Annotated in this window: 50 protein-coding genes; 30 read left to right on the forward strand and 20 right to left on the reverse strand. The window is 43.1% G+C overall.

What is annotated here, in order from left to right:
• Window positions 1-126 precede the first annotated feature (126 nt).
• Both AC23P2_RS28725 and AC23P2_RS28730 read left to right on the forward strand, forming a co-directional pair.
• Window positions 127-249, forward strand: a complete 123-nt coding sequence (locus tag AC23P2_RS28725) for a helix-turn-helix transcriptional regulator (protein WP_487776389.1) — start codon at window positions 127-129, stop codon at window positions 247-249.
• On the forward strand, window positions 239-820 hold the full coding sequence (locus AC23P2_RS28730; protein WP_487776390.1) for a helix-turn-helix transcriptional regulator: 582 nt from the start codon (window positions 239-241) through the stop codon (window positions 818-820). The genes AC23P2_RS28725 and AC23P2_RS28730 overlap by 11 nt, the downstream gene beginning before the upstream one ends.
• A gap of 149 nt (window positions 821-969) precedes the next feature.
• Here AC23P2_RS28730 and AC23P2_RS28735 read toward each other — a convergent pair whose 3' ends face one another.
• The 3 genes from AC23P2_RS28735 to AC23P2_RS28745 form a co-directional block, all read right to left on the reverse strand.
• Window positions 970-2805: a RagB/SusD family nutrient uptake outer membrane protein gene (locus tag AC23P2_RS28735; protein ID WP_487776391.1), complete on the reverse strand. Its 1836-nt coding sequence runs from the start codon at window positions 2803-2805 to the stop codon at window positions 970-972.
• Between the two features lie 35 nt (window positions 2806-2840).
• Window positions 2841-5978: a SusC/RagA family TonB-linked outer membrane protein gene (locus tag AC23P2_RS28740; protein WP_487776392.1), complete on the reverse strand. Its 3138-nt coding sequence runs from the start codon at window positions 5976-5978 to the stop codon at window positions 2841-2843.
• Window positions 5979-6479: 501 nt separating this feature from the next.
• A complete protein-coding gene (locus AC23P2_RS28745) occupies window positions 6480-7898 on the reverse strand; it encodes an MBL fold metallo-hydrolase (RefSeq protein WP_487776393.1) in 1419 nt (472 codons plus the stop codon).
• Window positions 7899-8101: 203 nt separating this feature from the next.
• Between AC23P2_RS28745 and recR the strand changes: the two genes are divergently transcribed.
• The 4 genes from recR (at window position 8102) to AC23P2_RS28765 (ending at window position 14391) form a co-directional block, all read left to right on the forward strand.
• Entirely contained in the window at window positions 8102-8707 is a 606-nt protein-coding gene (gene recR, locus AC23P2_RS28750) for a recombination mediator RecR (RefSeq protein ID WP_028522309.1), read from the forward strand.
• A 108-nt stretch (window positions 8708-8815) separates the two neighbouring features.
• Window positions 8816-9193 carry a hypothetical protein gene (locus AC23P2_RS28755; protein ID WP_487776394.1) on the forward strand — a complete coding sequence of 126 codons (378 nt, stop codon included), beginning with the start codon at window positions 8816-8818 and terminating at the stop codon, window positions 9191-9193.
• 313 nt (window positions 9194-9506) lie between these two features.
• Complete coding sequence (locus AC23P2_RS28760) at window positions 9507-12653, forward strand: SusC/RagA family TonB-linked outer membrane protein (RefSeq protein ID WP_487776395.1); 3147 nt, start codon at window positions 9507-9509, stop codon at window positions 12651-12653.
• Between the two features lie 40 nt (window positions 12654-12693).
• Window positions 12694-14391, forward strand: a complete 1698-nt coding sequence (locus AC23P2_RS28765) for a RagB/SusD family nutrient uptake outer membrane protein (protein ID WP_487776396.1) — start codon at window positions 12694-12696, stop codon at window positions 14389-14391.
• Window positions 14392-14464: 73 nt separating this feature from the next.
• Here AC23P2_RS28765 and rsgA read toward each other — a convergent pair whose 3' ends face one another.
• From rsgA to AC23P2_RS28790, 5 genes are all read right to left on the reverse strand, one after another.
• Window positions 14465-15487, reverse strand: coding sequence for a ribosome small subunit-dependent GTPase A (gene rsgA, locus AC23P2_RS28770; protein WP_487776397.1), 1023 nt, complete (start codon window positions 15485-15487; stop codon window positions 14465-14467).
• A gap of 4 nt (window positions 15488-15491) precedes the next feature.
• The gene (locus AC23P2_RS28775) at window positions 15492-16022 is read right to left on the reverse strand and encodes a transposase (RefSeq protein ID WP_487776398.1); all 531 of its coding nucleotides are present in this window, start codon (window positions 16020-16022) and stop codon (window positions 15492-15494) included.
• 272 nt (window positions 16023-16294) lie between these two features.
• Window positions 16295-17374, reverse strand: a complete 1080-nt coding sequence (locus tag AC23P2_RS28780; protein ID WP_487776399.1) for an iron-containing alcohol dehydrogenase family protein — start codon at window positions 17372-17374, stop codon at window positions 16295-16297.
• A 31-nt stretch (window positions 17375-17405) separates the two neighbouring features.
• Complete coding sequence (locus AC23P2_RS28785; RefSeq protein WP_487776400.1) at window positions 17406-17546, reverse strand: hypothetical protein; 141 nt, start codon at window positions 17544-17546, stop codon at window positions 17406-17408.
• Between the two features lie 381 nt (window positions 17547-17927).
• Complete coding sequence (locus AC23P2_RS28790) at window positions 17928-19136, reverse strand: DegT/DnrJ/EryC1/StrS family aminotransferase (RefSeq protein ID WP_487776401.1); 1209 nt, start codon at window positions 19134-19136, stop codon at window positions 17928-17930.
• A gap of 156 nt (window positions 19137-19292) precedes the next feature.
• On the opposite strand from AC23P2_RS28790, the gene AC23P2_RS28795 reads away from it, so the two are divergent.
• Window positions 19293-21167, forward strand: coding sequence for a glycoside hydrolase family 13 protein (locus AC23P2_RS28795; RefSeq protein WP_487776402.1), 1875 nt, complete (start codon window positions 19293-19295; stop codon window positions 21165-21167).
• Between the two features lie 81 nt (window positions 21168-21248).
• Here the strand turns inward: AC23P2_RS28795 and AC23P2_RS28800 are convergent, their stop codons facing one another.
• Together AC23P2_RS28800 and pafA are read right to left on the reverse strand one after the other, a co-directional pair.
• Window positions 21249-22655, reverse strand: coding sequence for a tetratricopeptide repeat protein (locus tag AC23P2_RS28800; protein WP_487776403.1), 1407 nt, complete (start codon window positions 22653-22655; stop codon window positions 21249-21251).
• A gap of 140 nt (window positions 22656-22795) precedes the next feature.
• The gene (gene pafA / locus AC23P2_RS28805) at window positions 22796-24436 is read right to left on the reverse strand and encodes an alkaline phosphatase PafA (protein ID WP_487776404.1); all 1641 of its coding nucleotides are present in this window, start codon (window positions 24434-24436) and stop codon (window positions 22796-22798) included.
• A 162-nt stretch (window positions 24437-24598) separates the two neighbouring features.
• On the opposite strand from pafA, the gene elbB reads away from it, so the two are divergent.
• A complete protein-coding gene (gene elbB / locus AC23P2_RS28810) occupies window positions 24599-25282 on the forward strand; it encodes an isoprenoid biosynthesis glyoxalase ElbB (protein WP_487776405.1) in 684 nt (227 codons plus the stop codon).
• Between the two features lie 55 nt (window positions 25283-25337).
• Here elbB and AC23P2_RS28815 read toward each other — a convergent pair whose 3' ends face one another.
• Window positions 25338-26168, reverse strand: coding sequence for a TerC family protein (locus AC23P2_RS28815; protein ID WP_487776406.1), 831 nt, complete (start codon window positions 26166-26168; stop codon window positions 25338-25340).
• Between the two features lie 105 nt (window positions 26169-26273).
• Between AC23P2_RS28815 and AC23P2_RS28820 the strand changes: the two genes are divergently transcribed.
• Window positions 26274-27425 (forward strand): methionine aminotransferase, encoded by a 1152-nt coding sequence (locus AC23P2_RS28820; RefSeq protein ID WP_487776407.1) that lies wholly within the window; start codon window positions 26274-26276, stop codon window positions 27423-27425.
• Window positions 27426-27528: 103 nt separating this feature from the next.
• On the opposite strand, the gene AC23P2_RS28825 is transcribed toward AC23P2_RS28820, so the two are convergent.
• The gene (locus AC23P2_RS28825; protein ID WP_487776408.1) at window positions 27529-28008 is read right to left on the reverse strand and encodes a C40 family peptidase; all 480 of its coding nucleotides are present in this window, start codon (window positions 28006-28008) and stop codon (window positions 27529-27531) included.
• Between the two features lie 124 nt (window positions 28009-28132).
• Between AC23P2_RS28825 and AC23P2_RS28830 the strand changes: the two genes are divergently transcribed.
• Both AC23P2_RS28830 and arsN2 read left to right on the forward strand, forming a co-directional pair.
• A complete protein-coding gene (locus AC23P2_RS28830; protein WP_487776409.1) occupies window positions 28133-28459 on the forward strand; it encodes an ArsR/SmtB family transcription factor in 327 nt (108 codons plus the stop codon).
• Between the two features lie 51 nt (window positions 28460-28510).
• Window positions 28511-29842, forward strand: coding sequence for an arsenic resistance N-acetyltransferase ArsN2 (gene arsN2 / locus AC23P2_RS28835; protein WP_487776410.1), 1332 nt, complete (start codon window positions 28511-28513; stop codon window positions 29840-29842).
• Window positions 29843-29886: 44 nt separating this feature from the next.
• Here arsN2 and AC23P2_RS28840 read toward each other — a convergent pair whose 3' ends face one another.
• The 3 genes from AC23P2_RS28840 to AC23P2_RS28850 are packed head-to-tail and all read right to left on the reverse strand — an operon-like array spanning window position 29887 to window position 31906.
• Complete coding sequence (locus tag AC23P2_RS28840; protein ID WP_487776411.1) at window positions 29887-30291, reverse strand: YqhG/Tai3 family protein; 405 nt, start codon at window positions 30289-30291, stop codon at window positions 29887-29889.
• 21 nt (window positions 30292-30312) lie between these two features.
• Window positions 30313-31221 (reverse strand): SH3 domain-containing protein, encoded by a 909-nt coding sequence (locus AC23P2_RS28845; protein ID WP_487776412.1) that lies wholly within the window; start codon window positions 31219-31221, stop codon window positions 30313-30315.
• A gap of 7 nt (window positions 31222-31228) precedes the next feature.
• A complete protein-coding gene (locus AC23P2_RS28850) occupies window positions 31229-31906 on the reverse strand; it encodes a hypothetical protein (protein ID WP_487776413.1) in 678 nt (225 codons plus the stop codon).
• Window positions 31907-32046: 140 nt separating this feature from the next.
• Here AC23P2_RS28850 and AC23P2_RS28855 point away from each other — a divergent pair, with 140 nt between their 5' ends.
• The 9 genes from AC23P2_RS28855 (at window position 32047) to AC23P2_RS28895 (ending at window position 39357) form a co-directional block, all read left to right on the forward strand.
• Window positions 32047-33105 (forward strand): AAA family ATPase, encoded by a 1059-nt coding sequence (locus AC23P2_RS28855; RefSeq protein WP_487776414.1) that lies wholly within the window; start codon window positions 32047-32049, stop codon window positions 33103-33105.
• Window positions 33106-33126: 21 nt separating this feature from the next.
• Complete coding sequence (locus tag AC23P2_RS28860) at window positions 33127-33768, forward strand: hypothetical protein (protein WP_487776415.1); 642 nt, start codon at window positions 33127-33129, stop codon at window positions 33766-33768.
• 38 nt (window positions 33769-33806) lie between these two features.
• Window positions 33807-34655: an AAA family ATPase gene (locus tag AC23P2_RS28865; RefSeq protein ID WP_487776416.1), complete on the forward strand. Its 849-nt coding sequence runs from the start codon at window positions 33807-33809 to the stop codon at window positions 34653-34655.
• Between the two features lie 45 nt (window positions 34656-34700).
• Entirely contained in the window at window positions 34701-35909 is a 1209-nt protein-coding gene (locus tag AC23P2_RS28870) for a vWA domain-containing protein (RefSeq protein ID WP_487776417.1), read from the forward strand.
• A 152-nt stretch (window positions 35910-36061) separates the two neighbouring features.
• Window positions 36062-36769 carry a 16S rRNA (uracil(1498)-N(3))-methyltransferase gene (locus AC23P2_RS28875; RefSeq protein WP_487776418.1) on the forward strand — a complete coding sequence of 236 codons (708 nt, stop codon included), beginning with the start codon at window positions 36062-36064 and terminating at the stop codon, window positions 36767-36769.
• 58 nt (window positions 36770-36827) lie between these two features.
• Window positions 36828-37286 (forward strand): LytR/AlgR family response regulator transcription factor, encoded by a 459-nt coding sequence (locus AC23P2_RS28880; protein ID WP_487776419.1) that lies wholly within the window; start codon window positions 36828-36830, stop codon window positions 37284-37286.
• 15 nt (window positions 37287-37301) lie between these two features.
• Window positions 37302-37730 (forward strand): inner membrane protein YiaA, encoded by a 429-nt coding sequence (gene yiaA / locus AC23P2_RS28885; protein ID WP_487776420.1) that lies wholly within the window; start codon window positions 37302-37304, stop codon window positions 37728-37730.
• Between the two features lie 76 nt (window positions 37731-37806).
• Window positions 37807-38478, forward strand: coding sequence for a DUF4159 domain-containing protein (locus AC23P2_RS28890; RefSeq protein WP_487776421.1), 672 nt, complete (start codon window positions 37807-37809; stop codon window positions 38476-38478).
• A 90-nt stretch (window positions 38479-38568) separates the two neighbouring features.
• Entirely contained in the window at window positions 38569-39357 is a 789-nt protein-coding gene (locus AC23P2_RS28895; RefSeq protein WP_487776422.1) for an acyl-CoA desaturase, read from the forward strand.
• An 85-nt stretch (window positions 39358-39442) separates the two neighbouring features.
• On the opposite strand, the gene AC23P2_RS28900 is transcribed toward AC23P2_RS28895, so the two are convergent.
• Window positions 39443-39973, reverse strand: a complete 531-nt coding sequence (locus AC23P2_RS28900; RefSeq protein WP_487776423.1) for a 5' nucleotidase, NT5C type — start codon at window positions 39971-39973, stop codon at window positions 39443-39445.
• A 218-nt stretch (window positions 39974-40191) separates the two neighbouring features.
• Window positions 40192-41754 carry a T9SS response regulator signal transducer PorX gene (gene porX, locus AC23P2_RS28905; protein ID WP_487776424.1) on the reverse strand — a complete coding sequence of 521 codons (1563 nt, stop codon included), beginning with the start codon at window positions 41752-41754 and terminating at the stop codon, window positions 40192-40194.
• A gap of 194 nt (window positions 41755-41948) precedes the next feature.
• Between porX and AC23P2_RS28910 the strand changes: the two genes are divergently transcribed.
• The 4 genes from AC23P2_RS28910 (at window position 41949) to AC23P2_RS28925 (ending at window position 45343) form a co-directional block, all read left to right on the forward strand.
• Window positions 41949-42761: a universal stress protein gene (locus AC23P2_RS28910; protein ID WP_487776425.1), complete on the forward strand. Its 813-nt coding sequence runs from the start codon at window positions 41949-41951 to the stop codon at window positions 42759-42761.
• Between the two features lie 214 nt (window positions 42762-42975).
• On the forward strand, window positions 42976-43617 hold the full coding sequence (gene pyrE, locus AC23P2_RS28915) for an orotate phosphoribosyltransferase (protein ID WP_487776426.1): 642 nt from the start codon (window positions 42976-42978) through the stop codon (window positions 43615-43617).
• 51 nt (window positions 43618-43668) lie between these two features.
• Window positions 43669-44415, forward strand: coding sequence for a peptidoglycan editing factor PgeF (gene pgeF, locus AC23P2_RS28920; protein ID WP_487776427.1), 747 nt, complete (start codon window positions 43669-43671; stop codon window positions 44413-44415).
• Between the two features lie 19 nt (window positions 44416-44434).
• On the forward strand, window positions 44435-45343 hold the full coding sequence (locus AC23P2_RS28925; protein ID WP_487776428.1) for an EamA family transporter: 909 nt from the start codon (window positions 44435-44437) through the stop codon (window positions 45341-45343).
• A gap of 109 nt (window positions 45344-45452) precedes the next feature.
• On the opposite strand, the gene AC23P2_RS28930 is transcribed toward AC23P2_RS28925, so the two are convergent.
• Complete coding sequence (locus AC23P2_RS28930) at window positions 45453-46253, reverse strand: ferritin-like domain-containing protein (protein ID WP_487776429.1); 801 nt, start codon at window positions 46251-46253, stop codon at window positions 45453-45455.
• 15 nt (window positions 46254-46268) lie between these two features.
• Window positions 46269-47033, reverse strand: coding sequence for a ferritin-like domain-containing protein (locus AC23P2_RS28935; RefSeq protein WP_472493025.1), 765 nt, complete (start codon window positions 47031-47033; stop codon window positions 46269-46271).
• Between the two features lie 269 nt (window positions 47034-47302).
• Between AC23P2_RS28935 and AC23P2_RS28940 the strand changes: the two genes are divergently transcribed.
• The 6 genes from AC23P2_RS28940 (at window position 47303) to AC23P2_RS28965 (ending at window position 56094) form a co-directional block, all read left to right on the forward strand.
• Window positions 47303-47914 carry a DJ-1/PfpI family protein gene (locus tag AC23P2_RS28940; protein WP_487776430.1) on the forward strand — a complete coding sequence of 204 codons (612 nt, stop codon included), beginning with the start codon at window positions 47303-47305 and terminating at the stop codon, window positions 47912-47914.
• Window positions 47915-48091: 177 nt separating this feature from the next.
• The gene (locus tag AC23P2_RS28945; protein ID WP_487776431.1) at window positions 48092-48586 is read left to right on the forward strand and encodes a hypothetical protein; all 495 of its coding nucleotides are present in this window, start codon (window positions 48092-48094) and stop codon (window positions 48584-48586) included.
• A gap of 93 nt (window positions 48587-48679) precedes the next feature.
• The gene (locus tag AC23P2_RS28950; RefSeq protein WP_487776432.1) at window positions 48680-51220 is read left to right on the forward strand and encodes a putative Ig domain-containing protein; all 2541 of its coding nucleotides are present in this window, start codon (window positions 48680-48682) and stop codon (window positions 51218-51220) included.
• Between the two features lie 74 nt (window positions 51221-51294).
• Window positions 51295-54354: a putative Ig domain-containing protein gene (locus AC23P2_RS28955; RefSeq protein WP_487776433.1), complete on the forward strand. Its 3060-nt coding sequence runs from the start codon at window positions 51295-51297 to the stop codon at window positions 54352-54354.
• Window positions 54355-54424: 70 nt separating this feature from the next.
• Window positions 54425-55429 (forward strand): M28 family peptidase, encoded by a 1005-nt coding sequence (locus tag AC23P2_RS28960; RefSeq protein ID WP_487776434.1) that lies wholly within the window; start codon window positions 54425-54427, stop codon window positions 55427-55429.
• 272 nt (window positions 55430-55701) lie between these two features.
• Window positions 55702-56094, forward strand: a complete 393-nt coding sequence (locus AC23P2_RS28965) for a hypothetical protein (RefSeq protein ID WP_487776435.1) — start codon at window positions 55702-55704, stop codon at window positions 56092-56094.
• Between the two features lies 1 nt (window position 56095).
• Here AC23P2_RS28965 and AC23P2_RS28970 read toward each other — a convergent pair whose 3' ends face one another.
• Window positions 56096-56821 (reverse strand): serine aminopeptidase domain-containing protein, encoded by a 726-nt coding sequence (locus AC23P2_RS28970; protein ID WP_487776436.1) that lies wholly within the window; start codon window positions 56819-56821, stop codon window positions 56096-56098.
• Window positions 56822-57106: the final 285 nt, after the last annotated feature.

Genomic DNA, 57106 nt, shown 5'->3' on the forward strand with positions numbered 1-57106 from the left:
ACGCCTTCAAGTCCGATATTTCTTTAATCAACTCTTCCATAATCTCATCTATGCAAATAGCGTACCTAAACAGTTACGAAAATATATGGACAAAGCCCTTATCAATACCTGCTTGAACATAAACTGGTGTATGCCCGTAGAATGCATCAAACGGGAGAATATACACTATCGCAGATTGCATTAAAAATAGGCTACAGCCATATTTCAGGTTTTACGAAGATTTATAAAAAACGTTTCAATGAACGCTAAGAAAAACTCCACCTCGCAAGAACAGTTAACCATTGTTTTAAACATCGAAGATTTTAAACGAATAGAAGGAGATTTAATTGAAAAAAGAATTCCTTTTTCAATAGGTTATTCCTCTAAGCCTTGTGAAGAACAAAGCGAAATAACTGTTACTAAAATCGAAAGGGTAGAAGTTCCAAAAAAAGAACAGCCCGAATACCCTAACATAGTTGTTGACAAATTAGAACAAGTAGTTAATAAATATATAGGGCCAAACTTCGAATCAGAACTTCCATCTTTAGATAATATTTGTGAAGAACTTAGTATGAGAGAAAGCACGTTTAAGCGAGTTTTTAAACAGTACTACGGCGTTACCCTTCACCAGTATTATATGATGAAAAAAATGGATCATGCTGCAAACCTTATCAGAAGTGGATATACCATTACGTCGGTTGCTAAGATTATTGGGTATGCCCATCCGATAAAATTTACCAAGATGTTTCAAAAACATTTTGGCGTTTCACCCAAAAAGTACCAACAATTTCAGAAAAACTTGTCACTAGAGAAATTAAGAGACTCAGTTAGAGGGGTCTAAAAGACGAGTGATATGAACCAAGTTGATAAGTTCTCCATAGTGAAAACATCCCTAACAACACTCAAAGTGGTGAAATTGTAATAGTTAGATTATTTTCATAAAAAAGCGAGGCGCAAAGCCTCGCTTTTTTCGTAAATACTAAATTGATTTTATTTCCCTTGAATACTTGTCAAAGCGGGTATGTTGCGTTCGTAGCCAGCATACCCTTTATTTTGGTTGATGATTCCTTTGGAGTTTCCATCAATGGCGCTTTGAGGTACAGGCCATAACACATGGTAAGGACTCATTTTATATTCGTCTCCATGGCGCGTTTTTACACCCTTGTTGTAAAAATTACTCTTTTCGATAACTCTGTCAAAGAAAAAATTATTGTCCGAAAAGTTAGCCAAGCTATATGTCTTGCCATTGTAGGCAGGTTTTCCTGTTTGGGCTAAAATATAGGCAATACGCGTAAGCTCGGTTTTACGAGGTTCTTCAAAATAAAGCTCTCTCGCCCGCTCGTCAAGGATAGTACCAATATTGATTTTATTGGCGGCCAAAGGTGCTGCACCAGCACGGGTTCTCACTTGGTTGAGGTCGGTTGCTGCACTTGCTAAATCACCTTTCCAGAAATGAGCTTCAGCTCGTAATAAATAGGTCTCGGCCAAACGAAATACGTACCAGTCGGTATGTCCACCTGCTGCTTGAACACGTTCAGGGTCTGGAATAAACAATTTGTAGTGTGGCCAATCGAACCAACAACGAATTGTATCAATCGTCAATAACGCCCCAGCACTTGTGCGGAGTTGAAGATTTTGGCCGTAGAAAGTATCACGCCCTTTGATTCCAGGATTGTTATAAACCAAGTCTTGCATTCTCATCCAGTTGCCTGGAGCGTGACGCAAATCATTTGGATCGTCCCATAATGTATGGGTCGAATATCGGGTAGGACGAACTCGACCAATCCCGCGTCCAAATTTATTTACTTGGTCAAACTCCAAATTTGGCGTGTCAATCGTACCTCGGTTTCCAGTAGGCGTATTGATGTTATTGTGCCAAAATGGTACGGTATTTCGCATGATTTGAATGCCGCCGTCATAGTTTCCTTCCATTAATAAACGGTCAATGACAAACATTAAACCTTCTCGATTGGCAGGAATAGCTTTGTTTTCGGGGCGATGAAGGTCCCAGATAACATTTTTGGTGACATCACTTTGCGTAGCGCCAAAACGATTCCGCATTAAACTATGGTTTCCTCCGTCGATGACATTGGTTGCCGATTTGATGGCGTCGTCGAATAGTCCAAGCGCTAAGTTTATTTTTGTTAATAAATGACTTACTGAGCCACGATTTACCGTGCCTTTGTCTGCCACAACAGGTACCCATTTTTCTGCAAACTCAAGGTCTTCTTTCATTTTTTTGAGAATAACTTCTCTTTTGGTCGAAGAATAATCAAGTTTTGGCGTATTGACTTCCTCCAAAATTAAAGGGACATCCCCAAATTGGTGAGTGAGGCGATAATAACGCAATGCGCGATGGAAATAGGCCGCGCCCAAAATTGAGTTACGTTCTTGTTCTGATTTGTACTTTGGCTGGTCAATGCGGGTGATGGCAGCATTTGCATATTTAATACCTCGATACCCTTCCATCCAATACCAGCCAATTTTGTTGTAGTCGGTGTGGTTAAGTTGGGCATCAGGAGTAATCTGTAAGTCCATGTTTTGGGCAGGCCCTGATTTATCGGTGGTTCCTTCGACGGCGATGTCCGAAAAAATGGCTTCTGTCACCATTGGTGGTGCATCACCGTACCACTCGATACGAAGGTTTCGTTCACAGGCGACCAGAGTGGCACGTAGTCCGCTGGGGTCGTTGAAGGTGTTTTCGGGGGCAAAAAATGAAAGGGGCTTAGGCTCAAGCCACGATTTGTCGCAACTAGCGAGGGTTGTCCCCAAGAGGAGTGTCGCAACACAAACGACAGATTGGGAAGTTATATGCGTAAGTTTCATGATTTTCGATAAATAAATTTGAAAAAACTACTCCATTAGAGCGTAAGATCAATCCCAAAGCTAATAATACGCGGTGCAGGAACGTTGTTGCCGCTGTCGTCAGTTTCTGCATCCCAGAAATTCCATTTTGGTGCGTAATAGCCGACGTTTCTTACCGAACCGAAGAACTTAAGATTCTGAATATTGGCTTTTTGGATAAGGGATTTAGGAACGGTGTAGGCAACTGAGATGTTGTCGAGTCGAATAAATGAGCGATCACGATAAACGCTGAATCCACTCGCCCCCCCTTCGCTGGAGTACAAACGTGCCCATTCGTTTGAAGGGTTTTCGGGTGTCCAATAAGGGAATACGTAGGAACTTGTGCGGTCGAGGAAGCCATCACGGTTTTTCATTTGATTGAAGCTAGTCTGGTGTCCCCAATAGGAGTACATGACCATCGACACGTCGAAGTTTTTGAAAAGTTTAAACTCGTTGCGGAAAGTCCAGCGGAAACGTGGGTTAGTCCAGCCTTGGAAATCTTTATCGGCATTGGTATATTTCCCATCACCATCTACGTCCCTGATTTTGAAGTCGCCAGGTTTTACCCCATATTTGGCTGCTTCAGCTTGTTCATTGGCTTGCCAAACTCCATCCACTTGATAATTCCAGATTTCATCAATCGAACGGCCAATAAACCAGCGGTTGGCAACGTCGTCGATTTCTTTTCCGTTTTCATCATAATCTCCGTAGAGGTGTACGATTTTATTTCGGTTAAGCTGTAAATTGAACGTAGAGCGCCAAGCAAAATTTGCTTTGTTGATATTCACTGAGTTGAGGCTAATCTCAAACCCACGGTTTTGAACTTCCCCGAGGTTGTCCATGACCCAGTCAAATCCAACGATATTTGGCAAAGAGCGCTGCACCAACAAATCTTTGGTAGATGATTTATATACTTCGATAGAGCCATCAAGACGATTGTTAAGAATACCAAAATCTAGCCCAAAGTTAAAAGAAGATGTACGTTCCCATTTGAGATTCGGGTTTTGCATTCGGCTTACGTACAATTGATTCACCAAATAAGGCGTTCCATCGGCTTTGATGTAAATGTATTTTCCAGTGGTAAGGTCAGAGAGTGCGATATAGCGACCGATGTCGCGGTTACCGTTGCTTCCCCACGAGAAACGGAGCTTTCCGTAGTTCAACCAAGAGCTTTTGAAAAACTTTTCATCCGTAAATACCCAACCCAACGCCGCTGACGAGAAAAGCGCGCGGGGGTTTTTCTGACCAAATGCTGAATAGCCATCGCGGCGGGTGGAAAGGGTAAGCATGTAGCGGTCATAAAGAGAATAGAACAAACGTGCCATCAAACCGTCGCCTGTGCTATATTCGTCGTTGCTAGATACGGTTGGGTTAATGCCCGTTCCGATGCCGTGATACCCCAGTACATCCGTTGGAAGCATACCTCGGTTGGTCATTGTGTTGTCCCAGCGCTGGAATTTCTCTGCGTTGGAAAGGAGTGTCACATCAAAATTATGGATTCCAAACGTTTTGTTCCATTTAAGGATGTTATCCACTTGCCAATAGAACGTTTTTCGCTGCTGGCGGCTGACGGTTCCTCCCACGGCTGCCCATTCGGCGTGTTTCGATGACTCGTGGTTGTATCTTTCATAAAACTCAAACTGAGGCGTGTAGTTTACTCGGTAGGTGATTCCAAACGGAAGCGTTACAAAACCAAACAAGGTTGTATTGAGGGTAGTAAACTTGGTTCTACGGTCAATGAAGCTGCGATCATAATAAGGATGCTTCCCACCACTTGCTTCGTTGTTGGGGCGCCAAGTGTAGCTACCGTTGGCATCATACTCTGAGCCCCAAGGAGAAAGAGTACGAGCTAATCCCCAATCTACGGGAACTTGGCTTTCATCGCGGTCGGCAAATTGTGTCGTCATGCCTATTGACAGAAATTTTGTCACCTTACTTTCGAGGTTAATACGGCCTCTAATGGTTTTAAAACGGTCTCCATAAATAATCCCATTGTTGTCGAGGTAGCCCATTGACATATAATAGGACGTACCTTCTTTACGTCCTGATACGCTCACGGTATGGTCTTGACGAAGACCATTTTGAAAAATCATGTCGTACCAATTGGTGCTTTTGCCCGCTTTGTAGTTTTCAATCTCAATGGGTTGCATTCCGAGGCGTTGCAGCCAAACGGTGGTAGGGTCGCCCGATGAACCATCGTAGGCCATCCATTGGTTTAGGGTAACGCCAGAGGGAAGTTGCTCTGGATTGTTGAATTGCCCTGGTTTATAGTTTGCGTTGATGTTTTTCATCACATCGCTTCTCCAATCAATAAAACCTTGTGGGCTCAAAACCTCCTGATTGCGAGCGACACTTGCTACTGCAAAGTTTGAGTTGATATTTACCCTCGGTTTACCCTCTTGTCCTTTTTTTGTCGTAATCAAAATGACTCCGCTGGCTGCTTTTGCCCCAAATACCGCAGCAGAACTGGCATCTTTGAGCACGTCAATGGTCTCGATATCATTGGGATTGACGTCTGACAATTCGCCGTAATAAATCGCGCCATCAAGGACGAGTAGGGGGCTGGTGGCCGCATTGAGAGAGTTTCTGCCCCGTACCAGCAAGCTTCCTCCACCCTTGGCTGAGGGTGACATGCCGACGTTTAATCCTGCTACGTTTCCGCGCAAAATATCTTGGACAGAGTTGGGGTTTTCATTTTCGAGTTTTGTGGTGTTGATTTGTGATACTGCTCCCGTTAAATCTTTCTTCTTTTGGGTGCCGTATCCGATTACTACCACTTCATTCAGGATTTTTTGATCCGATTCTAAGCTCAAAGTAATGCTTGCTCTTGAGCCAACCGCTATTTCTTGTGAAATGTACCCAACTGACGAGAAAACGAGAATGGCACTATTGTCGGTGACATTAAGTTTAAACTTGCCTTCGGCATCAGTGGTGGTGCCGTTTGTAGTGTTTTTGACTACGACCGTCACTCCTGGGAGTGGGGAGTTATCTTCTTTGGCAAGCACTTGCCCTGTCACGGTTTTATCCGTCAGCTGAAGTGCCAAATGAGGTGGTGCACTGGGGGATGCCCAGCTAGGCGTGACTAAATGAAGGCCCATAGCAAATGCACCATACAGAAGGGCGTACCTAAGTGGTGATAGGGAGATTTTCTCCATAGTAACAGAAGTTTTAAAAAGTAAGTAGAAAAATTAGTATATAAGGAATGCTTTGGGCTTTTGAGGAAAAGCCTGGTAATGTAAAGCCAATAAAGTTGAGAGAATCTAGATGTATTTAATACCTAGTTCTTTTGAGGAGTATATATTAAATGGCATAAAAATAGAAATGGATTTAGAATAGGTGTGACAAATGGGATTTGTTACATAAAAGCAAAATAAAGGGATTCATTACTGGTTTTTGTAGTATAAAAATTAAATATTATCTTAATAAAGTTGAATTTTTGATTTTATATATACGTATTTTGCTTTGATAATCAGAGATTTGTGTGGAGTTGTGTAGTCAATGGTAATTGTTGTAAAATAATAGAATATAGGATAGATTCATATAATAAATACGCGCGTATGTTTTTTTTAGGAAAAACGTAGAGGTTTTTATAGAATCTATAAACAGAAAAGCCCCCGCTTCGGCAGGGGCTTTTCTGTTATACAATAAGCAGTTTATTATAACAATGTACTTGGACATACATAATCTGAAACGGGAACTTTAGCGGTGGCCTTGATGGCTGAAAATCCACCTGCTACGTCCACAAAATTATCCCAACCCCTAGATTTTAAAATCGACGATGCCAGCATACTGCGGTAGCCGCCTGCACAATGCAAAATAAACGGTTTGTCTTTCGGAAATTCGGCTAAATGTTGGTTGATGGTATTTAATGGAATATTGGTGACACCCTCCACGTGTTCTGAATCAAATTCACTTTTTTTGCGCACATCAATCACAATCGGCTGCTGCGTCGTGAACTGTTCTGCAAACTCCTCAGCGGTGATTCTATCGACGGTTTCGATGTCTTTGTTGGCAGCTTTCCAAGCGTTAAATCCACCTTTTAGATAGCCCAATGTATTGTCATAGCCTACCCGAGAAAGACGGATGATGGACTCTTCTTCACGGCCTTTGTCGGTCACAAGCAAAATCTCTTGTTTTACGCCAGGAATCATTTCACCGACCCATTGGGCAAAACTACCGTCGATGCCAATGTTGATACTATTAGGAATAAACCCTTTGGCAAAATCGGTTGCGCTGCGGGTGTCGAGCACCAGTGCTTGGGTTTCGTTGGCTGCCGTCTCAAATTCTTCGGCCGAAAGCGGGCGGTTTCCACGATCCATGATATTGTCCAGACTCTCGTAACCCTTGATATTCATCAGTACGTTTTGTGGAAAATAACCTGGAGGCGTTGTAAGACCTGTTAATAGAGATTTGATAAACTCTTCCTTGGTCATATCAGGGCGGAGTGCATAATTAAATTTCTTCTGGTTACCGAGCGTGTCGGTTGTTTCTTTACTCATCATTTTACCACAGGCACTACCCGCTCCGTGGTTGGGGTACACGATGAGGTCGTCGCTGAGGGGCATGATTTTATTTCGTAACGAATCGAAAAGATACCCAGCTAGTTTTTCTTCTGTCAAATCCGCAATGACGTGTTGTGCCAAATCAGGCCGACCAACGTCCCCTATAAATAAGGTGTCTCCCGTAATGAGACCGTGTTCTTTGCCGTTTTCGTCGATAAGCAAATAGGTCGTACTCTCCATGGTGTGCCCAGGCGTATGAATGACCTTAACGGTGCAGTTGCCAACCTGAAAAAGTTGATTGTCTTCGGCAACAGTAGCTTCGTAGGCAGGTTTGGCCGTAGGTCCAAATACAATAGTTGCACCCGTTTTTTTCATCAAATCCAAATGACCACTGACAAAATCGGCGTGGAAGTGGGTTTCAAAAACGTATTTGATTTTGGCATTGTCCTTGGCCGCACGGTCGATGTACGGCTGTACTTCGCGGAGGGGGTCAAAAATGGCGGCTTCGCCGTTGCTCTCCAAATAATAGGCCGCGTGGGCAATACATCCCGTGTAAATTTGCTCGATTTTCATGTTGGTAAATGTGTTTTTGTGTTGTTAATTGTTGGGACAAAAGTAGGGGGTTACCCCACGGCCTTTTGTAACATCTCTCACACACAAAAACTGATTGTCGTCAGCTTTTGCAATTGTCATTGACAAGAGTTAAGCACCTAAAAAGCCTTTGCAGAATGCTGCTACAATTCGTATTTTTGTAAAATATTCGTTTATAGCTCTACATGAATTTCCCCTCCAAACTGATCGAAGAAGCCGTTAGTGAAGTAGCCAAATTGCCTGGTATCGGAAAAAAAAGCGCGCTTCGTATTGTGTTACACATGCTCAAACGGCCAGAAAAAGATGTTCAAAGCTTGGCCACCGCTTTGGTGGCAGTGCGAACAAAAACACAGTACTGCAAACAGTGTCACAATATTTCGGATGATGAGCTCTGTGGGGTGTGCCTCAGTACCAAACGCGACCGTAGTATTTTGTGCGTTGTACAAGACAGTCGTGACGTACTAGCCATTGAAAATACGGGGCAATTTAATGGGTTATATCATGTACTAGGGGGGATAATTTCGCCGCTAGAAGGGATAAGCCCGAGCGATTTGAACATCGAAAGTTTGCTTTCGCGCTTACAAAGCAACACTGAGGTCAAAGAAATTATTTTGGCCCTTAGCCCTACCATGGAGGGCGATACAACTTCCTTTTATTTACAGAAAAAATTAAAGCCTTTTGGCGTAAAAACCTCAACCATAGCGCGTGGCATCCCCATCGGGGGTGATTTGGAGTATGCCGACGAAATCACCCTTGGGCGCAGTATCGTAAGCCGTATTAACTACGATTAAGAGACACTTAAAAGTCTGTTTCTAAAATTTAGGTTTTTGTCAGTAGAATCTTGGAGTTGGTCGCTTATTTGGCAGTATTTATTCTTTGTTGAATTGCCAAAGTACCCGATGAAAAATTTTGCTCAGTACACCGTTGAGGATTTTGCAGCAGAACCACTTTTTATAAAGTGGGTGCAGCAACCTGACGATATGGAATTGAGTAACTTCTGGCAAGTTTGGCTCAATAATCACCCCTATAAATCAGATGAAGTCGAAGAAGCACGGGCATTGGTAGGCCAATTGTCGGATGCTTACATGGGTATGTCTGCCCAAGAGGTGCGTGGGCTTTGGAAGCGTGTGATTGAGACTGTAAACACCATTCCCGAAATTGACCCCCTCGATCAAGAAGTCAAACCTTTGGCTTCTGCTCTTTATTTTATTCGCTGGTTTATTGCCCTAGTGGTAGGGGTTACTCTCCTTGGTTTGATTCTCTGGAAAATTTTTTAGAAATAAGTACATCGGCAGAAAAAGCCGATTGGTGTACTCATATAACTTGTTGATATTAAAATAGTACAAAAAATTAGTCGATTGTTCAAAGTAAAAACAAGGGTAATATGCCTGAAAAAAGGGAATAAAACCAACTTTGAATTTGAAAACTACCATTTTGGCAACGTTCCCGATAACGTTTGCGTAGAATAATCTGGATAAAATATTGTCTGTTTTGAAGAGGAATCTTAAACTCGAATGTGTTTCAAACCTATTAGTAAATACAAAAACCCAAAATAATTCAATCTCCTACTTAAAATCACCTTGACGAATCATGAGGAAAATTTCTATCTTGTGTAGTGTGTGGGCGGCGGCTGTGGTGCTTAGTGCATCTGGGGCAGAGGCCAAAACCCCACCAACGAATGGCAGTGGCGTGAGAGTAACTGCAACTGTGAATGCAGATAAGACGGTGACAGGTAAGGTGGTATCTTCCGAAGATAATACTGCAATCCCTGGCGTAAGCATTATCGTAAAAGGTACTACAACTGGGACTAATACCGACGCTGATGGTAACTTTAAGCTGACTGTAAAAGACAACAGCGCCGTGTTGGTTTTTTCGGCCGTTGGTTTTGAAAAACAGGAGATAACTGTAGGAAACCGTACAACTATCAATGTCTCGTTTGTGGTTGATCAAAAATCATTGACTGAAGTGGTGGTTGTGGGGTATGGTACGCAGAGAAAGAGCCAAATGACGGGGGCGATTTCGCAAGTAACAGCCAAGCAACTCCAAGAAATGCCTATCACCAGTATTGGCCAGGCCATGCAAGGTCGCGTAGCTGGGGTTGATGTATCTCAGTCAGGTTCGAGACCAGGGTCAGTTCCCAAAATTTTGATTCGTGGTCGTCGTTCGTTTAATGCTGGAAACGACCCACTTTATGTAGTTGATGGGATTCCTCTTTCGGCGGGTTATGAAGACTTGAACCCAAGTGACGTGGCCTCAATGGAAGTATTGAAAGATGCTACAGCTACGGCTATCTACGGTGCCAGAGGGGCAAACGGGGTAGTACTTGTAACAACGAAAAGAGGCCCAGTGAAAGGGAAAACGACCGTAACGTTTGATACGTACGGTGGGGTTTCTAAGCCACTTGATAAAATTCAATTGTTTAGCGGGCCAGAATTTGCAGAATATGTTCGTGAAGCCTATCGTGCTACCAACGGTTATAAAGATGCTGCTGGAAATCCTGTTCCAACGGGTGTTGCAGATGCGGCTGCAGATGCCAAAGTAGCAGTTTTAGGTGGTGACCCTGCCGTAGCGAAAGGACTTGCCGCTGGTACAAATACAGATTGGCAGGATTTGCTTTTAAGAAACGGAGCTATGCAAAACCACTCTTTAGGTGTACAGGGTGGAAATGATAGAACGCAGTTTTACATCTCAGGAGGCTATTTTCAAGATAAAGGGATTACCGCTGGATTAGATTATACGCGTATTTCTTTGAGAGCAAATATCGACCACAGTGTTAACAAATGGTTGAAGGTTGGTCTTTCTTCTTACACTATGTATAGTATAAGAAATGGTGAAAACCTGAACCCCTATGGTTTTACAATTCAACAAAACCCATTGGCGCGTCCTTATGATGATAATGGAAACATCATCTTTTCTCCAACGAATGATGCCTTATTGACCAACCCATTGGCGGAGGTTGTTCCAGGGGCACAAGTGGACAATACCAAAAAATACCGAATCTTCAATAGTATTTATGCGGAAGTGAAAATCATCGAAGGCTTAAAGTATCGAGTAAACTTTGGCCCAGATTTTACGATTTCACGTTGGGGGCGTTTTATTGGCGCAGCTACCAACGCACGTAAATTAGGAGATCCACAAGCTTCTACTCGCAATGACTTTGGTTTCAACTGGACATTGGAGAACATTGTAACGTACAATAAAACTTTCGCTCAAAAACATAACTTAGGCGTCACAGTTCTTCAATCTATTCAAAGAGATAACTTTGAAAGATACACTGCCGATGTACAGGGTGTTCCTGCAGAAACACAACAGTTTTATAACCTTGGAAACGCAGGGTCAGTATTGGGCGTAGGTAGTGGTTTGACACAATGGACGATTAACTCGTACATGGCTCGTATCAATTACGATTTTAACGATAAATACCTCTTGACGGCTACTATTCGCCGCGATGGTTCTAGCCGTTTCGGTGAAAATACTAAGTATGGTAACTTCCCTGGAATTGCATTAGGATGGAACATTAGCAATGAGCCTTTCTTGAAAGGGGTTTCTTGGATAGATTTATTGAAACTTCGTGCAGGTTGGGGTAAAGTGGGTAACCAAGGGGTCGCACCTTACCAAACACAAGGGTTGTTGACAAGAACCGCCTATGCTTGGGGAACTACCGCAGCCTTTGGATACCGTCCAAATACCATCGGAAACCCTGACTTGAAATGGGAAACATCGGCTACTGCTAACATTGGGGTTGACTTTAGTTTCTTGAGAGGCCGTATCCAAGGTTCGTTGGAGTTGTACGAAACAAATACAACCGACTTACTATTGTCTGATCAATTGCCAGGTTCAATTGGTTTTGGAGCCGTGACTCGTAACGTTGGTCAAACGCGTAACAAAGGGATTGAGTTAGGCTTTACGACTGTCAATGTTAATACCGCAAGCGGTTTCAAATGGACTACTGATTTCACATTTACCAAAAATAAAGAAGAGATTATCTCACTTTACAACGGAAAAGTGGATGACTTAGGGAACCGTTGGTTCATCGGGCAGCCTTTGAACTCGTACTTTGACTATAAAAAGTTAGGTATTTGGCAATTGGAAGAAAAAGAGACCGCTGCTAAATTCTATCCAGGTGATAAAGCGAACCCACTTGGAGCTGGTGTTGGTCAAATAAAGGTTCAAGATACGAATGGGGATGGTATCATCAATGCGTCAGACAGGGTATTGCTCGGCTCGGATATTCCTAACTTTAGTGCAGGGTTTACAACACGTTTCTCCTACAAAGGATTTGATTTGTCAGCCTTCTTGTTTGGTCGTTTCGGTAATATGATTGTAAGTGGTTTCCACCAAGATAGAAACCAATTGGCTGGCCGTTACCAACAAATTAAAGTGGATTATTGGACACCAAACAATCCAACGAATGAGTTCCCTCGTCCATTCAGTACCCAAGAGTTCCCTCAGTACAATACTACATTGATTTATTTTGACGGAACATTCGTCAAATTAAGAAATGTTAACTTTGGTTACACGGTTCCACAAAGTGTTGCTAATAAATTGAAATTAGAGTCGCTACGTCTGTATGTGAGTATTCAACAACCAAAAATCTGGTCTGAATACCGTAGCAAGTACAATGGTATCGACCCTGAAGCAACAATTACTTCGTCGGGTAATGGTACAACATCGGTTAGCTCAAACGTTGTTCCTGCAACGTCGGTTACAACGGTGGGTTTGAACGTTCGGTTCTAATTTAGATTTTTAAACAAAGACTTTTAAAACATTCACGACAATGAAATTGAATAATATAATAAAACCCATTAAAATCTTTGGTGTGGCAGCGTTGTTATTAACAACACAGTCATGTAAGGATCTTTTGGATGAAAAAGTCGTATCAGGCATTGGTAATGACTACATTAATACCCCAAAAGGATTTGAAGACGCGGTAAAATCAGCTTATTCCACTCTTAGATATTATTACGCAACTCAGCAGGGGCTTACCCTTACTGAGTATGGCACCGATATTTATGCGACGGGCGCGGATGGAGGTTATAAAGGTTTTCACTTTTATGATACTCAACTTAACCCAACTGTCGATTATATCATTAATACGTGGGATGAACTCTACCGCGGTATCAACACTTGTAATGCAATTATTGAGAGGGCTCCAGCTGCAACAGTTTCGGATGCTGTCAAAAAATTGAGAGTTGCTGAAGCTAAGTTCTTGAGAGCGCATTATTACTATATTTTACACCAACAATTTGGTGGTGTGGATTTGCGGTTAACCGAAACGCTTGCGCCTACCAAGGAGACCAAAAGAGCTTCGGATGCTGAAATGTATGCCGCTATCATCAAAGACTTGGAAGATGCGATTCCTGCATTGGAAGCAAAAGCACAATCGTCTGACTATGGACGTGCCACAAAACCAGCTGCCGAAACTTTGTTGGCGAAAGTATATTTAGCTAAAGCGTATTCTGCTTCTAAAGCCGCTGACGACTTTGCAAAAGCTGCTGCTTTGTGTAAAACAGTAACTACAGCTTATGGCTTTAAGTTGTTGGATGATTTTGCAAGTGTGTTTGATGAAAACAACCAAGTCAATAGTGAAGTAGTATTTGCAGTACAATATACATCGGATCCATTGACCAACTTGACCAATAACACAGGTGCAACCAACGGTGGCAACAACCTTCACTTATTTTTCGGAATGCAATATGATGTGCAGCCTGGTATGAAGCGTGACGTGTTTTACGGACGTCCATTTAAGCGCCTCCGTCCTACTTCTTATTTGTTGAATACGCTTTTTGCAGATAGAACCAATGACTCACGTTACAAAAAGACGTTCAGAGATACGTGGCTATCAAATAACCCAGGGACAAATTTGAATCCTTCTTTTGATGATTCAAAAACGAAGATAACGTTTGCTGCTGGTGACACGGCTATCTTTATTCCAGGAGTTGAATGGACAAAGGCACAGCGTGCTGCCAAAAAATACCAAGTATTGGTGCCAAGTATGTACAATGAGGCTTTATTCCCTACATTGACCAAGTTTTTTGATACCAAGCGCCCTGACCTAACGTATGAAGCAGGTAGCCGCGATTATTTTGTGTTCCGTTTGGCGGATGTGTTACTGATGCAAGCAGAAGCTTATTTACAGTCAGGAAACAAGGCGGAAGCCGTAGCGGCATTCAACCAAGTACGTTTCCGTGCAGGTTGGCCAGGTAAAAAAGATGCCATGCTCATCAAAGAAGCGGACATGAACTTTGAGCAAATCATTGAAGAGCGTGGTCGTGAGTTGGCGGGTGAGCAAACTCGTTGGATGGATTTGAAACGTTGGGGTTTATTAGTTGAGAGAGTACAGAAGTACAATCCGCAAGCCGCTACCAACATCAAAGCCATTCACAATGTACGCCCAATTCCTCAAACACAGATTGACCGTAGTGCAAAAAATGCAGAAGGTGTTTCTGTTTTTCAACAAAACCCAGGGTATTAATAATTCAATCAACCCCCACCAAGAAAAAAGAGGCGCAATTTGCGCCTCTTTTGCTTTTAGGTCAATCAAAAAATCATTTGCGGTTGTCTTGCCCACCAACCATACTCAAGTAGCTTTCGTAGCGACTCATGGCAATGGTACCTGCCTCAACGGCGTCTTTGACGGCACATTTGGGCTCATCAATGTGAAGGCAATTGTTGAAACGGCATTCGTTCAACAAATCACGCATTTCGGGGAAATAGTGACTGATTTCTTCTTCTTCAATCTCCGATAATCCCAACTCTTTGATGCCAGGTGAATCGATGATAAAGGTGGACGGCGCCAGCTCAAACATTTCGGCAAAAGTCGTGGTATGAACGCCTTTGTTGGCAAAGGTCGAAACTTCGTTGGTGCGTAGGTTGAGATGCGGAGCGATGGCGTTGACCAATGTTGATTTACCCACGCCCGAGTGTCCCGATAAAACCGAAATTTTGCCTGAAAGCAGCTCCCGAAAAGATTCCACACCTTCACCCGTAACACTTGACGTAGTAAAACAGGTATAGCCCAAACCTTGGTACAAATCAATGAGGTACTGTTGGTATTCTTTGGTTTCTTCGTCAAACAAATCTTGTTTGTTGAAAATGATTGCACTCGGAATCCGAAACGATTCGGCAACTACCAGCAAACGGTCGATGAATCCCAACGATGTACGCGGAAAGGTGAGCGTAGCTACAATAATAGCTTGGTCAACGTTGGCGGCAAGTAAGTGAGAGTGAGCCGATTTTTGAACCGATTTTCGTGCTATATAGTTGGTACGCGGTTCAATGTCATTAATAATGCCCGTTTGCAACGATTCGTCCTCAATTTCCCAAAAAATACGGTCACCTACGGCCACGGGGTTGGTTACTTTTAAGTCGTGAAACTTAAATTTTCCTCGCAGTCGGCAGCGCCATATTTGTGCTTCTTCGTCACGAACGTCGTACCAAGAACCTGTTGAACGAATCACCAAGCCTTTTAAAGAATTGGCGTTTATTTCTTCGGTTCGTTTCGCAATGGCCGCCGCGCTTTTGGTCTGAAATTTAGCGGGAGGTGCTTTTATTTTACCTGATTTTTTCATGAGTCTATAATTCCATTAAATTAGTCAACCTTGAATCAGGTTTTGACTGATGAAAACGAGAATATTCTTGTACAGAGCCAAACCAATTGAGAACATATTCACGCGCCAAGGGAGTGGTTCGATTGTCTAAAAAAGAATGATAAGAAGTAAAACGCCAACCGTTTAAGTCTTTACAAAACCCATGATGCACAGGGTTGTAATGGATGTAATGAATCAATTTTGTAAAATATACTTCATTCTTAACCACTTTTCTTTTCAAATTATCCATGAATAACACCCCTTTCCGATTGGCAAAGCGATTGAATGCCTGTGCATATCCGTTACAAAAATTTTGAAACTGTTGCATCACAAACTTGTGCGTATCGAACGTCGTTTTATCAAAGTTATCAGGATTATATTGTGGGTCTTTTGCTTGGTTTTTGGTATGAAAATATTCTATCAATGATTCTTGATTTTTAATTCTAGCTAAAAGATGAAAATGATTTGGCATTAAACAATAAGCATACAAGTCGCAGACGAATTGGGTATGCTTCATAAGTTGTTGTAGGAAATAGTGATAATTTGTGTCTTGTATAAAAAGCAAATTGTTATGTACTGCGTGATTAAAAATATGATAGCACTTTTCGGGCTCAAATGTATCTGAAAACATATTTTGAGACGGGTAAAAAAACCATTCCAAAGTTTTAAACTTTGGAATGGTTTTGTAAACAATTATCTTTTGATTTGAGACTCAAATGTGTTTGCGAAGATACTTTATGATGGTAGAAAAAATCTTTCCAAGGTTTAGAACCTTGGAAAGGATAAAAATTACAATCGTCTAAAAATTGCTTCGATGTCGGCAATCGTTACTTTCTCTTGCCAGTCATATCCTACTGCGTGATTCCACATGTGATCAAGTTTGTACGAGACATGGGCCATTGCTGTGATTTGCTCATCGGTCCAATCTTTCGACAATCCTTGTGGCAGTGTGATGTTGTGCTGAGCCACCATTTGTTTAAATTCGGCTACACCTTCTGGATAATAATCTTCCAAATGATTGAAGGCGATGCAGTTGGAATAACAGTGGCGCATTCCTAAAATCTTTGAAAGCCCGTAGCTAATCGCATGGCAAATACCCACTTCTGAATACGTCAAGCTCAAGCCACCCATCAACGAAGCCACCATTAGTTTGTCGTCGTTTTCGGCGGTTTGTCCAGCTTTTTCACCCAAATAAATATCACGGCAAAGCTTCATGGATTGCTCGGCGTAGGCGTGCGAATAAGCATTGTTAAACTGCCCATTTTCTGACTCGATGCAGTGAATGTAGGTATCCATTCCCACATAAAACCACCAGTCGCGCGGAACGGTCGCAATCAATTCAGGGTCAAGTACTACTTGGTTGAAAACCGTCCATTCGCATTTTAAACCCAGTTTTTTCTCAGGGCCTGTCAATACGGCCGTCATCGAAACCTCCGCGCCAGTTCCCGAAATAGTAGGAACACCCACGTGGTAAATGCCTGGTTTTTTGATGAGGTTCAGCCCTTGGTACAAGGTAGAAGAACCTTCGTTGGTTACCATCAACGACACGCACTTAGCAATGTCCATAATGGCTCCACCGCCAATTCCAATGATGCCCGAAGGCAAACCTTTGCTGGCTAAAATCTCATCGCGCAAGGTGTCAATTTGCTCAGTGGTAGGCTCATGCGGGTCAACGTCAATGAAATAAACGGTATCCTCAGGTTGAACAGGCAAACGGCTTTCTAGTTCTTTACCTTTGAAATAGTTGTCAACAATAAACACCATGTAGCCGTTGTTTTCGCTACGGTGTGGGGCGATAATTTCACCCAATTGGCTAAAACTTCCCCGTCCAAAAACGGTTTTTTCGATTCCTTTGAAATTTTTATGCATGAATCTATATTTCTAAAAGAGAATTAATGTGTTACTTAGGTTGATTGTATTTTGCGGCCAAATCATCCAATGCAGTAATAATTTGAATTTTCATTGGATTTTCAGACTTGAAAATTAGCGACGCCGAATAGCTAAAGCCGTCAGCTTCGTGAAAACCTTGGTCAATTTTCATAAAACCACGACATTATCCGAAACAATAGGAGCGGCGTCAAGAACGTAAAAGCTGGGTTTGAAACGTATTGCATAGCGAACATCATATCTTGTTTTAAAAAGATAAAAATGTTCATCAGGAAAAAACTCAAATAAGTATGCTTCCATCGCTATTATTTAGTTTTTTCCTCTAGTCTTTCAAAAATTTCTCGAATTCTCGGGTTTTTTTTATACGCCTCTTGCATTTCCTTTTGGGTTTGACGCTTGCTTTCCATGAGCCAACGACCCAAGCTTTTGGGCTGTTCCGTAAGTTTTTGTTCGGTTGTTTTCATTTGCTTTTACTTGGTTTAAATGTTGAACAAAAATTTTAAAGCAGTTAAAACCTATCTAAAAACAAAGCCCGTTAGCAAGTATAAGCTGCCATTGCTTTCCGAATCGCTTTTTCGAGGTTATTGGCAAGGGTTTCAAGCTCGGTTTGCGTCCATGTGACGCGAACACCAAACGAAATCAAACGCCCAATTACTTCTTGCGACTTTGGTAAATCAAGGTTAGCATAATCTTGCGGAGCGCCCAATACTTGAACCGCTAATTTACTTGCTGTACGCATTTCTTTGAGGTGATCCCACTGATTAATGAAATGGTACATGTTGGTAAACCAGTAGTTGAAACCACCCACACCCGCAGCGTTCAGTTCGGCCACTACGGCTTGGGCACTTTCAGTATCTGGCAACAATAAATTCAAGAACGTAGCCGAATCGCCTTCGGTATCGGGGATGCGCGCAAACGAAACCCCAGGTACGTTGGCAAGGCGGTTCATCAACCACTTTTTGTGTTCGTTGTTTTTTTCTACTAAGTATGGAACACGGCGCGTTTGGGCCAAGCCAACGGCCGCATGAAGCTCCGAAATACGGTAGTTGAAGCCGATAATCGGGTGTTGTTCCATACCACGGTTGTTGCCAATGTGGTCGTGGCCGTGATCAGAATAGCTATCGGCAAATTTATAGGCTTGTTCGTCGTTCGTAACGAATACTCCGCCTTCACCTGCGGTAGCGATTTTGAAAAAGTCGTACGAATACGCCCCTGTTTTACCCCAAAGTCCTGTAAAAGTCCCTTTGTAATGGGCACCCATCGCCTGTCCTGCATCTTCCACCAAAATAAGGTTATGTTCATTGACAACCTCCATAATGGCATCCATATCAGCCATTTGGCCACACATGTGTACCAAACAAATGGCTTTGGTTTTAGGGGTGATCACTTTGCGGATTCCTTCGGCAGAAAGGCAAAGTGTTTCGTCGATTTCGGCAAAAATTGGTAAGGCACCGATCATCAAAACGGCTTCTACCGAAGCGATATACGTAAATGGCGGTACAATCACTTCGTCGCCTGTGCCAATACCCGCCGCTACAAGCGCGGTCTGAATGGCGGTCGAACCGCTTGAAACGGCATGGGCGTATTTGGCCCCTACTACTTTACATACTTCCGCTTCCATTTCGCGGGCTTTCCAAATATTATTGCGCTGAGCTTCGTGATTAAAACGAAAGAATACTCCTGTCTCTAAAACGTCATTAATTTCTTTGCGCTCTTCTGCGCCGTATAATTCTGTTCCTGGCATAACTGTTACTGTTTTTTTGTTGCAAAGTTAGTGATTTTGTAGTGTCGCAGGTTAACATTTTCTGAACCAGCACCTGATTTACAGTCGAAAGGGTTGTTTATAAATCCAAAAAGTTTTTTTTATCTTCGGCCTCAAGTACTACAGATAATTAAACCTATGATAAACGTATTAAAAACTTTTTTGCTTGCCTTATGGGGAAGTAGTGTGGCGATGTCTGCCATCGCGCAAAATCCTGATATTCAACACTTGCATCCTACTAACTGGTGGATAGGAATGAAAAGTCCGAATGTGCAGCTGTTGGTACACGGTAAAAACATCAGTACTGCTAAAGTGAGTTTGGCGTATCCAGGTGTTCAGATAAAAAAAACGCAAAAGCTGGAAAACCCTAATTACCTTTTGATAGATTTGGTGATTGCCAAAACGACCAAACCTGGGGTTGTAAAGTTGGTGTTTAGCAATGGCAAATTTAAAAATACGCAACAATTCCCGTTGGCGGTTCGCAAACACAAGCCAAACAACATTACCACCGCCGATTTTATTTATTTACTCATGCCCGATCGCTTTGCCAACGGCGACGAGTCGAACGATAAGTTTTCGGATATGCTCGATACGCAAGCGGATAAAAATGTGCCTTATTTACGCCACGGAGGGGATTTTCAGGGAATTATCAGTCACTTGGATTATCTACAAGAATTTGGGGTGACGACGTTGTGGAATACCCCCGTCATTGAAAATAATACTGGCTTAAAAAAGGAGCTTCATGGTAATATGCAAGCGGCCTATCACGGGTATCACTTCAGCGACCATTACAAAATTGACCGTCGTTTTGGGGGCAATGAGGGTTATAAAAAGTTGTCGGCGGCCCTGCATCAGCGTGGAATGAAACTGGTTCAGGATGCTGTTTATAACCATGTTTCGGAAGACCATTGGATGTTTCTGGACCCGCCAACGAAGGATTGGTTCAATAGGTGGCCCACTTATACCGCAACTAGCCACAAAGAACAAGTAATGCTTGATCCCAATGGGACAGAGGCCGACCGCCGATTGTTGATTGATGGTTGGTTTATGCCATTTTTGCCCGATGTCAACGCCCGAAATCCACATTTTGCTACTTACATGATTCAGCACGCTTTGTGGTCAACAGAAGAGTTTGGGGTGGACGGCTGGCGGATTGATACCTACAAATACAACGACATGGAGTTTATGAATCGTTGTAATAAAGCCTTGTTGGATGAATACCCTGACATGCTCATTTTTGGAGAAACGTTTGTGACTAACCCTGCTTTTATGAATTATTTTGTGCAGAACAATGTCAACTATCCCTTTCAATGTAACCTTCCTGGTAGTTGCGATTTCCCAAGTTACTCGGCCATCGGTGATGCCCTCACGCAGCCTTGGAGTTGGGATGGAGGAGTAAATCGCCTTTACAGCACGTTGGCGCAAGATTATTTCTACAAAAACCCTGCTAAGATGGTAACATTCTTGGACAACCACGATACCGACCGCTTTTTGTCGGTGATAGGGGAGGATTTTGCCAAATACAAAATGGGTATCACGTGGCTCTTAACGACGCGCGGCATCCCGCATCTTTACTATGGTACCGAAGTGTTGATGAAAAACACCAAAAACCCCACCGATGCCGAGGTGCGCCAAGATTTTATGGGAGGCTGGAAAGGAGATAAACAAAATAAATTTACGGCTGCTGGGCGCTCGGCCAAAGAAAATGAGGCTTTTGATTTGGTGAAAAAACTGGCCAATTACCGTAAAGATACGCCAACCCTTCACAGCGGGAAGTTTACGCAATACCTACCCCAAGACGGTATCTACGTTTATTTCAGGCATGATAACACCAAAACAATCATGGTGGTTATGAATTCTAACGCGAAAGAATCTGGCCTTACAACCGCCCGTTTTGAGGAGCGCATGAAGGGAAAAACATCGGCAACCAACGTTTTGACGGGAGAAAATATCTCAAATTTGGCTACTTTAAAAGTGCCAGCAATGACCACGTTAGTGTTGGAATTGAAGTAAGCTTCTTTTGCTATACCGAGGTCAGGAGGAGCCTACAATCGCTTGGATATAGGCTCCTCCTGACCTCGGAGTGACAAAAATCTACTTACGGTGCTGTTCAATTAATTTAAACAGGGCTTTTTGCTTTTCTAAATCAGGGAAAAAGATGTACAATTGCTCATGCGCATTGTAGTCGAGGGTGAGTGCAATTTCGAGGTGAAGTAGTGCTTCCTTGTACTCGCCACCATGAAGCAAATAGGCCACCGCCCGATAATACAGTGCGGCGCTGTCGGGAATAGTGTCTAATCCTTCTTGAACTACTTCAAATGCTTTTTTAAAATCGCTTTGATCAAATAACGCCAACGACCACTTGAGCCAAACATCTTCAAAGTCAGGTTCAAGGTCTGCGGCTTTTTCAAACGCCTCCATGCTAGAGAATACATTCCCAATTTTGTATTCGAGGTCGCCCACCAACAACCAATAGTCAGCAATGAATTCATTGATTTTAATGGCTTTCCGAATGCAATTGAGTGCCTCTACCCATTTGTCCTCAACGGCCAAGCAAACCGCAACGCCGTACCAAGCTTCATCCCATTCTTTGTCAAGTTTGAGGGCGTCGCGGTAATGTTCAAGGGCTTTGCCAAAGTCTTTGATTTTTTCAAAACTAGCACCAATGTGGCAATGCAAATCGGCCGTGGGAGATTCGTATTGAAGCGTACGTAAATAATTGGTATTTGCTTCTGCAAATCGGTCTAAGTTCATGTACGCATTGGCCATGTTGAAATAGGCCGAAGAAAAATCTTCTTTGATGACCGTGGCATAATCGTACGCATGGAGCGACTCTTCGTAGCGTCCAAGTTTGCTATAAACGATACCCAGGTTATACCAGGCATTGTAGGAATACGGATCGCGGTCAATGAGTTCGTTGTAGTAGTCGATGCTGTCTTCCAATTGCCCCATGATTTCGAGGCAAAAAGCCAGTTCGTACAACGCGCTTTCATTGTCTAGGTTAATTTCAAGCGATGATTTGTAGTACTTTATCGCTTCGTCGTATTTGCCCGAGTTTTGGTAGGCTTGGCCAATTTGGAATAGCACGTCGTCTTTATCGCCGTCTTCGATGTAGCGAAGCATTTCTTCATATACTTCCACCGACTGTTCATAATCGCCCATCATGTTATAGATGCCACCTTGCATAAAAAGGACATCTAAGTCGTGGGGATGAAAAAGAGAGGCACGTTCAAGTAATGCGAGTGATTCTTCGTAACGTTGTTTTTGAGCAAGTAAATGTGCTTTGTCCAGTAAAAGCTCTAACGAATGTGGAAAATGCTCTAGTCCATACTCACAGGCTTGCAAGGCACGCTCCCAGTTCCCCTCTCCAATGTAATGTTCTACGATGTGTTCGTAGGTGTCCAAATCAAAAAAATCGTGTTCTTGGTTCTTGAGCATTACCTCAAATCGTTGAACCGAATCCCGCCAATCGGGTTGTCTCTCCTCGAATTCTGGTTGCATATCCTGAATGTATGGGGTCAATGTCTTAGTCGAAAGATAAGAAAATTTCTTTTCCTGTCAAATTTTTAACGTAATATCCTTCGACTAAATTCCTTCATTTACCCCACACATTTCTAAGATAATTGATAATCAGGTATTTTTTATTTCTTCATCACGTCTTCGATGATGTGCCCGATATTTCCGCTTGGCTCCAATAGTTTGAGCAATGCGGCCACGGTTGGAGCAGTATCAGCGACGGCCGTACGGCTGAAAGTTTCGCCTGGTTTGATTCCCCAGCCGAAAAAAAGCAATGGAATGTGCGTGTCATAATTATAGGGTGCCCCGTGGGTGGCAGCAATGGTGCTCGACATCCAGCCTGGTTCGGTCACAATCTGAATATCTCCGCTGCGCTTGGCGTGCGTACCGTTTTTGTAAAGGGTAAGCAAATAATCGTTGATGTTGGCATTGCTCAAATCGTGGGTATTGAGTACTTCGGCTATACCATCAAAATCAAGCATTGTTGGGCGGATGGCTTCCACGATTTTATCAACCGACAAGTTTTTTTGTTTCAACAAATCGTGGTTGAGGTAAAACTGGTAGTTTTCGGAAGCACGAATAAAATCTCCGTCGCCAAATTTCTCTTTCAATACCGCTTTTACGGCCGTATTTACTTGTCCGATATTCAAACGTCCCGCAGGCAAACGGTTTTTGTTCCAAAGGTCTGTTACGTCCATTACTCCGTGGTCAGCTGATAGGAAAAGTAAGTAATTTCCTTTGCCCACTTGTGCGTCGAAGGCATTGAGCAATTCGGCCAAGTCGCGGTCGAGGCGGAGGTAAATGTCTTCTTCTTCTACTGAGTTGGGGCCAAAACCGTGACCAACGTAGTCGGGCGTAGAGAAACTTACAGCCAAGAAGTCGGTTGATTTTCCTTTGCCAAGTTTTTCGTTTTTCAAGGCTTCCAAGGCCATTTCTTTGGTAATGGTATTACCGTGTGGGGTACTTGCCAATACACCAAATGCGTCACCCGCAATTCCTGCTAAGTCATACGGGAAAACTGATTTTTTTGCCCCAGGAAGTTTGGCTTCATACGGTTGGTCGTCGGCCGTACTTTCGGTGTATTTTTCAATCGGAAGCAAGGTGTTCCAGTTTTGCTTCATCAATTCCGACGGACGTTTCTTTGCATTGTAATCTTTTACCCACTGTGGTAGGTCGTTCATATAAAACGTACTGGTAATCCAGTTTCCCGTTTTGCTGTCAAACCAGTAAGCGCCGTTGGCAGTGTGACCTGCTGGTAAAATAGCGCCACGGTCTTTGATGGCAATTCCGATGGTCTTGTTTTGGTAGTTGGTACCGATGCGTAACTGGTCAGTTATGGTGCTTACCAACAGATTTTTTGGCGACATTTTGCCCGCAGGCGCATTGGTCGTACCCACGGGCTGTACAGTTGAGTCAGCTACGCAATACATGCCTTTGCCAAGGCGTTTGTCGAACCAGTCGTTCCCCACAATTCCGTGAATGGCAGGCGTGGAACCCGTATAGACCGATGCGTGGCCTGCCGCCGTCACCGTAAGCGCGTAGTGATAGTGGTGGTTTCGGCAGTTGAAACCTTCGCGCATGAGTCGTTTGAATCCTCCTTCACTGTATTTGTCATAGTAACGGAACCAATAATCGTAACGCATTTGGTCCACGACAACGCCGACCACTAATTTGGGACGTGCCAACGATGCGGGTTTGGTTGGTTTGGTTTGCGCCCAAAGCGTACTCATGCTCAAAAGCGCCAAGGTTAGTTTGAGGTACTTCATTTGTATAGGTGTAGTTAGAAACTAAAAAAAAATTGCGGCTAAGTTACGTTAAGTTTTTGAACTGGGCTTTAAAATACCCTTTCACAACGTATGGAGTCTATTGAAATGGCATCTATTTTTGTATTTTAGAAAAGGAAGTCTCACTTAATCGTTCACTAAAATATGAAAAAAATTGGCGTTTTACTTCACGGAAGTGGGGTGTTTGATGGCTCAGAAATCCATGAATCGGTATTTACGTTGTTGGCAATCGCCGAAGCAGGGGCGGAAGCGGTGTGTTTTGCTCCCAACATTAATCAGCATCATGTGTTGAATCATACCACGGGCGAAGAAATGCCCGAAACTCGCAATGTGTTGGTAGAATCGGCGCGGATTGCGCGGGGCAATATCAAAGACATTGTCGATATTAACGCGTCGGAATTGGATGGATTGGTCATGCCAGGGGGCTTTGGAACGGCCAAAAACATTACCAAATGGGCATTTGAAGGGCCTAACGGGCCGATTTTAGAATCGGTTAAAAACTTGATTGTGGAATTAGTAGCTCAAGGGAAACCTATTGCAGGATTGTGTATGAGCCCGACGACCATTGCCAAAGCCTTGGAAGGAACGGACTACCACGCACATTTGACGGTTGGAACGTCTAATGAAGCCTCTCCGTACGAAATCGCTGCTATTTCGGCAGGCATGGAGTCGATTGGACAAGTGGCCGAAATGGCGTCGGTGCGAGAAATTGTGGTGGACGAAAAACTCAAAATCGTAACCGCTCCCTGTTATATGATGGAAGCGAACATTGTCGAAGTTCGTGATAACATCAAGCAGGCGGTGGACGCGCTAATTGCATTGATGTAGTTATAAATGATAAAGGCGGCCACTCGGCCGCCTTTATCATTTGAGTTTATCGCAATTATTCGCTTTCGTTATCCGAAATAATACCTTCTCTTTCGGCTTGCGCTTTATAGTCGTGAAGCTGTACAGGTTTGCTTCCCTTACGCATTTGAATATTGAGTACTTCTACTAACAACGAGAAAGCAATGGCAAAGTATAGATAGCCTTTTGGAACTGATCCTACGTGAGAACCAAAAATAGACACGTTGGCAAGGTGCGCACCTTCGGCAATGAGCATAAATCCAATTGCAATCAAGAAGGCCAAACCGAGCATCTGTACCGACGGGTGGCGGTTGACAAAATCGCCAACAGGGCCTGAGAATGCCATCATAATAATCACCGAAAGTACAACCGAAATTATCATTACCGTGACGTTTTGGGTAAGACCAATGGCCGTCAAAATGGAGTCAATCGAAAAAACAACGTTGATAAGCGCAATTTGCATGACCACACTTGACAGCTTACTGGCGGCGCTTCCTTTGGGTTTTTGAACTTCGTCGTCCGCCCCTTCTAATTTATGGTGAATCTCTGAGGTACTTTTGTACAATAAAAACAGCCCACCAACCACTAAGATGACACTTTGACCAGAAAAGGCCGCGTGAAACCAGCCTGCGTCAATGTGCGTAAAGGGTTTTGAGAGAGAAATAATGAATGAAATTCCAAATAACAAGGTTACGCGGAAAATCATGGCCAACAACAAACCAATGTTACGCGCTTTGGGTTGGTCTTGACGAGCAAGTTTGTTGGCAGCAATTGAGATAAAAATAATGTTGTCAATCCCCAAAACAATTTCTAGGAATGTAAGGGTTAACAAACTAACGATGGCCTCTGCAGTAAATAGTGAATCCATTTTGATAAATGAGTGAGTAAATAAGTTGTTTAGTTAAGAAAGTTCAAAATTGAAGGGCTATTCGGTTTCAATAAGCTAATTTTACACGAAAAAACCAAACCCTCCATGAGTGGTAAAAAAATAACCTCAAAACTTCCCAACGTCGGTACAACGATATTTACGGTCATGTCTGCTCTGGCCGCAGAACACAAAGCCATCAACCTATCACAAGGTTTTCCTGATTTTAATATGCCTGAGGAGCTGGTCAATCTTACGTGCGAAGCACTGCAAAATGGCTACAATCAATATTCGCCCATGGCAGGTTGGATGCCTTTGCGGGAAAGTATCGCAGCCAAAGTGCATGATTTGTACGGAATTGAAATCAATCCGGATTCCGAAATAACGATTACTCCTGGCGGAACGTACGGGATTTATACGGCTTTTACCACCGTGTTACAGCCTGGCGATGAGGTGATTGTGTTTGAGCCTGCCTACGATAGTTACATTCCCAATATTGAAATCAACGGTGGGGTAGCGGTTCGGATTCCGCTGGAGTTTCCGACGTATCGTATCAATTGGGAGTTGGTTCGGGCTAAAATTACCCCCCGCACCCGCATGATTGCCCTCAATACACCCCACAATCCTACGGGTAGTATTTTGCGGGCTTCAGACATTGAACAGCTGCGTCAGTTAGTGGAGGAGTTTGATTTGCTCATTATGTCCGACGAAGTGTATGAACATTTGATATACGACGATGAACCACATCAGAGTATTTTGAGGTACGAAGACTTGCGTCAACGGGCGTTTGTGAATTTTTCGTTTGGCAAGGTGTACCATTGTACGGGCTGGAAAATGGGGTACTGTATTGCTCCGCCTGCCTTTACGGCCGAATTTCGTAAAGTACACCAGTTCAATTGCTTTAGCTGTTATACCCCCGCTCAGGTTGCTTTGGCTGAGTATCTCAAAAACAAAGAGGCTTACCGTTCAATTTCTAGTTTTTATCAAAAGAAGCGTGATTATTTTGCCGAATTAATGAAACAAACGCGTTTCAAGCCCCTCCCGAGTTATGGTAGTTACTTTCAATTGTATTATTTCGACCACCTTTCCGATTTGTCCGACAAAGACTTTTCTATTTGGTTAACCAAAGAACACGGCGTGGCTTGCATTCCTGTTTCGGCTTTTTACCAAGAAAGTATCGACAACGGCGTTGTACGTTTTTGTTTTGCGAAAAAAGAGGAAACGCTTGAAAAAGCGGTGGAAAGATTGGTGAAACTGTAGTTGTATCACAAAATTGGGTTTCTCAAAATGCGCAGCACAGAAGAATCGGGTTTTGAGAAACCCTCAACACGGTTATTCGACGCTCTGCATTCGACACTCGACCCTACTTAATCACTCTCCTCACACCCACAAATCTCTTCTTATAATAATCGGCATGAAGGACGTCGTAACGGATGCCGCCTTTCCAGGCTGAGTGGATGAATTTAACGTAGCCGTCACTGACTGAGACAATCATTCCAACGTGGCCAATGCGAGAGCTTTTAGAATTGCTTCCTTTGAAGAAAATTAAATCACCTGGGCGTGCTTCACCAAGGGCGACTTCTACCCCATGAGAGATTTGGGCGGCGCTAGAATGGGGGAGAAGCATCCCAAATTTAGAAAAACAGTATCGTACAAAACCTGAGCAGTCGAAACCTTTGGGAGAACTCCCGCCTGAGCGGTAACGGTAGCTAAGGTGTTTTTTTGCAAATGACAGAATGTCAGTCGTTAATGAAGTATTTTGGGTCGAATCGACAGCCGCTTTTTGGGCGAAGGAAAAGGTCGATAAAAGGCATAATCCTAGAACAAAAATCCACTTCTTCATCAGTTAGGTACTTTTTTATAGGGTTGAACGCTTCCACAAGTAAGGAAAGAAAGTTTTTTTTGCCAAATTTTTGGAAATAAAATTTATATCGTAATATTGCGATTGATTAGTGTATTGACACGAAATGGGAACAACAAAATCAGCAGTTTTTACCGAAGAAGAAAACCGAATAGCGGACTTGGCAAAGGCGTTTGCTCACCCCGCTAGGGTGGCCATTTTGCGGCTTTTGGCCGAAAAAAAAGCGTGCGTTTGCGGCGATCTCGTCGATGAATTACCGCTTTCGCAAGCCACCGTTTCGCAGCATTTGAAAGAACTGAAACGCATCGGCATCATCAAAGGGGATATTAATCCGCCAAGGGTCTGCTATTGTATTGATGAAGTGGTCTGGAACGAAGCCATGCAATCTTTCGGGTTGTTGTTTGCTTCATACCTTAAAAATGATTGTTGCTAAAATTTTTTGCTTATATTTATCGTAATATTACAATTAAAATCAATCGCTACTATGACAACTGAAGAATCGCTCAAAAACCTTGTGCGTGAAAAATACACCGAGGTGGCTAACCAATCAAAGGACGTTAACGCTGCTTCTTGCTGTGGCTGTGGGCCAAGTTGTGAAACTGACGGAGAGTTTTTGGGAATCATGGCCGAAGACTACACAAAACTAAGCGGATACGTAGCCGATGCCGATTTGGGCTTGGGCTGTGGGCTGCCTACCCAATTTGCCCAAATCAAGGAAGGGGATACGGTCATTGATTTAGGAAGTGGCGCAGGGAACGATGCCTTTGTAGCGCGTGCCGCTACAGGTATTTCGGGCAAAGTGATTGGCGTGGACTTTACGGAAGCGATGATTTCCAAAGCACGGATTAACGCCGAAAAGTTGGGTTTCAACAACGTGGAGTTTCGTCAAGGAGACATTGAAGCGATGCCCGTAAGCGACAACGTGGCCGATGTGGTCGTGAGTAATTGCGTACTGAATTTAGTCCCCAACAAAGTCAATGTATTCAAAGAAATTTATCGTACGTTGAAGTCTGGTGGGCATTTTAGTATTTCTGACATTGTGTTGGAAGGTGAGCTTCCTGATGGTCTTCAACATGCCGCCGAAATGTACGCAGGCTGTGTGTCGGGGGCGATTCAAAAAACAGACTATTTGGGGCTGATTGAAAAAACAGGATTTGTTAATATCACGCTTCAAAAAGACCGTGAAATTGTACTTCCAGACGCAATCTTGGCTGAATACATTTCGAGCGAAGAAATTGAGGCGTATCGCAAAGGCAGTTTAGGGATTTACAGCATTACGGTTTATGCTGAAAAGCCTTCGCCTGCCGCCGCAGAAATCCGAATTCGTAGCGCAAAGCCCACGGATAAGGAGGCAGTGGCTGAGTTATTGAAGTCAGTAGGCTTGCCAACGGAAGATTTGAACCCTGAACTTCCCCATTTCCTACTTGCCTTTGCCGATGGGCAATTGGTAGGTACAGCAGGTGTGGAGGTAACGGGCGACTACGGGCTATTGCGTTCGGTGGCGGTGAAAGAGTCGTTTCGAAACTTTAAAATTGCGCAGCGCTTGGTCAATGATTTAATCAAACAAATGCGTTTGCAGTGGGTGAAAGAACTATATTTAATCACCACTACTGCTGAAGTTTATTTCGCTAAACAAGGTTTTGAAAAAGTAGAACGTGACTCTGTTCCTACCGAAATTGCTCAATCGCAACAATTTAGTGGCGTATGTCCAAGTTCGGCGACAGTAATGAAAAAGTCGGTGGAAAAACCTAAACTCAAGCTGTTGGATTTAGAGCAAGCGTCCGATTGCTGCACGCCTAATTCGGGGTGCTGTTAATCAATCAAAAAGGGGAAAACTTGACGCTTTCCCCTTTTAATCGCTTACTGAACCCCTTTTATATCATCAATCAGCCATTGATTGGCGACATTATTGATTGTGACAGTTGCGGCTTTTCCACCAAACATCCATAACGCAAAAGTCGCTTTGGTAGCCGTACTGGAAATAGGCTTGATTTTAAATTGCTCATCAAAGTCTTGCGCCTGAACGATGGGGTCGTAACCACCTTCGTTGTCTTTTTCCATTTTTTGATAAAAAAGGGTCAAACGTTTACGAAACGCAGGACTAAATTCTGGGCGCTTGACGACTGCGCGCCATTCGAGCATGGCACCTTTGGTAGTGTACCATTTGTAAAAGTCTTGTACCGTTTGAGCGGCCGTTTTGGTTTGTCCATAAGAGGTAATTACCAAGCTTCCAATAGTGAAAAGTAGCAAAAAGAACTTACGCATTGTGGTAAACAAAAAATGGGATTAAAATTTATTGAGAAGAGCTATTAACTGTTTTTTCTCAGTACTATCCGCTGTTTTGCTAAGGATATTTTTCCAATCATTTGCCGATTTTTTTACTGATTTTTTGTCGGCGGCATCATACGTTTTGGTCTCCGCAGGGTCTGAGTACTTAAACTCTTCGAGAACGGACTGAATTAGCGCGTTGGCATTTTTTCCTTTGGGATGTCGTTTTAGGTATTCACCTGACTTAGAAAGAGCACGGTCTAACACACACACCCAATAACCTTCACACTCGCCACCCGTTTCGAGTTGGCTTGCTTCGTATGCTATACGTTCTTTGAGTGGGTCGGTGGCAGGGACAGTCGCTTCCAGTTTCCACAAAAGATCTTGTTGTAAAAAATGACCTGCGTTACCATAGTCGCTGTAATAGACCTCTTTTTTATGGCTATCGGTCCATGCTTTCAATTGATTTGTACCAAATGGAATGCTGCGAGCAATACGCTGAATAGTCACTAAACAGAAAAATTCTACTTCAGCCAATTCGGTAGGAGTGAGCGTTTTATCCGTTTTTACCGCTTTCAGCCAGTTTTCTACTTCTACGTTTGCTGTGCTATTTTCGCTCGGTTTGGCATTGTAATTTCTTGCTACGGCCAACACTACTTCTTTGGTCGTAGGTTTGTTGAGGGGAACAGCTTGAGCGGAAGTTATCCAACCTGTCGCGCCTTTGTCTTGGCTAACTTTGTAAAACTTTCCATTTGCCGATTTTTCGACTAGCTTTACTTGAGAGCCAATTTTATAAGAACCCGCGCTAGGACCTGAAGCGGCGGCGTTTTTGTAGGAAGTTACTTTGGGGCTGGCAATCATTAAATCTTGGGCATGTAGCAAAGAAATACTACAAACCGTGAGGAGTGAAGAGAATAGGGCTTTCATAGGAAGTTTAGATGTAAATGTCTTTGTAAATTGCGTACTGAACAGGGACAAACGTTTTGAGCTTCAAAAGCGGTTTTTTGCCAATGTTAATTTTGCTTACCTTGTCTTTTGGGGTATTGCCTTTCTCGTCTTCACCTGCCCCTTTTGAGATTTCGGTAGCTCCCGTGATGAGGTTAAAGTCGTATTTTTCGTACGAACCGTCGTGCGTAGAGCTTGCCGTATAGGTAGCGCCAATCATAAACCAATCATTTTCTTGAAATCTCCAACGGTAAGCATATCCCCATCGACTGGAGCTTCCTCCGTAAAAACGTACCAAAAGGGTGCCTCGTTCGATGCTTAATCCCTCCCATGGGTCACCAAAAACACCGCCTTCGTTGGACAGCATGATTGATTCGTTGGATTGAATCGAAAGTTTGTAACTTCCATCGGCCTGTTTGAAGGCGACGAAAAGTAGGCGAGGAGTTTGTTCGTTATCTGCCTCTTTTAGATTTTTAACTGGTTTGTCGGCCTCAATAACTACCGCAAGGTCGGGAAGGTTATCTTTGTTGAGGTCGCCTTCGGCTTTTTCGTGAATGTACCAACCTTTAGGCACAAACGACTCGACTTTGGTCCCCGAAGCAGGTAATACGGGGTACTTGTAGAATTGAAAAAATAGAGTAGCTGAGAGTAAAGTGGTCAGGAGCATATTGAGTAAGTTTTGGCCAAATGTACATAAGTTTCTATTCTATTATCCATCATTTTGGGCTGTTTTTTATCGTCCACCTTTGTTAGGAAGAACTTTCAAAAAAAACGTAATTTGCGTTGGTAAAAGAAAACTAGGAACGTATGGTTCAGCAAGTAACGATTGAGAATTTCAAATCTATCGAATCCTTAACCTTAGAGTTGGGAAGAATAAATGTCTTTATTGGTGAAAATGGAAGCGGGAAGAGCAATATCCTTGAAGCAATTGCCATGGGTTCGGCAGCAGCAAGTAATAAATTAGACAACGAGTTTTTAGCTTCAAGGGGGATTAGAATTACTGAGTCTCAGGCCATGAGGAGTGGTTTTAAGAAGGAGTGCCTAGATGAAAATATTGAAATTAGCTTTGTGAAAGGAGAGAGGTACGACGAGGAGAAGCATAGTTACACACTGATACACAGTAATGATTTTTATTCCACATGGGTATGTGAAAGAAGGATACAACGTGTTTCTGAGGAACTTAAAGTTAGAAGGGTAGATGGGTCGTTATTTCGTTTTCAAATTTACTCCCCCGAAAACTATTTCCTTCGACGTTTTGAAGACGAATCACAAATAGCACCTTTGGGCATAAGAGGTGAGGGGTTGTTTAAGTTATTATCTGTTATTTATGAAGAAAAGCCTGAGCAATTTCAAAAAATTCGAGAGCATTTAAAGGTTATTGATTGGTTTGAAGGGTTTGAAATTCCCGATGATTTACGATTTACAGAACGTCGTATTCGGATTAAAGACCGTTTTATTGAAGAGGGTTTGTCCTACTTTGACCAACGAAGCTCTAATGAAGGTTTTTTATACTTACTCTTTTACTTTTCTCTATTTATTAGTGATTATACGCCTAAATTTTTTGCTATAGATAATATTGATAATGCGATGAACCCCAAATTGGCCAGCCAATTGGTACAACAATTGTCACATTTGGCCAAGGAGCATGATAAGCAAGTGATTATGACCACCCACAATCCTGCGGTGTTAGATGGATTGGATTTGAAGGATGAAGAACAACGATTGTTTGTCATTTCCAGAAACAAACTGGGGCATACCAAAGCACTTCGAATTACACATAAACCGACTCCCGAAGGGCTTGGTCCTGTACGATTGTCGGAACAATTTCTGCGGGGATATATCGGAGGTTTACCCAAAAACTTTTAGAAAATGGCGACATTTGGACTCGTGGCAGAAGGAGTAACTGACCATGTGGTATTGGAGAATATTTTGATTGGTTATTTTAACGACCCCGACCTTATCGTACGACCATTGCAGCCCCTACGAGATGCCACAGATACTTCATCCGAAAGTTTTGGCGGCTGGTACAATGTGTTTGAATATTGTCAATCTAGTGTTTTTAAGGAAGCTTTTGTACAAAATGATTACTTGGTCGTGCAAATTGATACAGATTGTTCGCATCATAAACACTTCGACGTTCCACCTGTAAATGGAGAGACTATCGAACAGTTTATTGAACGGATTGTTGAAAAGTTTGATGGGCTCATGTTGAATAGTTTTGGCGAGGCGTTTTTTAAGATGTATCAAAAACGCATTCTTTTTGCCATATCAGTCGATGAAATTGAATGTTGGCTTTTGCCACTTTATTGTTCGGACAAAGCACGTGCTTCCGTCAATAACTGCCTTCATAAGTTAAATCAGGTATTAATTAAAAATAAAAAAGAAGCTATTAGCTCTAGTCGTAAGGAACCAAGAGTTTATGAAAAACTATCGCGTGATTTTTGTAAACACAAGATATTACAAAGGCACTATTCACAGAATCCTAGTTTGAAGTATTTTGTGGAGCATTACTTAGACCAAGTACTATAAATGCAATAAAAATTTTAGAAAAAGGAATCCCTACACACATGATGCCTCAATTTGAAGGAACCGAAAAGTACGTCGCAACGCGTGAGTTGGCTGTGGCCGTGAATGCCTCGGTGAGTTTGCAAAAACCGCTGCTGCTCAAGGGCGAACCTGGTACGGGCAAAACCATGCTTGCCTATGAAGTGGCGAAAGCACTGGGAAAACGACTCATTACGTGGCACATCAAATCAACGACCCAAGCGCATCAAGGTTTGTACGAATACGATGCCGTTTCGCGACTGCGTGACTCACAACTCGGCGACCAACGGGTGTATGACGTAGAAAATTACATCAAAAAGGGGAAACTGTGGGAAGCCTTTGAGGCAGAAGAGCAGGTCGTGTTATTGATTGACGAAATCGACAAAGCCGATATTGAGTTTCCCAATGACTTGTTGCAAGAACTCGATCGCATGGAGTTTTTTTGTTATGAATTGAATCGAACCGTTGCGGCAAAACATCGTCCAATTGTCATCATTACGTCCAACAACGAAAAGGAATTGCCCGATGCGTTTTTGCGGCGTTGCTTCTTCCATTTTATTCGTTTTCCTGATCGGGAAACCATGCTCCAAATTGTCAATGTTCACTATCCTGACCTTGATAAAGAGTTGTTGGAACGGTCTTTAAAAATGTTTTTTTCTGTTCGGGAGGTGAAGGCGCTCAAAAAGAAGCCCTCCACCAGCGAATTGATTGATTGGATTAAGCTGCTACTTTGGGCAAAAGTGTCGGCCGATGACCTCAAAGACTTGGAGTCGATGCCCGAAGTGCCGCCGTTTTTGGGGGCGTTGCTCAAAAATGAACAAGATAACGACTTGTACGCAGCCTTACGTTCCAAAGGTTTTCGACCTCATTAAGCGCTTGTGATTATCCATTAACTCTTTACTCCGTCGCCCACAAAGATGTTTTTAGACTTCTTTTTATTGCTCAAAAAACACGCACTTCCTGTGTCAGTTGGGGAGTATTTGAACCTATTGGAAGGACTCAAGCAGCAGGTCATTCAGATGAGCGTGGAAGAGTTTTATTATTTCAGTCGGACGGTATTGATAAAAAATGAAATGCACTACGATTTGTTTGACCGACTGTTTGCGGAGTATTTCAAAAACGCCGAAACCGTCGAAGCCAAATTGTTAGAAGTGAATGTTCCCCCCGAATGGTTTGAAGACGCACTCAAACGAGAATTGACCGAGGAGGAAAAAGAATTGATTGAAAAAATGGGTGGTTTGGAGAAACTCTTTGAGCGTTTTCAACAATTACTGCATGAGCAAAACGAGCGCCATTCGGGAGGGAATACGTGGATTGGTTCGGGGGGAACGTCGCCTTTTGGCAATAATGGTTACAATCCTGAGGGGTTTCGGGTGAAAGGCCCTTCGGCAGGAAACCGAACGGCGTTGAAAGTGTGGGAGCAACGCGAGTTCAAAAACTACGACGAAGATGTTGAATTGAATACCCGAAATATGAAAATGGCACTTCGGCGGTTACGAATCCTGACGCGCGAGGGAGCCGACGAAGAACTAGACATGAATGCCACCATCGAAGGGACGAGTCGAAATGGTGGGATTTTGGATATTCATCTGCACCCGTCGCGAAAAAATAACGTAAAAGTTCTGTTGCTACTCGACGTCGGAGGTTCGATGGACGACCACATTGATTTGTGTTCGCAGTTGTTTTCGGCGGCTAAATACCAGTTTAAGCACATTGAATACTTTTATTTCCACAATTGTATTTACGAAACCCTTTGGCGGGATAACAGTCGGCGTTCGAGTCGAGTACCTACGCTGGAGGTTTTACATAAGTATAACAAAGATTACAAAGTGATTTTTGTGGGCGACGCTTCCATGGCTTCCTACGAAATCACCCATCCCAAAGGAAGTGTGGAACATTACAACGAAGACGCGGGTATTACGTGGTTGAATCGTTTTAAAGAACAATATCCTCATTTTGTGTGGTTAAACCCTATTTCGGTCGCCGATTACTGGAAATATACCCATAGTATCAGTATTATTCGAGAATGGTCCGAAAATCGGATGTTTCCGCTGACCCTAAATGGATTGACGCAAGCCATGAAATGTTTGAAAAATCCTAAAATCAAATTTGAAACGGGGGCTTGATGCTCACTGTTTTAAAACATATAGAAAACATCAATGATGAACTTGGTTAAGAAGTAAAAGTCTGTGCCCATCTGCGACTTTAACTCTGCGGAAATCTGCGGGTAAAAAATTAGACAGACAAAAATCAATACAGCAAAGTTCAACTCCAATATATGCATTTATTTTTCCAACCTGATTTTTCATCAATTTCTGCCCTCACCGACGATGAGGCATTCCACGCTGCCAAAGTGTTACGCCTTCGCGAAGGAGAAACCGTTCAAGTAACCGACGGTCAAGGAAGTTGGTACGACGCCCAAGTGCGTCAGAGTACGCCCAAGCGTTGTGATTTACAGATAGTAAAACAAACGACCTACCAGCCACGTCCCTATTCGATTGAAATCGCTTTAGCCCCCACCAAAAACATCGACCGTATTGAATGGTTTGTCGAAAAAGCGACCGAAATGGGGATTGATAAAATCTCGTTTTTTTATACCAAACACTCAGAAAGACGTACTATTAAACTAGATCGCTTGCAAAAAATAGCCGTTTCGGCCATGAAGCAGTCGCTGCAAGCTTACCTGCCTCAATTAGAAGAAGTGGGCGATTTTGAAAAATGGTTGCCTAAAGTGTCGGAAACAACTGCGCAAAAATATATTGCCCACTTACCCGATGATGTTCTTCCGCCGCATTTGTTGAAAAGTGCGCTTCCAAAACAAAACTACCTTGTGTTAATTGGCCCCGAAGGAGATTTTACGACCAAAGAAATTGAATTGACGCAGCAACTCGGGTTTCAAATGGCGGTGTTGGGCAATACCCGCTTGCGGACGGAAACAGCAGCGTTGGTGGCGTGTCAGACTTTGCATCTCGTAAATATACCTTAGCGCTACACGGCTTAGGCCGTGTTTGCTACGGTTTACTTACTTAATATCCCGATTCACTGTGACATTTTTTTTAATGGTGGCTACTTTCCTGAATTTTGGAACGTTGATTTTAACCCTTAAAAATGCTACATCCATTATGTCACAGGCCTCGTACTTTTCGCTCCCCCCGTTAAAAGAAAGCCGTTTATCGCATATATTTGTGCATGTGGGCGGTATTCCTAGACCTATCGACAAATTCCAAATCATCTATATGCAGTCGGAGGTAAACTATACTCGTTTTTTTCTGAGAAATGGGAAGTCTTATTTGGAGTCAAAAACCTTGAAGCATTTCAATGAAGTCTTGGGAAACGTTGATTTTGTACGTATTCATAAGTCGTATCTCGTCAATGCCAAACATATCGTAACGATGACTCCCGACAATGTACTTTTACTCAACGGCGAAGAATTGCCCATTTCGCGGCGCAAACGAAGGGCTTTAAAAAAAGATAATGCACTGACAAAATTTTGGGGAAATTAGTAAACCATACAAATCATGAATCAAAAACCATCTTCGGCATTTATTGGCGCCTCCTGGGTCGCATTGGGCGCAGGCATGGCAGGCTACATTATTGGACTTTGGAGGGCCGAACTCCCACTTAATGAAAAAGGGTATTATTTTACGGTTTTGATGTACGGGCTATTCGCTGTTGTGTCAGTACAAAAAAGCGTGCGCGACCGCTTGGAAGGCATTCCAGTGACGGATGTGTATTACGGCATCAGTTGGTTTTCGACTATTTTGTCCATTTCTCTTTTGGCCATTGGCTTGTGGAATGCAACCATGCTTCCAAGCGAAAAAGGATTCTATGCTTTTGCGTTTTTGTTGGCACTGTTTGGCGCGATTGCCGTTCAAAAAAATACCAGAGATAGTCAAGACGGCCCTTCTTCTAAAACTGGTACTAAATTTGATAAGGATTCGTTGTAATTGGTGTACAAACTTGCGTGATTGAATCGTTTACGTTAAGTTCGTGCAACGGTTCATTCATCAAGACACCCCCATTATGCGCCTCGTTCAAAAGCTGTTTCTATCCCTGTTGCTTAGTGCCTTTGTATTGACCACTGCTTCGGCCCAGTATGCTTATAAAATTGCAAAACTCAAGTACGGTGGTGGAGGCGACTGGTACGCCAACAAAACATCCGTACCCAATCTCATTAAGTTCTGCAATCAGAACTTACGTATGAATATTTTCCCCGAGGAAGACATTGTGGAGCCAGGAAGCCCCGATTTATTTTCGTACCCTTTTGTTCACCTGACAGGGCACGGAAACGTTCTCTTTTCTGATTCGGAAGCCCGAAATCTTCGTAAATACCTCATCGCAGGAGGTTTTCTTCATCTTGACGACAACTACGGATTGGATAAATTTATTCGCCGAGAAATGAAAAAGGTGTTCCCCGAACTGGAGTTTGTCGAGGTGCCTTTTAATCACCCTGTTTATCACCAAAAATTCAACTTTACCAACGGACTTCCTAAAGTTCACGAGCACGACTCTAAACCTCCCCAAGGTTTTGGGCTGTTTTGGCAAGGACGTTTGGTATGTTATTACAGCTACGAATGCGACTTAGGCAACGGCTGGGAGGACCAAAGTGTCTATAACGACCCCGAAGAATTACGCCTGCAAGCCTTGCGGATGGGAGCGAATTTGGTTCAGTACGCACTTACTGTCAACCAGTAAGCGGAAATTCGCTTGAAAAGGTTGTTTGTCAGCAAAGCTTTTCTTAGTTTTGTACAAGTTTATAATAAGTTTAAATAATCCATTTGCTTCATGTACGCAGTTTTGGTTGCCTTTTTTGGACATTGGTATCTTTCATTGTTTTGTCAAACATTCTTTTTGCACCGTTACTCTGCCCATAAGATGTTCACTATGAACAAGTTTTGGGAGAAGTTCTTCTACGCCTTGACTTATATTTCGCAGGGGTCTTCGTACTTAAGCCCACGTGCTTACGCCATTTTACACCGTATGCACCACGCTTTTAGCGACACCGAAAAAGACCCACATTCGCCGCATCATACCGAAAACGTGTTTACGATGATGTGGAAAACCAAAGACATTTACAATGCCGTTGTGCAACGTAAAATGAAAGTAGAAGCGCGTTTTGACCGTGATTATCCATATTGGGAAAAACTCGAAAAATTGGGTGATTCATGGATTTCACGCGTTGGTTGGGGAGTATTATACTTAGTTTTCTACATTTTTGCTTTTGTCTATTTGGACATGCACTGGGCGTTTTTCTTGTTGCTGCCTATCCACTTTTTGATGGGGCCTGTTCACGGCGCTATTGTGAACTGGAGTGGCCACAAGTACGGTTACCAAAACTTTGACAACCGCGATGAGTCAAAAAACTCATTGATTTTTGATTTATTGATGATGGGTGAATTGTTCCAAAACAACCACCACAAATTGCCAAACCGTGCCAACTTTGGTACTAAATGGTTTGAATTTGACCCAACTTATCCAGTTATTAAACTTTTGAGCTGGACCAAAATTATCAAACTTCGGGAGTCAAAAGTAGGAGTTGAGGTACCAGCTCCAGCGCACGACAGAGAGGCATAAGAAACTAACGATATTTCCAATAAAAAAGCGGGCTAGTTGAAACTAACCCGCTTTTTTATTGGAGAAAATCATCAAATTAATAGACCTACAAGAGGCGTTTTAAAATTTCTTCCCAGTTCATGACGCGCTCAAATTCCGTTTCTTTGAGGTTATGAGGTGCATTGAAAAGTAATCCTTTCCCTTTGAATGTCTTTAAGTTTCGAGGCATGTCGTCAATGAGGTAATCGCCATTCAAGACACTTTTATCGCCGCAAAAAACGATGTTTGACCAAGAAATAAAGCCAAAATGTCGGTGAAGCCAATCGTACTTTTCGCGAAACGAATTGGGAAATTCCATGGCCGCAGTAGCCACAAATATTTCATATTTTTTGCTTAGCTCAAGCACCGCTTCGTAGGCGTTCGGGATGAGCGGAATGTCTGAAAAAAAGCCAGGCTCGTGGAGAATTTTGTAAAGTCGCTTCTGGTCGGCTTGCGAAAGGGTCTCATAAAAAGAGGCTTGGTAGAGTTCTTCGCGACTAAAATTTGTTTCAAATTCGCGGAGAACGAGTTCTGCAAGTTTGCCGTGGGTATCAGCCAATACATCGTCTTGGTCTAAAATGAGGCGGGGTTTTGTCATATGTTTTAATAAAGGCGATTATAAAAAGTCAACTCCGATTTCAACAGAAAAATTCAGAGAATTAGAAGGTTAATGAATGGCGCTGGTCATTGAATAGACGTAAAAGAAGAGTTAATTTATTGATAATGAGCGGAAGAAAAAGGGTGAAGAATGTTTAAAAAAACATCATTCACCCTTTTTCAGTTCGACATACTGCATTCGAAACTCGACATTCCTGCTTATCCTTTTGGCTTCAAAAACACAAACGGAATAATCATTTCTTCGATAGATACGCCTCCGTGTTGGAAAGTATCACGGTACATATTTACGTATTGATTAAAGTTGTTGGGGTAGGCAAAAAAGTAATCGCCAAGGGTGAAAACGTAGGCAGTTGATACGTTCAGTTTGGGTAAAAACAATCGTTCTGGGCGGCGGCACACGTAAAGGTGGTTGTCGTCAAAACCGAGGTTTTTACCCTGTTTGTAGCGCAAATTGGTATTCGTTTCGCGGTAGCCAACGATTTTTACGGGTTTTTTCACCCGCGTCATACCATGGTCAGTAGTGATGATGATGCGACCTTTTTTCTCCGCAATTTTCTGAATCAAATCCATGATGGGCGAATGCTGAAACCACGACTTGGTAATGGAGCGGTACGCTGCCTCATCTGGTGCTAATTCTTTGATCATCATCATGTCGGTTCGGGCGTGCGAGAGCATGTCCACGAAGTTATATACGATGACGTTCAAGTGGTTTTTCCAAAGATTAGGAAGGTTATCAACGAGGTTTTTACCTTGGTTTTGGTTAATAATTTTGTTGTACGAAAACCGTACTTGCATACGATTACGCTCAAATTGCTTCCGCAACAAATCTTCTTCGTGCTTATTTAACCCTTCTTCGCCTTCGGGGGTATTTTCGTCATTTACCCACCAATTAGGAAATTGTTTCTCGATTTCACTAGGCATCAATCCCGCAAAAATAGAGTTACGTGAGAAACCCGTCGTCGTAGGTAGGATTGAGTAATAAGAGCCTTCTTCTTCAATGGTAAAGTATTCATTCAGAAGGGGTTCTACTACTTTCCATTGGTCAAAGCGGAAGTTATCAATGAGAATAAAAAAGAGCGGCTCACTGGGTTTCATCAACGGAAATACTTTCCGTTTCATTAACTGGTGCGACAGAATAGGTTTGTCGGAATGGGGGTCGTTGAGCCAGTCTTCGTAATTGTCAATGATAAACTTGCAAAAGTTGTTGTTTGCTTCTTCTTTTTGGGTGTAAAACACCTCTTCCATGCTTTTATCTTTGCTTTGCTCAAGCTCTAACTCCCAGTATATGAGCTTTTTGTAAAGTTCTACCCACTCAGCGTGCCCGATGCGATCTTGGTATTGCATGGCCAACTGGCGGAATTCTTGCATGTAATTGTGGTTTGTTTTTTCACTAACCAAGCGCTTGTTGTCCAAAATCTTTTTGACCGACAATAAAATCTGATTGGGATTCAGTGGCTTGATGAGGTAATCGGCAATTTTAGAACCAATGGCTTCCTCCATGATGCGCTCTTCCTCGCTTTTGGTAATCATAACCACGGGAAGGTTAGGGCGACTTTGCTTAATTTGAGCTAAGGTTTCAAGCCCCGTGAGCCCAGGCATATTTTCGTCCAAAAAAACGACATCAAAACGCTCTTGCTCTACTTTTTCGAGGGCGTCAGCGCCGCTATTGACAGGAGTAATGTTGTAACCTTTGCCCGTTAAGAATAAAATATGGGGTTTGAGTAAGTCTATTTCATCGTCTGCCCAGAGGATATTTGCCATAGTGAATTGTGTTGAATTGATACAAAGGAGTTGGTGAGTACAAGTGTTTTTGAAACTTGACTTTTCTAACGTGCGAAGGTGCGAATAATTGTAGAGAAGTGACAATTATCAGCCAAGATAAATGCGTTTTATCATATTTTTTAGTGGGTTGAATAAAGAAATTTGACCTGTTCACCAACTAATTCTCCCTAAAAATGAAAACGATACTTGTCCCCACCGACCTGAGCGATGTCTCTGAATATGCACTTGATGTAGCCGTAGAAATTGCAAAAAAACAAGGAGCAACGGTGTCTCTGTTGAAGAAAATTGTTTTTCCAACGCTCGAATACACCATGATAGACAACGAGTTTTATGAGTCAAAAGATGAATTTTATAAGTACTTAACGCAAGACTCAAAAGATCGCCTCAAAGACATGGTGGACAAGCCAAAGTACGATGCTGTAAAGTTTCGATTTAAAATTATGCGGGATACCGATACGCTGGCGTCGATTGTGGCGCAGCAAAACGTTGACCTTATTGTGATGGGTTCTACAGGTGCAACGGGCTGGAAAGAGTGGACAAAAGGCTCTAATGCAGAGCAAGTTGTGCGCTATTCTCGTTGTCCAGTGTTGGTGGTAAAAGCACCCGTTGATGCGTTTAAACGCGTCGTAGTAGCCATTGATTTTGAAAATATTGGCTTTATTAAAACGTCATTGGCCTTGTTGGATACCGCTCAAATTGAACCATACTTTGTGTATGTTGATAACGGAATGGCAAAATTTAACGGGCCGCAGTTGAAAAATGAAATGGGAAAACTTGCACTTGAGTTGGGCTTAACAAATTACGAGTTTACCATTTTCAACGATGATACGGTTGAGCAAGGTATTTTGGATTATGCCAAGGAAGTGGAAGCCGACATCATCGTCATGTACACACACGGACGCAAAGGCTTTGATCACTTTATCAATGGAAGTATCGCCGAAGACGTTGTCAACCACGCGGATATTCCAGTTTTAGTGAGTCATTAACATATCGTCAGACGATTGTTTGACGGTATGCTGGCTCTGTCAGACGACATAATGCTGTCTGACTATCGTCTGACAGCGATATATCGTCTGACAGTAACATACAAAATCAGAAAAGAATGGTGCGCGGGGCGTGCCATTCTTTTTTTATGCGTAATTTTGCCCCACAAAATAGCGTATCTAGTAACTTCAAACTCGTGCATTTGCACGCATTTTCATGCAAAACCACTCGGATGTATCGCGTCAGATTGCGGCGCACTTACTCAATATCGAGGCCATTCGTCTTCGTCCCGACCAACCTTTCAAATGGAGCTCGGGCTGGAATTCACCCATTTATTGTGATAATCGCCTTTCACTTTCGTACCCTGAAGTACGAACTTACATCAAAAATGCCCTTGCAGATGCCATTCGTGTTGCTTTTCCAGCAGCCGAATTGATTGCAGGCGTCGCTACAGCGGGTATTGCCCAAGGAGCGCTTGTTGCAGATGTACTTCATATGCCTTACGCGTATGTACGTCCTGAACCCAAAAAGCACGGCATGGGCAATCAAATCGAGGGGCGTATTTTGCCAGGCCAAAAAGTAGTGGTTTTGGAAGACTTGATTTCGACGGGCGGTAGTTCATTGAAAGTCGTGGATGTGTTACGCGAGGCAGGCGCTGAGGTGTTAGGAATGGCGGCAATTTTTACCTATGGTTTTGCGTTGGCCGATGAAAACTTTAGCCAAAAAGGAGTGGAGCTCATGTGTTTAAGCAATTATGATTGCCTTATTCAAGAAGCTTTGAAGCTTGATTATGTAACTGAAAATCAATTAGAAGCGTTGACGCAGTGGCGTAAAGACCCAGGAAGCTGGGGCGTATAAAAAATTTGTCTCGCCTCGGCATTTTGTCGAGGCGTTTTTAATTCTTCTCGCATGAGCTCTGTTATTATCCCATCTATATTCTCTCCATTTAATTACCTCATTGCGGCCGAAAGCACCCGCCTTGGCGGAGTAAGTAGCCCGCCGTTTTCGTCGTTGAATTTGGGAATTAATACCCAAGATGCTGTTGAAAATGTTCAGGCTAATCGAGCTATTTTTTTTCAACAATTAGGCATCGAAGAAACGCAGTTTGCATCGTCATTTCAGGTACATGGTGCTGAAGTTCAAGTTGTTGAAAAAGGTGGCCGTGCCGAAGGGTACGACGCGCTGGTGACCAATCAACCGAATGTATTTGTGGGGGTAACGGTGGCAGATTGTACGCCCATTCTCATTTATGATGCCAAACAGAAGGCGGTTGGGGCTGTTCATGCGGGTTGGCGTGGAACAGTTGCTCATTTGGTTCATAAAACCTTGGTAACCATGGCTGAAACCTACGGGACGCAGGCCAAAGATTGTTTCGCCTACGTGGGAACCTGCATCGACGAGTGTTCGTTTGAAGTAGGAGAGGAGGTAGCCGAACAATTTGAAGCCAAATTCAAACGCTTTGATACGGGGCTTAACAAATACCTTGTCGATTTAAAACGTGCCAACGCTGCTCAGTTAGAAGCGTTTGGTATTCCAAAAAATCAAATAGAGATTTCCTCATTTTCAACCATTATTAACAACGAAACCTTTTTCTCTTATCGACTAGAAAAGGGGCAAACGGGCAGAATGTTGGCAATTATTGGGCGAAAAGAGTAAACTAGAGAATTATTCTACAATGCAACAATCTTCATCTTCTTTAAAACTTTGGGTTAATCTTCTGTTGGTGTACGTGATTTGGGGCTCTACTTTTTTAGGAGTTCGCTATGCCCTCGAAACGTTGCCGCCGTTGTTGACCAATACCATTCGATTTTTAGTGGGCGGTGTCCTTTTATTTGCCTTTACCTTGCTCAGAGGATACGGCATTCCCTCGCTTAAACAATGGTTGTCAGCGGCATGGGTAGGCGTTTTGTTGAGCGGCATCGGAAACTGCGCCGTGGCGTATGCCATTGGTTACATGCCGTCGGGGTTAGTGGCTTTGTTGGTAGCAACTTTGCCAGGCTGGATGGTGGGTTTGGATTATTACTTCTTTGCTCGCCAAAAACCCTCATGGATAACTGTATTGGGTTTAGGGGTTGGGTTAGTTGGAATGTATATTTTGCTAAACCCTTTCGGGCAGGAACACACGCGAGAAATTCCTCTTTGGCCAGCATTTATGGTATTTATTGGGTCAATCACTTGGGCGTGGGGTTCGTTACAATCCCCTTATTTGGACATGCCACCGCGTATGCAAACCACTGCCATTCAAATGCTGGGGGGAGGCGTTTTTTCGCTGATAATGAGTTTGGCACTAGAGCCAAAAATGAGTGAGTCTTTGTCGCACATGACGACCCAAACCTATTTTTCTCTGGCCTACCTTATCGTTATGGGGTCGTTTGTGGGGTATTCGGCTTATGTGTGGCTGCTGCACCATGCGCCCCCAACGTTGACCGCTACCTATGCTTATGTCAATCCTGTGGTTGCCATCATTTTAGGAGCTTTGTTTATTCACGAAGTGCCAAGTAGCCGATCCTTGGTAGCTTCGGCGGTGGTGTTGGCGGGCGTGGTTTTGATTACGTTGGGGCGTCGCTTTTCGGTGAAAAGCTAAAGTGGCTGCTTTGTAAATAAATGGCCTTAGCCTCAACATTATGGCATTGGAATGCGCATAAGTCGAGGCTAAGGCTGAAAAAATACCCACGCGTTTTTAATATAAACGCTTACTTAATGAACGGCCCAGCAATGGCCAATACTTCTTCTTTTGTCAAAGGCTCATCAAACGAATCCTGCGCAAATTGCATAGCTCTCATTTGAGAAGCATTATTTTGAAACAATAATTTTGGTTGCGAAAGTGCCACAATGTCAACCCCTGCTACGTGGGTTGTGTTGTTTTCGCGCGCATAGATTGCGGCAGGAACCCCACCCGTTTTCATTTCGCTGGCATAGGCCGACATGTTACGAATAATTCTAATTTCCCCAGCGTGTCGAGCTTCCACGGAGTGAATACGAAGCGCTGCTTCTAAAATATCACGGTTGCTTGCCAAATTGGGGGCTTGCCCCTTGTAAGCACGAACCCCCGTGTCTTCAAACGCTTGTGCTAAGGTAAGAAATACAGGATAGTTGGTGTAAGGGTTGGGGAAAGCGCCTTTGGCAGTAAAATCAAATTCGGGTTTTGCTACCGCACTTGCTCCCAATGCACTTTTAAGAAAGGCAACGTGTTGGGCTTCGTGTTTGGCGATTTCGTTGATAAGACCTCTATCTGGGCCAAAATTGAGGCTTGATTGCATCCCTTTCATGTAAAACTCTGCTTCGAGGTATTCGAGCACAAGTGCAAAGTTTAATACGTCGGTTATTGTGTTACTTTGCCCATAGGCTTTATTTAGTACACCTGCAAAAAAAAGGCCGCTCGTTGCCGCTGCAACAGAGGTAGTCTTTAACATTTTGCGACGTGAGTGGTTGAATTTTTCGGCGGCATCACCGTCAATTTTTTCAATGTCAGAAAGAATATTGAAGATATTCATGGTTTTGCTATGATTTTAGGCGTTGGTGGTTGGTAAATTGGCTCCGCTTAGTTTTTGTTTGATAAACCCTTGCGCAACAGGAAGCACTTCCGATGGCTTATATACGATATCCAAACCATTTGAATCAGTCGTACCAAATCCAAAAGAGTAAGTAGAGCCAGGTAGAGGCAAGTACATGTGCCCTGTAACTGAAGCGTGGCGGGCTTCTACCGAAACAATTTTACCTGCAATTCCTATGATATCCGCGTTTTTGATATAACGTGCCGCGCCATTATATGCGCCTACTCCAGTACTTTCGAGGATGTTAGCAACTTGAAAAACGTTGTTACGGTCATTGAAATTAACCCCCGAAAAGTCAAAGTCTAGGTCTGGTATGGCATTCGCCCCCAATACTGCCCTAAAAAATTCGCGGTGTACCAATTCATGTTCCCGAATTTCTTGCAAAACTTGAAGTTCATTAAAGGTTAAACCTGCCGTTTTTTCTTGAGCAACAGTGTAAAAGGCTGTTTCAAGCTGCTCTAAGGCATAGGCATAATTAAGAATTCCAATGTCACCTGCTCCCAAATCAATGGAGCCATCAGCATTTACCCTCGCTCCCGAATGTGACGTCGATCCACCAGCAGGTGTAAGGTCGAGGCTTTTTGAACAAGCCATCAAAAACGAAGTAGTAGATGCGGCAAAGATACCTAAATGGCGTAAGAATAATCTTCGCTCTGCCGAAGGAATGCTAGGAACCGTAGGCCCTTTAGCTTTTGTTTCTGAAATAGTTGATTTTTCCATAGAAATAAGGCATTGAAACGTTTAATTGCATTTGGAAATCAAATACAAGCATACATACGGTGGGCTTTTAGCTGACGGATTTAGGAGAAAATAAATAGTAGAAAAAGAAGAGAATATTAAAAATATTACAAATGAAATTTTTAAAAGAAAACCATATACTTATACGCAGATAATCAAGTTGTTATATTAATTTGAGTAGTACTTTTGTTGTATTAAAAACATATAAAAAATAATTATTTTTTGTTAAAAATCTTTAAAATAAATAATTGATGACACGCAGCGTAGCCATTTTTCTCTTTGACGAGGTCGAAGTACTCGATTTTGCAGGGCCTTATGAGGTCTTTAGTGTAGCAGGTTTACGGACGCTTCCCCAAAAACCCTTTGACGTTTTTACGGTGGCCGAAAAATCTTCTATTGTAGCAAGAAACGGCCTGAAAGTTACTCCTGACTATACCTTCGATACCATGCCCAATGCCGACATCGTACTCATTCCTGGTGGAGGAGGTTTCACATCTGACGGGGTTGCTTTTGGTAGCCGACGTGAAATGAATAACCCCGTGGTATTGGAGTGGGCTAAAAAACAGGCAACACAAGCAGAGCTCCTTTTGTCGGTTTGTACGGGGGCGTTGATTCTGGGACAAGCAGGTTTATTGAATGGGTTAAAAGCGACCACTCATTTTATGGCGCTTGATTCGTTACGGGCTATTTCTACTGAGATTGAGGTAGTCGAAAAAGTTAGGTACGTAGATAATGGAACCGTAATTTTATCGGCGGGAGTCTCGGCGGGCATTGACATGTCGTATTACGTGGTAAGCAAGTTGCTAGGGGCAGAAGTTGCCACCGAAGCCGCCCGTTATGCACAATACGACTATTGGCCTTGAGCAGAGATATACCAAAACAAAAATGCCCTTATTTGTAATTTTTCCAAAGATTTAATACTTTGCCTAAGAATTCTCGTTTTATAGAATGGAGCGCTTATCCCTCCCTAAAAATGAGGGGTAAAATCTTGAAATACGAACTTACTAAACAAAAAAGCCACTTTTAACATCTCAATCACCATGAAAAAGTATATTTACGCATCACTTTTTTTCGCAGTAGCGCTTTTGGCAGGTTGCTCGAAAACGGAACCAGAACCAGAACCTGCTGAACAGGTGATTGGGACGTACAATGTTGACAAAATAACAGAGTCAATCAAATATGCTACTGCGACGTCTGAAATTTCTGAAACCATTTCTTTACCAATCAAAGGCAACGGTTATGAACTAACGGCGGTATTGGATGTTGCTAAAAAAGCGTCGAACATTGTTACAATTGCCTTTGTTCAAACCGTAAAATATACCAACGGCCAAACTGAAAAAGACAGCGATGCGTTTGACAGTATTGAATTGAAAAAAGTTGAAGGTACGTCTGAATACGAAATGTTGGATACTGGTGTAAAGATTGGTACAATCGGAAACAATACCATCACGTTCGAGAACGTCTCAAATGACAAAGATAGCTTGGGCAGAGCTTTTACTTATACTTTCCGTATGACGGGTAAAAAGTCGATTTAAGTAACCTTTTAATATTTTTGAAGGTTAGGAAGTTAGGAAAACGTTGCTTTTCTTTACTTTCTAACCTTTTTTCATTTTAATAATCCACATCGTATGAAACGTCAATGGTGTTTGTGGTGGTTGGGGATGATGTTGATGGTTTCGGGAGTATATGCCAACGACCAGCAACGGTATTTGGCTTATCTTCAACTCAATTTGAGTCGGGCGGCGGATGCTGAACTCGATATGATGGAAGAGGCCGTGAAGGCAGGCTGTAATGCCGTTCACTTAACGATACATTGGGACTATGTGTATCCTTCGGCCACCTCTCAGCCCGATTGGAAAAAATACGATAGTCAAATTGCCCTCGCCCAAAAATTGGGCGTAAAAGTCGCGTTGCGTATTTATTTGGGTCGAAACGAGGGCAGAATTGCTGGTTTTATGTCCAATGAGGAACGACAGCGCGACCAGCAAGGCCGTGCGTTGGTATCGGGTTATGCAAGTACGTATTTTAGCTTTGCAAGTCAGCCAGCGGTTGATAAAGGCAATAGCTTTATCAAAGAAGTATGCGAGCGATATAAAACTGCGCAAGAGCAAGGCATTATTTCTTGGGTATCGGTGTGTTTAACTCCTACGCAAGAAACAGGTTATTTCTTCGAAAATTCGTCGGAAGGGTATCCTCACCCCACTGTGTTTGACTACTCGCCCGCCATGAAGCGAGAGTTCCGAATTTGGTTAAGTAGAAAATACACCAAAATCGCCCGTCTCAATGTCTTTTGGCAAACCGAATACAAGGATTTTCAGGAAGTAGAACCACCCACGGCTCTGGCCAACCGCGACCAAGTGTTTTGGGGGCAGGCGGGAAAAGATTGGTACGTGTTTCGGCACGCTATTTTTAAGCAGTTTATTGAACAAACAACCCGCACCATCAAAAATGTGCATTCGGGCTACCGCGTTATTACCGATTTTGGCTCGGTCTTTGACCAACTCAGCGCTGTTTGTGGTAGTGTTGCGTTCAGAGATTTAAACTCAGGAACGGATGGGGTGAAAATCAACAACGACGTTCGCTACGACCACCGTTTTTCGATGGATATTCTGAGAAGCAATGTATTGCCAAATCAGTGGATTTTGAATGAAGTTTTTCCTGATTTTAAGGCACAAAAGGCAAGTGATCTGATTACTAAGCAATTTGACGAAAGCTACGCCCACGGCGCACGCTGGATTAGTGTGGTACTTGGCACAAAAGAAGTATTGGAGCAAGCTAAACCTATTCTAAAAAGTACAGCTACTAAGTGGTTGTCAGCTCCTTTTGTCGATGTATTGCCTAAGGATTACATGACCTACAATCTTTCGCGTGTGTTAGAGTTTGGCTATTTTAGTGGAGGGGTTTATGGAGAATGGGCCAATCGCGCAGGACCAGAGTCAAATCGAAGCCCAGTGAATATTCGGATGGTCGAAGATATTTTGGCTGATTCGCTGCAAGGAGCGATTAACCGCCCGCCTTATGTCAAAAACGCACTACCTACTAAGACCATTAAGGTAAACTCCCCCTTTTCTTATCGCTTGAGCTCGGAGGTATTTGTGGATGTCGATGGTGCCATAAACAGTGTTGTACTGCAAGGACAGCCGTCATGGCTTAGGTTTTCTAATGGTATTTTTTCAGGAACACCGACCCAAACGGGAATTTATACTTTTACCGTTCGAGCTACCGACGACGACGGGGCGACGGTTGAAACAAGCTTTACGATTATTGTCGATAATTTAGGCCGTTTTAATCAAGCACCGACGCTTCGCAAACGTATCTCTAATGCTGTAGGGTTGTACAAGCAACCCTTTATTTTTTCAATTTCAGACAGTACGTTTGTTGATTCAGATGGCTTTATTAGCCGAATGGAAGTCATTGGTTTGCCCGAATGGGCACAGTACCGCAAAGGAGAAATTCGCGGTTTGGCTGATACTGTTGGTGTGTATTCGTTGCGGGTAAGGGGGTACGACGACGAAGATGCCGTCGTTGAAACATCTTTTACCATTACCATCAATTACCCTACTGTTTCCTTTGATTTAATCCAAGCGGGAAAACCTGGACAGCGATTTTTGATCAAACGGTTGCAGCCCAAAGAGCAATTGCTGCAACATCAGTTGCCAACGGCGGTCAATGTGTATGCCAACTGCGATGCCGTTTTTGATGCTTTTGATTTGGAAATTACGGGTGCGCAGTACCAAAAAACGTACACAACAAGTTCTCCTTTTTCGCTTTATGAGGGAGACGCTGGCCTTCCCGTAACGGCAGGGAAGTATTTTTTGAGAGGTAAAGCTTATTTTCGTAAACAACTGATTGCGTCAACAGAATATGAATTGGAATTTTTGCCCTCAGATCCAGTCTCAAAACAGCCTATTTCGGTAGAAGATTGGTCGGTATTCCCGAATCCAGCTACTGATTTTGTCCATCTCAAACACCCCTCGGGCAAACTGTCATCTCCTCGTTTTGTGACGCTTTTGGGACAAGAAATCACTGTGCCTGAAGAAACAATGTACCGCTCTGGGACGCAGATTTCGTTCAATTTGCGGCAGTTGCGACTTGGTGCAGGCATTTATTTCTTAAAATTACAGCTCGAAGATGCCACATGGAAAGTGTTTCGAGTCGTCAAGTATTAATCAAGTATAGCGGGTTGCTCTCAACCCGCTTATCAGTTGTAAAGGTTTGTAAACAAACCACTTATTATTCCAAAATGATAAAAATAGTAGGTATTTGGTTAGGAGTGATTTGGGCTACGATGGCGGTTGCACAGCAGGGAGCACAACAGCGATACGTAGGTTTGCAGTTGTTGAATCTAAATGCCGAACCAGATTATGGTGCCGACATCATTGAGCAGTCCGTAGGAGCAGGTGCCAATTTGGTCGTATTGACGATTTATTGGGATGAAGTGTATAAAACAGCAACTTCACAACCCGATTGGCGGCAGCCTGACCGCCAGATGGAACAAATTGCACGGCTCGGCGTGAAAGCGGGAATCCGAATCATGCTTGGACGGAAAGCAGAACGTCTTCAAGGATTTTGGACGTCAAATGAAACCATGAACGATGATTTAGGACGGCAACTTTGGGGGGTATATGGACGGACTTGTTTTAGCTTTGCCCATGCGCCAACGGTGACCAAAGCCCAAGGTTTTTTGAAGGAAGTATGCCAACGCTATAATGCCTACCAGTCGCAAGGAAATATCTTGTACGTGACTTTTGTCAATACCCCAACCCAAGAACTTGGCTATCATTACGAGACAGAATTAAACGGTGATTACAAACAGGTGTATCCGACAGGTTTTGATTATTCGTCGCCATCTTTGGAGGCGTTTAAGGGCTGGATTACGCAGCAGTATAAGCGCATCAATAAACTCAATTACATTTGGGGGACTAAATTTACCTCCCTCAACGACGTTCGACCACCAACTACCGCCTATCGCCCATTACCCGCTTACCGAACCCGCGCAGGAAAAGATTGGTATTTGTTCTCTCACCTTCAGCTCAAAAATTTTATTGATCAAAGCATTCGTACCATCAAACAGGTGAATCCGTCGTATAAAGTGGTCAATGAGTACGGAGCCGTGATAGATGCTCAAGCTGCTGTGCGCGGAACGATTGCTTTTAAAAATTTGGATCAAGAAGCTGATGGTACCAAAGTGCATAATGACTTGTATTGGAACCATCGTTTTATCACGGATGTGGTTCGCTCTAATCGTCCAGGAAAATGGATAATGAACGAAACGTTCTTTTCGCCCGTCTATTCGGATGATTTACTCATCAAACATTTTGATGAATGTTTTGAAAACGGCTGTAATGTCGTGACCATGGTGGCAAGTACAAAAGATGCTCGCTTGTCGTCCATTTTTGGTCCAGTAGCAGCCCGATGGAAAAACAATCCTTGGAGTGAGCTAAGGAGCAATGCGACCATAAGTTACAAAGTAACAGAAGTACTTGACTCGACTTCTGTAGTGGTCGAAAAAGCGTGGAGAACCCATGCACAGCCATCGCCAATCGAGGTCAAGATTGAAGAAGACATTTTGGGCGAAGACTATTGGCGAATTTTGGCGACCAATGTTTATCCAGTTGTGGCAAATCCAATCATTGACCGCGCTACAAAACCTAAAAAGACGTATTCTTACACCTTACCCAAAGACGTTTTTCTGGATCCTGATGGGGAAATTGTGACCATCGAAGCCCTTGAAAAACCGCAGTGGTTGACTTTCTCAAATGGTACATTGACTGGTACAGTGCCCGATCAACTTGGAGAGTCAAAAATTACTTTGCGGGCAATCGACGATGAAGGGGCAACGGTACAAACGAGTTTTTTGCTTAAAATAGTGAATGTCAATCAAAAGCCCGTCGTCAAGCGAACTCTTCCCGATTTTGAATCGTCACTCAACCAAACCATTTCATACCCAATTCAGGGCGATATTTTTGATGACCCCGACGGCGTGATTGTTCGCACTCAAGCCATCGGTTTACGACCTTGGATGTCGTTCAATTCAAAAGAATTTTCGGCTTATCCACAAGAGCAAGGGACGTTTACGATAACGTTGCGCGGCATTGACGATGACAGTTCGTACGCAGAGACTTCCTTTAAGGTAAAAATTCTAAATCGGTCGCCGATTGTCAAACAATTGTTGCCCGAAAAAACAATTGCTCAAAATAAAGCCTTTCGTTTCAAAGTCCCGACTTCTATTTTCACCGATCCTGATGGACAAATTACAAAAGTAAAAGCGGTAGGACTGCCTTCTTGGCTTACCTACGATGCCGTTACAAGCACGTTGAATGGAACGCCCACGCAACTGGGGACCTATAAATTAGGAATACGTGCTTATGACAATGGGGGCGATTCGGTCGAGACCGCTTTTGTCCTCAACGTCGATTTATACGGAACCCAAAATGTACCACCAGTGCTTCGCTATACCCCTCCCAATGCGCAATTGTATGTAACCCAGCGTTTTTTATACAAAATTTCTGACTCACTTTTTTACGATACCAATGGGTACGTCGATCGAATCGAAGCGCCGAATTTGCCGTCTTGGCTCACCTTTAAAAACAATGAAATTACGGGAGTAGCGAACGCCGCAGGGATATATGCTGTGACATTACGAGCAGTGGACGATGACGAAACTTCAACGTCAATCACCTTCAACATCGAAGTAAAACAGGCCCAGTTGAGTTTTGAGCTGATTCAGGCAGGAAAAGTGGGAACGCGAAAAAGTTTGGGAGTTTTGAAAAATGGCGATGTTTTAACAGAAGCTACGCTGCCCCCAAGCATTACCGTGTATGCCAATAGTGAAGCCCCCGCAACCAAGGTGAATTTTGTACTTCGAGGGCCATATTCAAAAAATTATACAGCAACGCGCTTCCCTTTTACTCTTTTTGATGAAGAAATGGGTTTTGTACCAATCGCAGGTCGGTATGTTTTAGAGGCAGTTGCTTTTAATGATTCGGCCAAAGTGAGCGTAGCCACTATCCAATTTACGGTAAAATCAGACCAAACATTGCAAGACTGGGAAGCTTATCCAAACCCGTTTGATCGAGTATGCAATGTGAAACTGCCCAAAGACTTGAAGTTGTCATCGGTCGAGTATCAACTATTGACCGCGACGGGAAGTAGTTTGCCGTTGAATAAGGCAGTCGTCACGGTGGTGGAAGAGACAGCCTATATTGACATGACGTCATTGTCATTGCCAAAAGGTACCTATTTCCTCAAAATCCTTGAAAGTGGTTCTCTTAAAAAAATCATTAAAATCCTCAAACTGTAAGTAAAAGAGCGCATTTACATGCCAAACTTGCCTTACTTTTGTACTTTCAAAAAAATAGAAAATCAACTCCATGTTTAAATCAACTAAGTGGATGGTAGCTGCAATGGCGTCAATAACGCTTTGGAATTGTGGTACCAGTACAGATTCATCGTCTTCAGAACAAACAACTGCATCTTCGACAGCCAGCCTTGTAAAAGCCCCTGCGTTTAACGGAGATTCGGCCTATAAATACATTGACAATCAGGTGAAGTTTGGGCCAAGAGTGCCTAATTCGTCGGCCCACGTGAAGTGCGGAGATTATTTGGTTGCGGAGTTAAAACGACTTGGATGTACGGTGACCGAGCAAAAATTTACAGCAACGCATTACGACGGGTCAAAACTGAACGCACGCAATATCATCGGCAGTATCAATCCACAAGCTACCAAGCGAATCTTATTGGCTTCGCACTGGGACAGCCGCCCTGTAGCAGATGAAGATCCCACCAATAAAAAAGGGGCAATAGATGGTGCCAACGATGGCGCTAGTGGCGTAGGAGTACTAATTGAACTAGCCAGGGTGATTCAGCAGGCAGCTCAAAAACCATCGGTAGGGGTTGATATTATGTTTTTTGACGTAGAGGATGGTGGCAATGCTGAAGTCGCCAAAGATAAATTTACGGGTTTCTGCCTAGGTTCGCAGTATTGGGCCGCCAATAAGCACACGCCTAACTATACGGCCTATTATGGCGTGTTGTTAGACATGGTAGGGGCAAAAGGTGCAACGTTTCCTAAGGAAGCATTCTCAAATCAATATGCGGGAGAAATTACGCGTAATATCTGGAACATCGCAGGTCAGCTTGGATACAGTTCGTATTTTATTCAAGAAGATGGAGCGGCCATTACTGACGACCATTTACCAGTGAACGAAACGGCCAAAATTCCGATGGTGGATATTATTCATTTGCAAATGAACAACCCTACCAAAACGTTCTTTGATGCGTGGCATACCCACACGGACGACATGCGGAACATTGACCCAACAACGCTCAAAGCCGTAGGGCAAACCTTAGTGCAAGTGCTGTACCAAGAACAATAAAACCTCTGGTAGGGTTAATGTGCTTTCGGTTGCGCACAGCTGAAATCGTAGGAAGTGCTTTCGGTTGCTCACAACCGAAACCGTGGTTACTCTTTGTTTGTTAATACAGTTGATAACCACGAAAACCAAGAAAACATAGTTTAATTAGGTTGAACACATTAAAATATAGAGTCGCTATTGATTGCCTTTACCCCTTTTTTCTACTAAGATTTAGCCTCGCTGAGGCTACTTTTTTTATGCGTTTAACCTGTAGTTTAATTCAAAAAATACCAATGAAAATCAATAATAATAGCTTTTGGGCGGGAGTATTGTTTGTGTGTGTAATCGGATGTACATCGGCCCCTGACCGAATTGGCGATTTAGACCTAAAAAAATGGCGAAGCGATCGGGGCGGCTGTGAAGGAGCACGCAAAAACCAGCTTGCAGATTTTAAAAAAAATGAGTCACAACTCCTAAATAAGCACATAGATGAAGTAGGTCAGCTATTGGGGCGTCCTGATATTCATCAGCTAGGAGGTCGTGACCAAAAATTTTACGTTTATTTCTTTGAAAAAGGCCCTCACTGCTCCGACATCGCCAAAAAGTCGGAGGGACCCAAAGTAATACTTCGTTTTAATTCCATCGGTTTTTTAGCGGAAGTGATTCACCAAACAAAGCCGTTGTAGTTTATTTTCGTAAAAAGCCCAACATCAACTCATTTATCTCCTTACGTTGGCGTTCATTAGCGCTATCGTCCATATGATTGTGAATGGTGTTGGGTAATTGAACGACAGTGATTTTCCATTTCTTTTGTTCTGCTTCCGTAGGTACTACCCCTTCATCGGCGGGCTGGTCGCTCGACCGCAGCGAATATACCTTGGGCCGACGAGTGCGCGGGAAAGGCATTCGTCGATTGTCCAGTGTAATAACTTTATGGATAAACTGGGGGTATTGGTGAGCAAAGAGCATCGACATATCTCCACCGTTGGAGTGGCCAATGAGTGTTACATGGCGATAGTCCAATGAAGGATATCGCTTTTTAAGCTCTTCTAAAACAAAATAGATATTGGCTACCCCTCGCTCCCAATTGGAGCGACGTACGACTTGGGGGATACCAGTAAGTGGCAATAACTCATCTGTGGGAAGCTCGTGTTGGATGCTAGCAACTAGGTAGCCAGAGGCAGCCAAAGCCTCAGTTAAATAAGAATAGGCTCGATTATCGCCGCCTTTATTGAAGCCATATCCGTGGCTAACAATGACCACTTTCGCTTTTTTTTCCTTGCTAGGCACGTAGAGTTCGACAGGAATGGCGCGGTTTCTAGTTGCGTCAAAAAATACGACACTGTCTTGCTTAAAAGGAATGGATTGAGCCAAAGCAGCGGTGGCGAAGGTAACAAGGAACAATAGTGACATAAAGAGTCGCATAGGAATCAAAGCGGGCTGGCTGTTTTAGGGCGAAAATAATGGTTGTTGTACCAAGACGAAAATAAGTAGCTGTGGTTTCATGGAAATTTAATTTGTACCTAACAGCTCATTCCTTGCTAACTAGCCCATTCGAGGCTTTAGAAAGGAGGCACAAAGGTGGGGAAATAGATATTATTAAATGGTATTTTCGTCATGACAATGGTTCGCTATGATTTTGACAAATTATAAAAAATAAAGGGTAAAGAAGTAGCTTTGTTTTGCGAACCCAAACTA

Source organism: Runella sp. R0.1_18, from assembly GCF_057652155.1.

Bases quoted from the DNA above. Each gene is read 5' to 3' on its own strand.
- AC23P2_RS28795 (WP_487776402.1), top strand. From the start codon at position 19,293: ATGATAAACGTATTAAAAACTTTTTTGCTTGCCTTATGGGGAAGTAGT.
- pgeF (WP_487776427.1), top strand. From the start codon at position 43,669: ATGAGCTCTGTTATTATCCCATCTATATTCTCTCCATTTAATTACCTC.
- rsgA (WP_487776397.1), bottom strand. From the start codon at position 15,487: ATGAAAAAATCAGGTAAAATAAAAGCACCTCCCGCTAAATTTCAGACC.
- AC23P2_RS28800 (WP_487776403.1), bottom strand. From the start codon at position 22,655: ATGCAACCAGAATTCGAGGAGAGACAACCCGATTGGCGGGATTCGGTT.
- AC23P2_RS28780 (WP_487776399.1), bottom strand. From the start codon at position 17,374: ATGCATAAAAATTTCAAAGGAATCGAAAAAACCGTTTTTGGACGGGGA.
- AC23P2_RS28785 (WP_487776400.1), bottom strand. From the start codon at position 17,546: ATGAAAATTGACCAAGGTTTTCACGAAGCTGACGGCTTTAGCTATTCG.
- AC23P2_RS28930 (WP_487776429.1), bottom strand. From the start codon at position 46,253: ATGAATATCTTCAATATTCTTTCTGACATTGAAAAAATTGACGGTGAT.
- AC23P2_RS28970 (WP_487776436.1), bottom strand. From the start codon at position 56,821: ATGTCACTATTGTTCCTTGTTACCTTCGCCACCGCTGCTTTGGCTCAA.
- AC23P2_RS28845 (WP_487776412.1), bottom strand. From the start codon at position 31,221: ATGAAAGCCCTATTCTCTTCACTCCTCACGGTTTGTAGTATTTCTTTG.
- AC23P2_RS28950 (WP_487776432.1), top strand. From the start codon at position 48,680: ATGAAACGTCAATGGTGTTTGTGGTGGTTGGGGATGATGTTGATGGTT.
- AC23P2_RS28965 (WP_487776435.1), top strand. From the start codon at position 55,702: ATGAAAATCAATAATAATAGCTTTTGGGCGGGAGTATTGTTTGTGTGT.
- AC23P2_RS28840 (WP_487776411.1), bottom strand. From the start codon at position 30,291: ATGCGTAAGTTCTTTTTGCTACTTTTCACTATTGGAAGCTTGGTAATT.
- porX (WP_487776424.1), bottom strand. From the start codon at position 41,754: ATGGCAAATATCCTCTGGGCAGACGATGAAATAGACTTACTCAAACCC.
- AC23P2_RS28850 (WP_487776413.1), bottom strand. From the start codon at position 31,906: ATGCTCCTGACCACTTTACTCTCAGCTACTCTATTTTTTCAATTCTAC.
- AC23P2_RS28830 (WP_487776409.1), top strand. From the start codon at position 28,133: ATGGGAACAACAAAATCAGCAGTTTTTACCGAAGAAGAAAACCGAATA.
- AC23P2_RS28900 (WP_487776423.1), bottom strand. From the start codon at position 39,973: ATGACAAAACCCCGCCTCATTTTAGACCAAGACGATGTATTGGCTGAT.
- AC23P2_RS28815 (WP_487776406.1), bottom strand. From the start codon at position 26,168: ATGGATTCACTATTTACTGCAGAGGCCATCGTTAGTTTGTTAACCCTT.
- AC23P2_RS28910 (WP_487776425.1), top strand. From the start codon at position 41,949: ATGAAAACGATACTTGTCCCCACCGACCTGAGCGATGTCTCTGAATAT.
- AC23P2_RS28775 (WP_487776398.1), bottom strand. From the start codon at position 16,022: ATGAAGCATACCCAATTCGTCTGCGACTTGTATGCTTATTGTTTAATG.
- AC23P2_RS28870 (WP_487776417.1), top strand. From the start codon at position 34,701: ATGTTTTTAGACTTCTTTTTATTGCTCAAAAAACACGCACTTCCTGTG.
- AC23P2_RS28820 (WP_487776407.1), top strand. From the start codon at position 26,274: ATGAGTGGTAAAAAAATAACCTCAAAACTTCCCAACGTCGGTACAACG.
- AC23P2_RS28790 (WP_487776401.1), bottom strand. From the start codon at position 19,136: ATGCCAGGAACAGAATTATACGGCGCAGAAGAGCGCAAAGAAATTAAT.
- AC23P2_RS28760 (WP_487776395.1), top strand. From the start codon at position 9,507: ATGAGGAAAATTTCTATCTTGTGTAGTGTGTGGGCGGCGGCTGTGGTG.
- AC23P2_RS28895 (WP_487776422.1), top strand. From the start codon at position 38,569: ATGTACGCAGTTTTGGTTGCCTTTTTTGGACATTGGTATCTTTCATTG.
- AC23P2_RS28740 (WP_487776392.1), bottom strand. From the start codon at position 5,978: ATGGAGAAAATCTCCCTATCACCACTTAGGTACGCCCTTCTGTATGGT.
- AC23P2_RS28875 (WP_487776418.1), top strand. From the start codon at position 36,062: ATGCATTTATTTTTCCAACCTGATTTTTCATCAATTTCTGCCCTCACC.
- AC23P2_RS28855 (WP_487776414.1), top strand. From the start codon at position 32,047: ATGGTTCAGCAAGTAACGATTGAGAATTTCAAATCTATCGAATCCTTA.
- elbB (WP_487776405.1), top strand. From the start codon at position 24,599: ATGAAAAAAATTGGCGTTTTACTTCACGGAAGTGGGGTGTTTGATGGC.
- yiaA (WP_487776420.1), top strand. From the start codon at position 37,302: ATGAATCAAAAACCATCTTCGGCATTTATTGGCGCCTCCTGGGTCGCA.
- AC23P2_RS28730 (WP_487776390.1), top strand. From the start codon at position 239: ATGAACGCTAAGAAAAACTCCACCTCGCAAGAACAGTTAACCATTGTT.
- AC23P2_RS28825 (WP_487776408.1), bottom strand. From the start codon at position 28,008: ATGAAGAAGTGGATTTTTGTTCTAGGATTATGCCTTTTATCGACCTTT.
- AC23P2_RS28865 (WP_487776416.1), top strand. From the start codon at position 33,807: ATGATGCCTCAATTTGAAGGAACCGAAAAGTACGTCGCAACGCGTGAG.
- AC23P2_RS28765 (WP_487776396.1), top strand. From the start codon at position 12,694: ATGAAATTGAATAATATAATAAAACCCATTAAAATCTTTGGTGTGGCA.
- AC23P2_RS28755 (WP_487776394.1), top strand. From the start codon at position 8,816: ATGAAAAATTTTGCTCAGTACACCGTTGAGGATTTTGCAGCAGAACCA.
- arsN2 (WP_487776410.1), top strand. From the start codon at position 28,511: ATGACAACTGAAGAATCGCTCAAAAACCTTGTGCGTGAAAAATACACC.
- pafA (WP_487776404.1), bottom strand. From the start codon at position 24,436: ATGAAGTACCTCAAACTAACCTTGGCGCTTTTGAGCATGAGTACGCTT.
- AC23P2_RS28925 (WP_487776428.1), top strand. From the start codon at position 44,435: ATGCAACAATCTTCATCTTCTTTAAAACTTTGGGTTAATCTTCTGTTG.
- AC23P2_RS28745 (WP_487776393.1), bottom strand. From the start codon at position 7,898: ATGAAAATCGAGCAAATTTACACGGGATGTATTGCCCACGCGGCCTAT.
- AC23P2_RS28735 (WP_487776391.1), bottom strand. From the start codon at position 2,805: ATGAAACTTACGCATATAACTTCCCAATCTGTCGTTTGTGTTGCGACA.
- AC23P2_RS28955 (WP_487776433.1), top strand. From the start codon at position 51,295: ATGATAAAAATAGTAGGTATTTGGTTAGGAGTGATTTGGGCTACGATG.
- AC23P2_RS28940 (WP_487776430.1), top strand. From the start codon at position 47,303: ATGACACGCAGCGTAGCCATTTTTCTCTTTGACGAGGTCGAAGTACTC.
- pyrE (WP_487776426.1), top strand. From the start codon at position 42,976: ATGCAAAACCACTCGGATGTATCGCGTCAGATTGCGGCGCACTTACTC.
- AC23P2_RS28935 (WP_472493025.1), bottom strand. From the start codon at position 47,033: ATGGAAAAATCAACTATTTCAGAAACAAAAGCTAAAGGGCCTACGGTT.
- AC23P2_RS28960 (WP_487776434.1), top strand. From the start codon at position 54,425: ATGTTTAAATCAACTAAGTGGATGGTAGCTGCAATGGCGTCAATAACG.
- AC23P2_RS28890 (WP_487776421.1), top strand. From the start codon at position 37,807: ATGCGCCTCGTTCAAAAGCTGTTTCTATCCCTGTTGCTTAGTGCCTTT.
- AC23P2_RS28945 (WP_487776431.1), top strand. From the start codon at position 48,092: ATGAAAAAGTATATTTACGCATCACTTTTTTTCGCAGTAGCGCTTTTG.
- recR (WP_028522309.1), top strand. From the start codon at position 8,102: ATGAATTTCCCCTCCAAACTGATCGAAGAAGCCGTTAGTGAAGTAGCC.